The following is a 57,671-nucleotide window of genomic DNA, read 5'->3' as shown; positions in this document are numbered from 1 at the left end:
TATTGCACCCACCGGCGCACAAGTAGTGGAGCTGGGGCCTGTCAATGCCACCATTCATAAGATTGACGAAAACACACATATCGAAGAATTAGAGCAGCTATCGTCGATCTACGAAAAGATTTTACAAAAACTGCTTACTTGATTGATCTAAACAACTCCGCCACTTTTTTTTCTGAAACTGGCTCGCGTGTTTTCATGGGTTGCGCAAACAGGGCAATGCGCCACTCCTCCAGCAACCAGCGCAACTCGCGCTGTGCATCCGTCCACTCTGCAAGCGTTTTTTTCTGCTGCCATTCACACACAGGCTGCCAATATTTCTGCAACTGCGCGACTGCTTGTTGATCGCGCGGCACGCCGCCACGCAATCGCTCCAAACGCTTCTGTAAAGCCTCCACATAACGACCATACTGTAAAACCTGCTCTGCTGGCGCTTCTTGCAAAAAATGCGGGTGCCACAGCGCAGCTAACTGCGAGCGCATATCCTGCACGGTGATTTTGGCCTCCGGTGCTTTTAGTGCATCCAATTGCTGCTGAATAAGCTGTGTTGCTATTACCGCTTTGGCAATTACTGCATCCATTTTTTGTGCAAACGCCACCAATTCTGCTTTCTGCGCAGCCAATCGATTTTCAAAGTTCGCCTGCGTGCGCGGCAAATCACTATGCGCAAAAAATACCGCCGCAATGCAGCAGTCAATCAAATCTTGCATCACATTGCCAGACACACCCACTGCCGTTAATGCCAAGCGCACGCGGTTGTCGCGCAAACACTCTTTCTGCAAATACTTCACTTGCTGCGGCAATGCAAAACCAGCCAGCCGCACCAAACCGCGACGGTGTTCACGCTCGGCCCACTCTGGTGTGTCATACAAAGTGATGGACACACTGTCGCCATCATCCTGCAAAGCAGGGTACGCCATCACCTGTATTGCACCGCGTTGTTGCGGCAACACCGCAGGTAGTTCAGGAAATGTCCAACTGCGCAGCCCGCGCTGTAAAAAGTTTGCACTGCCCGCTTGCTGCACGATGGCTTGCACAATCTCGCGCGCTTGCTCCGAAAACTGCGCTTGCAGCATGGCTAAATTTCTACCCTGCGCCAACACAGCATTGCCTTCGCCCAACACTTGCACATTCATACGATAAAACGGCTCCAAAGCCATTTCATCCAACTCTGTTTCGCCTACTTTCAAAGAATAAAAACGCAGCAATAATTTTGCCAATGCCTGCGCCAAGGTTTCATCCGGCGCTGGCGCTGTTTGCGACAACAAAGCCACTAAACGCTCTGCAGTGCTAGGCAATGGAACTAAAGTTTTGCGCAACATTTTTGGCAAGGCGCGCAACAAGGCCTGCACTTTATCCGCCAACAATCCTGGCACCAGCCAAGTTAAACGCGCGACCGGCATTTGGTTCAACAGCGCCAAAGGCACTTGCAGGGATACGCCATCCTGCTCATGTCCAGGATCAAAACTGTAAACCAACTTCAAAGCATTGCCATTGCAGTCAAGATGATCTGGAAACTGCTGCACGGTTTCCTCGCCAACGTCTTTCAGCAAGATATCCGCTTCGGTCAGCAGCAATAACGCCGTATTTTTCTGGCTTTCTGTTTTATACCAATCATCCAGTTGTCGCGTGGTAACAATATCCGCCGGAATCTTGGCGGCATAAAAGGCAAACAAGGCATTGTCATCCACCAATAAATCGCGGCGGCGAATTTTTGCCTCCATCTCTTCCACATTGGCAATCAAGTGCTGATTTTTTTCGATAAAACGATGACGACCGCGATAATGCCCTGCCACCAGTGCTTCACGAATCAGCAACTCACGCGCCGCGGCGACATCAATATCACCAAAAAACACCTTTTGTTTTTCTACCAACACCAAACCGTACAGGCTGCTGCGCTGGTGAATCATCGGCATACCGCGCTGCACATCCCAAAATGGTTCAAAATAATCGCGTTGAATTAAATGTCGCGCCGCTGGCACCACCCACTGCGGCTCTATCATGGCCACGCAATGCGCAAACAACTGCGAGGTTTCCATTAAATTGGCTGCCAGCAACCAGCGCGGTGTTTTCTTCGCTTGCGCGGAGCCGGGAAAAATCCGCAGCTTGCGTTGGCGACAGCCGAGGTATTCTTTTTCTTCTTGCCGCTGCGCGATATTGGACAACAAACCCACCAACAAGGCCTGATGCAAACTGGCGTACAAAGCTGGCTTTAGTGTTGTTGTGTTTTCTGTATCACTATTGATTTTCCAACCCAACTGCTGGCAAGCAATGTGTAATTGATGATGGATATCGCGCCATTCGCGCATACGCTGCCACGACAAAAATTCACTTCACAAAATTTTCGCAGCGCATTTTTCGTGAGCGCCTGCCTCTGCACTTCAAAAGCATTCCATAAATTGAGAAAACTGACGAAGTCCGAGCGCTCATCCGCCCACTGTTTATGCTTTTCATCCGACTGCTGTTTTTTCTCTGCCGGACGCTCGCGCGGATCCTGCACACTCAGGGCGCTGACAATGACCAAAGCCTCGTGCAAACAGTGTTTTTCGCGTGCCGCCAGCAAGATGGCGGCCAAACGCGGATCCACCGGTAGCGCCGCCATTTGTCGCCCGCGCGCAGTAATGCGCCGCTGCTCATCCACCGCCTGCAATTATGCCAGCAAGTTGTAGCCTTCATTGATGTGGCGCAGCTCTGGCGGCTCCAAAAACGGAAAATCCACTACCTGCCCCAAACGCAACAACAGCATTTGCAAAATTACGGATGCCAAATTAGTGCGCCGAATTTCTGGATCGGTAAATGCAGGGCGCGCTAAAAAATCCATCTCGCTGTACAAACGCACACAGATGCCGGCCTCCAAACGCCCGCAGCGTCCGGCGCGTTGATTAGCGCTGGCCTGCGCGATATTTTCTATCGGCAAACGCTGTACCCGCGTGCGATGGCTGTAACGGCTCACACGCGCTTTACCAAAATCCACCACATAGCGAATGCCGGGCACAGTGAGCGAGGTTTCTGCCACATTGGTGGAAAGCACAATGCGCCGCCCCGTGTTAGGCGCGAAGATTTTTTGCTGCTCTTTTAAAGTGAGTCGCGCATACAGCGGAACAATATCGCAGTGCAACAAATGCTTGTTGTATGTTTTTTGTTTGCGCAAATACTGTGCGGCTTCCAATATATCGCGCTCGCCGCTGAGAAACACCAACACATCGCCGCCGCGCACCGTGCGCTGTTTTTCCTGCTCGAATAAATACTCCAGCGCTTGTTCCAGCACTTCACCGGCATCTTCCGGCTTGCCCAACATTTCATCTGGCGGCAAATAGGCAATCTCAACAGGGAAAGTTCGCCCTTCTACTGTAATTGTCGGCGCGTTGTTAAAGTGCTGTGAAAAGCGCTGCACATCAATCGTCGCTGAAGTAATAATAATTTTCAGATCAGGACGCTGCGGCAGTATGCGTTTGATATAGCCCAACAAAAAATCAATGTTCAGCGAACGCTCGTGCGCCTCATCAATAATCAACACATCGTATTTTTTTAGTAGGCGATCGCGCTGAATTTCCGCCAGCAAAATACCGTCAGTCATCAATTTGATGCGCGTGTTGTCACTGCTGTCATCGTGAAAGCGCACTTGGCAGCCCACCGTCTGCCCCAGCGGTTCATTCAGCTCTTGTGCAATGCGCGTCGCCACCGTGCGCGCCGCCAAACGACGCGGCTGCGTGTGACCAATTAACCCGTTCTCACCGCGACCCATTTGTTTGTGAAACAACAATTCCAAACAAATTTTTGGCAGTTGCGTGGTTTTGCCGGAGCCAGTTTCACCGGCAACAATCACCACTTGGTGCGCAGCAATCAGCGCCGCGATTTCCTCACGACGCGCAACAACGGGAAGTTCAGGTGGGTAATTAATTACACGGGGAAGCATGGCTGGGCATTGTACCTGCCCTCTCCTGATCAAACAGCGCCGAGACTTCTGTTTATCGCGGCAAAGTGCCGCTCCTACAGATCAACGCACAACACCGTAGGAGCGCCACCTTGGCGCTATGAATGAATCATCGCGCCCCTGCGATTAAAACTCCACACCGTTCACCACGGTTACTTTGCCCGCATCTTTCAGCAGTTTGGTTTTGCCATTCACGGCGACAGGCAAATCAAAGCCAGGAATGCCGATGATGATGTCAACTTTGCCATCACCGTTGATGTCACCAGCACTTATGACTGCGCCGAAATAATCTTTCGTCACATCGCCATATTTTGTTGTTCCGATTTGGGCGTAACCATTGCCACTGAATACAACAACACTGCCCGCCATTTTGATGGGCTTTTTCGGGTTGCTGGTGGGTTTGTTGTCTTTCCAGGCGCCAGCAATCAAATCCGCTTTACCATCATTATTCACATCACCGAGCGCCACGCTGTAGCCGAGTTGCGCTTTGGCGTTCGTGCCGTATTTTTTCGGCGTGAGTTCTGTGCCGCTAATGCCGGAGAACACACTGATACTGCCAGCATCTTTGTGCGCGTTATCCAAATCATCATCCAATGGCGCACCAACAAGCACATCCTTGTAGCCATCATTATTCACATCACCTATCGCAATGGATCTACCAAACTGCGAACCTTTCGCGCCGCTTTTTGTGAAGAACGGATCTGCTGGATTTGCCAGTAAATACGCTTTAACGCTGCCACTATTTTTTAAGGCATCAACACTGTCATTCGGTGCGACGATGATGATGGCAATGCCGTCATCATTCAGTTTGCCTGTTGTGACAGAAGTGCCCGCATAAGCATTTGCTGTTGCACCATAGAACACGGTGTTAAAACGGCTGAGATTGGTGCTGGCGTACACGCTCACACTGCCCGCTTGTTTGATGCCAGATGCGCTGGCTTCCTTCGGCGTGCCCACCAGCACCTCTGCACCAGCCACGCCGTCCACATTACCTAGTGCCACCGCTGCGCCAAATTGTGATTTGGCTTGTGTGCCGTTGATAGTGGCAGGGCTGCGGCTTGTGTTATTTGCTCGCCCGTAAAGCACTGTCACCGTACCGGTGTGTGTGACTCCAGCATTGGGCGCGCCGACAACTACATCATCAAAACCGTCGTTATCGACATCGGCACCGCCAGCCACGGCAAAGCCCAGCGCATCTTTGGCAGCAGCACCTTCAACGCCCGCAAGCTCCGCGCTATCTTTACCGGAGATCACCACTGCGCGGCCTATGTCTTTTTTCGTTTTGATTTTCAGCGCCTTATCCGCAGGCAAATCATAGCCCGGCATACCGATCACATAATCGCCGTAACCATCTCCGTTGAAATCGCCGGCAAAGGCAACAGATGTACCAGCCTTGTCAGATTTTGCAGCGCCATCAATATCTTCTGGCAACGGCACAGGGTCATCGCATTTATCGCCTAATCCATCACCATCCCAATCCAATTGGCTTGTGTTTGCAATGAGTGGGCAGTTGTCGGAAACATCGGCAACAGAATCGTTGTCATCGTCTGTATCACAAACATTGCCTTGGCTGTCGCCGTCTGTATCAAGTTGATCGACATTCGCAATTAGCTAGCAGTTGTCTGAGGCGTCAACTACATTATCACCGTCGTCATCGGTATCTGCGTTGTTACCCGTGCCATCACCATCAGTGTCTACGCTTTCGTTCGCATCCAGTGGGAAGGCATCGGAGACATCGGGAATGCCATCGTTGTCATCATCAACATCACAAGCATCTCCCAATCCATCAATATCCGTGTCGAGCTGATCCGTATTGGCATCTAGGGGACAGTTATCCGTCAGATCATCAATACCATCACCATCAGAATCCAAATCTGGCAAGTACCTCGCAACTCCTAATTTATCTGTCCCTACAGTTCCAGCTAAAACCAATTTACGATCATGCTGCTGAACAACAGAAAGTGAAGAATCTGTGCCCACTGAAAGATTAGTTGTAATAATTCCCGTGCCGCCACCAATTGCAGTGTCCACAGAACCATCATCATTGAAGCGCCTAAATTGAAAATCATTTCCACACCAACCAGTTACAACCACCTTTCCATCGTTTTGCACAATAGCGTCTCTAACACTCATACAAGAAATTTTTACAGTGCCACCAGCGCCAAAACTTGTATCAATAGCACCGTCCAATGGTTTTAGGCGCATTATCGCGCCCATAGTTGGATCAGGCTCGGATGCATTTGCTACCCCCGCCACCAAGATCCCGCCGTTAGCCTGCTGAACCACCGAGAGCGCAGTATTCTGCCCCGTCACAGGATATACATTTTTTTTACCAAAGCTGGAGTCGAGAGATCCATCCGAGTTAAAACGCGCCGCCGACCAAATATTGCTCGACCCACCTGGTGAGATAGAACCTGCCACAACTAGTTTGCCGTCTGTTTGCTGTGCTACTGCAGAAAAACTTTCAGATCCGCCACCACCCATATCTGCAGTTACAACGCCATCATCATCAAAAGTAGTGTCCAACGCCCCATCTGGGTTAAACCGAGTCAACGCCGATTGATTTATAGTTTGTCCTGCGATGACAATTTTGCCATCCGACTGCAGAACACCTCCTCTGACGGTGTAGAGCGAATTCGGGAAAGTCAAATCGAGAACGCCATCGGCCGTGTAGCGCCGCAAAGGACCCCAGATACCCGCAGTAAGCAACTTGCCATCAGCCTGTTGGAGCAAAACACTGCCGCCAGATGCAGTAGCCACTCCATCACCACTGAATGTGGTATCCAATGTTCCGTCATGGTTGAATCGAGTCAACGCCGATTCAGATGAAACTACAATCTTGCCATCTAGCTGCTGAATAACTTTTACACCATAAGCGCTTGTCCCAGCTACAAGCACTTTTCCTGTACCACCAAAACCGACATCCAAATCCCCCGGCGCAGCAAGCGCGCTAGAAGAAAAAATAACCATCAAAATTGCTGCCAGCCATCTGCGCATTACATACAGTGTCTTGTCCATATTTCCCTGCTTTGCCATGCCTTCGCCCTGTTATCAAAATTGACATTCAACGGCAAAAGGTATGTGTTTTACCCCCCCATACTGTGATGCGTATCACATATTTAACTTTGAGAGATTTCAATTTTGTTCAGAAACCTACGCTGACTCTGCATTGACCACTTAACTTAGTGTAACTACAATAAGTCCATGGAAATGACTTTTGATGCTGCCAAGGATGCCAGCAACCTCGCCAAGCACGGGGTAGCATTGACTGACGCCCTAGCGTTTGAATGGGACACAGCCATTTGTATTCCCGACACTCGCCAGAACTATGGCGAGCCGAGGGTGCTGGCCATTGGTTACATCGGGCTGAGGCTGCATACGGTAGTTTTTGTAGATCGTGAGGGTGTGCGGCGCATCATTAGCTTGCGCAAAGCCAACAACAGAGAGGCGAAACGATATGCCAAAGCTTAAGCAGGGAACGGTTTTACCTACAAAAGAAGAGGATGCCCTTATCACGGCCGCCGCTATGGCGGATCCCGATGCCTTGCCTTTCTCTGATGAGGAATGGAAAGCAGCCAAACCGTTTATGCGCATGGGGCGTCCACCGGCTATCTCACCCAAGCAGGCAATTACTGTGCGCTACGATGCCGATGTAATCACCGCTTTCAAGGCCAGCGGCAAAGGCTGGCAAACCCGCATGAACGCTGCCCTGAAGGACTGGCTGAAAAATCACTCTCCGGCGTGATGGATTGTTCCATTTTCCCAAGCTAGGACGCGCCTATCCGATCATCTGATTGCCGAAATCCAAAACGGCTCGGAAAAAATTATCACCCGCAACGACAAAGGCTAAAGAAAAAACTCAACCATGCCCAAACGGGCATTTGCCAGCGCCAGACGCATTATCAATGCCCTTCGGCGGCAAGCCGGCAAAGGCATCGGCGCGGTTTTGTTCGCGGTCTGCCAAAATTAAATCCGCTGCTCTTTCTGCCACCACTACCACGGGCGCGTGGGTATTGCCGGAAATTAAATTGGGGAAAATGGACGCATCCACCACACGCAGCGCGTGCAAGCCGTGCACTTTTAGTTCGTTATCCACTACCGCCAGCGCATCATCTGCCGCACCCATTTTGCAAGTGCCAACCGGGTGATACACGCTGCCGCCTTTTTCGCGCGCGTACTGCAAAATTTGTTCATCGGTTTGCACGGCTGCGCCAGGGATAATTTCTTGCGTGGCAATTTCTGCGAACGGCGCAGCGGCATAAAACTTGCGCTGCCACTTGATGCCCTCCACCAAACGATCGCAATCGTCCTGATCGGTTAAATAGTTGTACAAAATTTTCGGCGCAGCTTTTGGATCGGTGCTGCGAATATGCACATGGCCGCGCGATTTTGGGCGCAACACACACACCGTAGAATTTACGCCAGGAATATCAGAAGGCACCATGTTGCCCGCGTCATCCATGCCGCCTGCGCCTGGCGTAAAGTGAATTTGAAAGTTAGGGCGCGCATCGCGCTCACCGCGAAAAAATGCCACGACATTGGCCGCAGGAAATGCCAACACGCCGCGCTTGGCAAAAATGTAGCGGAATAAACTCAAGATGATGCGCGGAAACTTGCCGTCTTCACTAATGGTCGGCGGATTTTTCACACCGTGCTGCACTTGCACATGGTAGTGATCTTGCAAGTTTTCACCCACGCCGCGCAGTTCGTGTTTCAATTCTATGCCCTGCGCTTGCAACACTTCTTTTTGTCCAACGCCAGACATTTCCAACAGCGCGGGTGAATTGAGCGCACCGGCTGCGAGTATCACTTCCTGCATCGCCGCCGCTTCTTGCAACTGACCGTTTTTATCCAAATAGTGCACGCCAATAGCGCGCGTTTTGTGAAACAACACTTTAGCAGCAACGGCTTGCGTGGCGATCACCAAATTTTTGCGTGCGCGCACTTCTTTACTCAAAAACGCTGCCGCCGAACTCCAGCGCTTGCCATTTTTTTGATTCAACTGAAAATAGCCCACGCCTTCTTGCGTTTCACCGTTGTAATCTTTGTTAAAAGGAATACCCAGTGTTTTCACGGCACGCAAATAATTTTCGGTTTGCGGATACTCGGTGCGACAGCCCGTAACATTCAACTCACCACCTTTGCCGTGATAGCGATTCGCTTCACCCAACTCGTAGTTTTCACCACGCCGCCAATACGGTAACAGTGTTTCGTAATCCCAACCGGCACAACCCGGCTGCTGCGCCCACTCGTCGTAATCTTCACGCTGGCCGCGCACATACACCATGCCGTTGATAGAACTGCATCCACCCAGAACGCGACCGCGCGGCGAATGCACAGGTCGATTATTGCAGCCGGGCTCTGGCTCGGAATAATAAATATTGGTGTCTTTCGGATCGTGTATCAGTTTGATAAAACCAATCGGCATGTGAATCAACGGATTGCTATCTTTGCCACCGGCTTCCAGCAATAACACGCGGATATTGCTGTTGCGTGACAAGCGATTGGCAAGCACACAACCGGCTGAACCGGCGCCGACGATGATGTAATCAAACTGGTTATCGAGCATGGCAATTCTCTGAGGTGATAACGAAGTGCTGCGATTTAACCGCAGCGCACTCAGCTCGGCAATCGTCGCTTCGCTTAGCCGTATATTTCCCAGTATCATCCTGCGCTTTAGTCGCACTACACTGGAAAGACACAGGCATCTCAGGAGCATCCATCATGGGCATAGCCAATTATTTCGATAGCGACCCCAACTTCACCGCCGTACAAGAAACGGAATTGGTGCGCTTAACCAAAGCACTGCGCCAACTCATCGATCACACCGTGAAGCTCAACGCGCCGCTGGAAACGCTTTCACAACTGGCGGATACCGCAGAATCCATGGCGGCAACTATGCAGCCCTACAGCGGCGTGCGCCCCATTGCTGCGCACAACAAACATTTTCGTCCTGACGATGTGAATTGGTCCGGCCCTTACAGTCCCGTCGCCGGCCGCTGCAATCCGCTGTCGCCCCCCATACACATGGTGCTGCGCGAAGAAAAAGCCATAGGCACCGTAACCTTTGGCGATGCCTACGAAGGCCCTCCGAATTGCGTACACGGCGGCATGGTGGCGCTGACTTGGGATCATGTCATGGCACTGGCGAATATGTTGATCAACGCACGCGGCCCCACCGCTTGGCTGCATGTCGACTACAAAAAACCCACACCGCTGTACGCGCCGCTGCGTTTTGAAGCGTGGATCGACAAAGTTGAAGGCAAGAAAATTTTTATCAAAGGCGCGTGTTACGCCAATAACGAAATCGTCACCGAAGCCAGCGGTTTGTTTATCAACACCGTGATTAAAAATATTGGCATGGAAGAAGAAATGCTGCGCCAAGATGTGCTGCGCGGCACAGGAGAAAACTCCGATGACCGACACCCGTTACATCCCTCTCGGTTCACTGCTGATTGATATCGAGTGCGAGCTGCGGCGCGGTGGTTTTTGGCAAAACGAAACACCGCCCACCAGCGCATTGGCCAGCATCGAACCGTTTGCGGTAGACACACTCGACTTCCACCAATGGCTGCAATTTATTTTTTTGCCGCGCATGCGAGAACTGATAGATGCACGCCAAGTGCTACCAGAGCAGTGCAACATCACCGCGATGGCGGAAGTGGTGTGGGCAGATGAGACACGCGCCATTACTGTAATCAATGCACTGCGCCAGTTTGATGAAACCATCAATAATTCTTCTGCAAGATAAACACTTGCCACAGGATTTTTATGTTACGCCTCACAGAAATTCGCCTGCCTTTAGATCACACACCGGAAGCACTGCGCGCCGCGATTCTTGAACGGCTGAGCATTGCAGATATAGATTTGCTGGATTTCTCGGTATTCAAACGCAGCTACGATGCACGCAGCAAACGCAACATCCAGCTTATTTACATCGTTGATGTGCAAGTCAAAAACTCTGCTGCACTGCTACAACAACACCAGAATCATCCACATATCAAAGCCACGCCCGACATGGCATATCGCCCTGTTGCGCAAGCTCCCTCTTCACTAAAACATCGCCCGGTGGTCATCGGCATGGGGCCTTGCGGCATTTTTGCGGGCTTGCTGTTGGCACAAATGGGCTTTCGCCCGATTATTCTGGAACGCGGTAAAGCCGTGCGCGAGCGCACGCAAGACACCTGGAAACTGTGGCGACAACACGAATTAAACCCTGAATCCAATGTGCAATTTGGCGAAGGCGGCGCCGGCACATTTTCTGACGGTAAACTGTACAGCCAAATAAAAGATCCGCACTTTCACGGCAGAAAAGTCTTAGAAGAATTTGTAAAAGCTGGCGCACCGGAAGAAATTTTATTCATCAACAAACCGCATATCGGCACCTTCAAATTGGTGAGCATGGTGGAAAACATGCGCGCCACCATTGCAGCACTCGGCGGTGAAATTCGCTTTGAGCAGCGCGTGACGGATATAAACATTGTTGATGGCGCTGTTTGCGGCGTGCAACTCGCCAGCGGTGAAACCATTGAAACCGATCGCGTCGTGCTCGCTATCGGCCACAGTGCGCGCGACACCTTTGAAATGCTGCATCAACGCGGCGTGCATATCGAAGCCAAACCGTTTTCCATCGGTTTTCGCATCGAGCATCCGCAATCTTTGATTGATCAATGTCGCTTTGGCGATTTTGCCAATCACCCCTTGTTAGGAGCTGCGGATTACAAACTGGTGCATCACGCTAGCAATAACCGCAGTGTTTACAGTTTTTGCATGTGCCCAGGCGGCACGGTAGTCGCCGCTGCATCTGAACCAGAGCGCGTCGTCACCAACGGCATGAGCCAGTATTCACGCAACGAACGCAACGCCAATGCGGGCATTGTGGTGGATGTCACGCCCGCTGATTTTGCGGACGCGCATCCCTTGGCGGGCATTGCTTTTCAAAGACAGTGGGAATCGCACGCTTATGAATTGGGCGGCAAAAACTATTCTGCACCTGCGCAGCGCGTGGGTGATTTTTTGGCAGGCAAAGCTTCTGTAGAGGCAGGCAGCGTTATTCCTTCGTATCGCCCTGGCGTGCAATGGACAGATTTATCCAGCGCACTGCCCGATTACGCCATCAGCGCTATTCGCGAAGCCCTGCCCGCCTTCGATAAAAACATCAAAGGCTTTGCCTTCGCCGATGCCGTGCTCACCGGCGTGGAAACGCGCACTTCCTCACCTGTGCGCATCACACGCGACCCTACAAGTTTGCAAAGCCTGAATATAAAAGGTCTATTTCCTGCGGGCGAAGGCGCGGGCTACGCGGGCGGCATACTCTCCGCCGGTGTAGACGGTATTCGCGTGGCAGAAGCTGTCGCGTTGAGCCTCATCTAAAATCTATTAATTTTGTATCTTCTAGGGGATTTCACCTAGAATCCCTCTCTTGAGAACACCCAGCCACACATCAACGACAGGAAAACTGTTTTGCAAACCGACCTCAACATCGAAAATTTTTTGACACATATTCACCAACGCGACCCTCATCAGCCAGAATTTCACCAATCAGTAGAGGAAGTGGTTCGCACGCTATGGCCTTTCCTTGAGCAAAACCCGCACTACCTCACCGCCGGTGTTTTGGAGCGCATGGTGGAGCCAGAGCGCGTCATTATGTTTCGCGTGCCCTGGGTCGATGACAAAGGCAAACTGCATGTCAATCGCGGTTATCGCGTGCAAATGAATTCAGCCATTGGTCCTTACAAAGGCGGCATTCGTTTTCATCCTTCCGTTAATTTAAGTGTGCTGAAATTTTTGGCATTCGAACAAGTGTTCAAAAACTCTCTCACCACACTGCCCATGGGCGGCGGCAAAGGCGGTGCAGATTTCGATCCCAAAGGTCGCTCTGATCAGGAAGTGATGCGTTTTTGTCAGAGCTTTATGACGGAGTTATATCGACATATTGGCTACAACCTTGATGTCCCTGCTGGCGATATCGGCGTAGGTGCACGCGAAGTTGGCTATATGTTTGGTCAATACAAACGCCTCGCCAATGAGTTTAGTTCTATTTTGACTGGCAAAGGACAAAGTTATGGTGGATCGTTGATTCGTCCCGAAGCCACCGGCTACGGCACCGTGTACTTCGCACAAGAAATGTTAAAGCGCCGCCATGAAAGTTTTCGCGGCAAGCGCGTAGCAATATCCGGCTCTGGCAATGTTGCGCAATTTGCAGCAGAAAAAGTGATGGAGTTGGAAGGTGTAGTTGTTTCACTCTCCGACTCAAGTGGAACGGTATATTTTCCCAATGGACTCACGCCAGAACAATATCAAGCGGTACATCATGTCAAAGATGTAAAACGCGGCCGTATCAGCGAAATAGCCGAACAATTTTGGCTTCCGTATTTAGAAGGTCAACGCCCTTGGAGTATTCCTTGTGATATCGCACTGCCCTGTGCAACACAAAACGAACTCAACGGTGAAGATGCGCGCATGCTGCTTAAAAACGGCTGCTTCTGCGTTGCGGAAGGCGCCAATATGCCGTCTGACTTGGATGCCGTTGAAACTTTTTTAAATGCCAAAATTCTCTATGCACCAGGCAAAGCGGCCAACGCAGGCGGCGTTGCTGTTTCTGGTTTGGAAATGTCGCAAAATGCCATGCGCTTGCATTGGACAGCCGCAGAGGTAGACGAAAAACTGCATCAAATTATGCAAAGCATTCACGCGTCCTGCGTGCGCTTTGGCGAAGAATCTGATGGAAAAATTAATTATGTAAAAGGCGCGAATATCGCTGGCTTTGTTAAAGTTGCCGACGCCATGATCGCACAGGGTGTGGTGTAACTTTTGTTACACCATCGCCTTTCTTGACTCCCTATTTTTTAATCATCGCATCCAAAATTTTATTCACTTTGTCAGTGTAGGGAGGCTTCATCCCCATCAACTGCATCATGTTGATTTTGGATTGCGTGTACACCGAACGCGCATGACTAAAAGTTTTAAAGCCCTCAATGCCGTGATAATTCCCCATACCACTGGCACCAACACCACCAAACGGCATGTCTTCACAGCTGACATGCTGGATCACATCGTTCACCGTCACACCACCTGAAATCGTGCGCGACAACACCCGCTCCTTCTCGCGCGCATCATCTGAAAAAATATACAAAGCCAAAGGGCGCGGATGTGCATTGATATAGTCAATCGCATCATCAATATGCTGATAGCTTCGCATCGGCAATAGAGGTCCAAAAATTTCTTCCTGCATGACTTTCATGGATTCTTTAGGCTCAACAATGAGTGTTGGCGGAATTTTGTGTATGCCATCTTTCTGCATGGCAAAACTTTCATTGGCAGGATTGACCACGCGCACTTCGCCTTCTTGTGCTTTGGCATCATCAATATAACTTTGCAAGCGTGCGTGATGGCGCGCATTGATGATAGATGTGTAATCTGGATTGTCACGAATAGTGGGAAACAATTCGGCAAACGCATTTTCCAACTCGGCGATCAACTCATTCATAGCCAAGTGATGCACTAAAATATAATCCGGCGAGAGGCACACCTGCCCCATGTTCAGCGCCTTGCCAATCGCAATCGCTTTGGCAGCTTTTTTCAAATCAGCATCGCGCCCAACCACTACAGGGGATTTACCGCCCAACTCCAAGGTCACTGGCACTAAATTATCTGCCGCCGCGCGCAAAATGTGTTTCCCCACACTGGTCGCACCCGTGAATAGTATGTGATCAAACGGCAGTGCCGAAAAAGCAGTACCCACATCTTGCTCACCCGTCACTGCAGTCAATTCTTCTGGATCAAAATATTTTTCAATCAATTGTTGCAACAAATCCGATGTGTGCGGCGTAAATTCTGACAATTTCAACATACAACGGTTGCCCGCTGCGAAAATAGAACCCAAGGGGCTCATTGGCACCCACACTGGAAAATTCCATGTAGCAATCGCGCCGACCACACCTTTGGGCTGATAGTGAATTGCCGCTTTCGCGCCAAGAAAATTTAACGGCGGATCCACATGGCGCTTTTCTGGCTTCATCCAACGCTTTACATTTTTTTTCGCATATTTCAGTGAATTGAGTGAACCAAAAATATCGGCCATGCGCGCTTGGTGCGACGAACGATGACCAAAATCTTCCGAAGTTGCTTCACACAAAATTTGTTGGTTATCGACTAGCAAAGCAATAACGCGATCAATTCGACTTATTCGATTTTCTAAAGACACTACGGCTTCGCGCTCAAACGCGCGGCGTTGACGGTCCAGTAAAATAGGCAGTTGCTCCAGCGGGGTATTAGCCATGGGTTTTCTCCGGTTTTTGTGTCTATTGCGTCGCATCATGCCCACAAAAAACACACACAACAATCAGTAAAAAGACTTGTCTATTGTTGCCGGTTTTTGGGGGGAGGCGTAGGCTTCAACTGCGAGATACATCAAGGAAGTGACCCGTGCCCACACCCGATGAGTCAGCCCTATGACCACTGATGCGAGCCATCCTCTAAGGATTTTGCTAGCCGAGGGCAATGCCCTCGACCGTGCGATTTTGGCGCGCGCACTGCGCGACCAGAACCACAGCACTTATGTCACAGAAGCCCCCAGCCTAGAAGCCGCGTACGCCGCGCTCAGCACCCACTGTTTTGATGTCATTCTTGTAGGGCATCAGTGGCACGACGGCGACGCGGGCCATCTGTTGCTACAAGTGCAGAGCATTCCTGAAGATAAGCCAGCAGTCATCGTGGTCGGTCACGATAATGACGACGCATTAGCCGAGCGCTACATAGACGAAGGTGCCCAAGCCTATTTGCTACATGAAGAAATTCACTCACGCACACTCTTCTGTGCCATCGCGCAGGCACGACAACACGCACATCAATTAGAAGCACTTAAACAGGAAGCGGCTTTTCTCAAAGCCCAGGCCGAACACGATGCACTCACTGGCTTATACAACCGGCGTGTGTTCGATCAAACATTGAATACCTGCTTGGCACAGGCCTGTCGTTATCGTCGCCAATTTGCCTTGCTTATGCTTGATCTCGACCAGTTCAAGCGAATCAACGACACGCTGGGGCATTGCGCCGGTGATGCCCTGCTGCAGCAAGTGGCGGGAAGACTGTGCAACCTAATTCGCGACTCCGACACCGCTTGCCGCATCGGTGGCGACGAATTCGCCATCCTACTACCTGAAATTATCAACCCGCGCCAACCTGCTGTGCTGGCGGAACGCCTGGCTGAATCGTTGCGTGAACCCGTACAAACTGGCAACGGCAATGTGCTAGTGACGGCCAGCATCGGCGTGGCCATCTACCCCGACAATGGCACCACCACAGAAACTTTGATGCATAACGCTGACCTCGCTATGTATCGCTGCAAGGGTCGCGACACCTATACCTCCTCACAATCCTGTAACGCTAGCGACCTACAAGACCAAAGCATCACCCACTGATTGCCTCGCTTTAGGCAGTCACCTATCATGACCACCCTCGCTATTTCCCCTCTTTATTACGCATTCCTGTTGGAGATTTTGCGTCCATGAGCACGCCACAACACCACCGATTAATTATTCTCGGCTCCGGCCCTGCCGGCTATACCGCAGCTATCTACGCCGCGCGCGCCAACTTGAAACCCGTGCTGATTACCGGCATGCAGCAAGGCGGCCAGCTCACCACCACTACCGAAGTGGACAACTGGCCCGGTGATGTGCACGGCTTGCAGGGCCCTGATTTAATGATACGCATGCAGCAACACGCCGAGCGTTTTGCCACGGAAATCATTTTTGATCACATCCACCAATGCAATTTGCAGCAGCGCCCTTTCACTTTGATGGGCAACAACACTTACACCTGCGACGCATTGATTATCGCCACCGGCGCATCCGCACAGTATTTAGGCCTGCCCTCTGAGCAAGCCTTCATGGGACAAGGCGTTTCCGCCTGTGCTACTTGCGACGGCTTTTTCTATCGCGATCAAAAAGTCGCCGTCATTGGTGGCGGCAATACTGCCGTAGAAGAAGCGCTGTACCTGTCGAATATCGCGAGTCATGTCACCTTGATCCACCGTCGCGATTCACTGAAAGCGGAGAAAATCCTGCAGCAGCATCTGCTCGATAAGGCCGCCAACGGCAACATCACCCTGCTGTGGAATCACACGCTGGATGAAGTATTGGGCGATAAAACCGGCGTTACCGGTGTGCGCGTAAAAAACACACAGGATGGCAGCACACAAAATCTTGATCTCAGCGGCGTGTTTATCGCCATTGGTCACAAACCCAACACCGATATTTTTGCCGGTCAATTAACTATGCACGATGGCTACATCAAGATACATGGCGGCTCGAACGGCAACGCCACACAAACCAGTATCGAAGGCGTTTTTGCCGCGGGCGATGTGGCCGATCATATTTATCGCCAAGCCATTACTTCTGCCGGCTCAGGCTGTATGGCTGCACTGGATGCCGAAAAATATCTGGATATGCAATCAAAATAATATCAGCAACAATTTGTGCTACAGCGCACCGAGATCAAAGGTCTCGCCTGCGCTGTCTATCACCAAATGCAATTGCCCATTTCGTTTTTCTTCCCGCGCCAATTCAACCAATTCATAAAAAACAGGACGGTGAATGCGCGCCTCCATGCCACCACGCACGAGAATATACGGCCTCGGCTCATTGCTAACGGGATCCACCTGCACCCGCAAAGGATGTTCAGCATCCAAACGCACAATATCATCTGTCGCTGTGCGAAATAAAAAAGCAGCGAACTGATCTGGAGCCTTCTCTTGCTGCATCTCTATGGCAAGAAACGGCACATCCTCCACCTGAATGCGCATTTTTTCCACAGGTGACACTAAAAAGTATTCATCACCTTCTTTTCTCAGTATGGATGACAACAATTTGGTGAGTGCATCGCGCTGAAAAATACGCCCTTCGTGGTACCAACGGCCATCGCGTGCAATGCGGATATCGATATCACCACAAAAACTAGGATGCCAAGATTCAACAGGCGGCAGCTTTCTTTCTTTCAATTTCCCAGCGAAAGCAAGAAAACCATTCACATCATCCATCGCCCCGCCGTCCAAATTTAAAATAGCTTTCTGTAAATATATCGAGTTGGCACAGCCCTAGAGTTCTCAAACAAAGCCGATAAAAAAGGCGAAAAAGGAAGCTGCTCTTTATTAAACAAATCTAAGCTTGCTTTGCTATCCCAGTGCTCAATCCACGCAATTTGCTCTGGAACACAACAAATCACATCGACATTAAGGCAAGCAGAAATTTTCTTAAGCTCCAGCTTCCAGTCATCTAACAATTTTTTTGCCGATTCAAAATGCACATTGGTTGGCTCCAGCCTGGCCAAAACCATAACTGGCCGGCCTTGTGCCTTATCCTGTTGACCCAAACTATCTGATTGCTTTTCCATTACTTTTCCTCATTGACATCAACATCAAAAATAAAACTGAGCAGCTTCGTGTTAGTTGAGCCACAACGCATCTTCGTTTTCCAAACATTGCTGCAAATGCACCATTCTCTGCAGGCTGGCCGTACGCACCATTGCCGAGCCATAGTACGATTTTAGGCCGAACTCACCTGCACCTGCTGCCGCTATTTTTTGACGCAGCAACGGAATATCTTCTTCCTTTAGCCTCTCTGAAGCGCAAATGGTGAACATACGCCGCTGTCTATGGCTTGCAAAACAAGTAGCGTGTTTCACACGAAAATCAAACACCACCAAATCACCAGGCTCAGTGGGAATTACCTGCGCTGGCACTTCGTGATCCTGCAAACCTAGATCATCAACCAGGCTATCCCCTTTCTTCAAAAAGGACTGAATTTTATTGGAAAATTTATCGCCAAAATGTTGGCTACCAGGCAGCACCCGAAAACACCCACTATCTGCCGCCAAAGAATCCAAATAGAAAATCATTTTTACATTACGATATTTTAACAAGGCTCCATAAGTATCAGAGTGCCAACATGTTCCACATTCAAATAAATTAGCATCGCTACCACGATAAATAAAATCTTCGCCGAGCAGTCCCTTATAAATTCCAAGAATCCGCTCATCATCCAACAGAGAACTTAAATACTCGTCTCGATCAATAAATTGCGTCAAAAACTGTCGCTTCTCATTGGCATGGGCTCGATGTTTCCAGTCAATGACATCTTCCAGCCCTTTAGAAAAAACACAATCAAAAACTTCTGATATTTTATTCGCCTCTTTAGAAAATAGACCCTTGAATACAAGATACCCAAAGGTTTCAAAAAATTTCTTTTGCTGTTCAGATAGTACAAACATAACTATTTTATCTCTCAGCAGCGATCACATTATTCTTCAAATCCATCGCAGCCAACGCATCATACAACTCGGGGTCATCTATCTTCTGCTGTTTTAACACGCCAATTCGGTTAGCAATCCGCGATTTAGGAGCCTCACCCTGCTCAACCTCAAACATTGCTTCCCGAACTACATTGATTGGATCGTAGTTACACTTCAAGCAAGCGGCATTACCCCGCCTGATACTATCCATTTTAATTTGATCCATGTCGGACACACTGTAGTCAAATACCGCCCCCAGCGGCGTCACTTTTTCGTAATCACTGCAACAAATGTAATACTGCCCACTCCAACCGACAAATGGCACAATAAACGCAAGATTGCACCATGTAGACACGCCTTTAGCAGCCATCAACGCCTCAGCTTCAGCTCGATATTTTTCACTGCGCAAAAAATAGTGCCCAGTTTCGCAGGCACCACCGCGCGTAATTTGGCGAAAGGAAAAAACACCCGTCACACCTTGTGACTCCCAATACGCACGCATAGCAGGAATTTTTTCACGATTGATGTCGTGCTCCACAATACTGATCCACACTTCACTGCGATTTGCAGGCTCCCGCTCTGCATTAAGTGTCATAAATGCTGCCACATGCTCACGCATGGTAGCGTAATCCAAGTTGTAAACTTCTTCGTAATCTTCATCGAGATCACTGATGCTGAAAGTGACGCGTGAAATACCTGCTTCCAGCAATAACGCCGATTTTTCCGGTGTTAACAGCGCCGCATTGGTCGTCATCGCAAACGGCACTTTATTTTCAGCCAAATACTGGATGCACTGATCAAAGCGAGGATGGATCAGAGATTCCCCTTGACCGGTCAACATCACGGTTAAGTTTTCTTCTTGCGCACGCGCCACGGCTTGTCGAAAAACCGCATCGCTCATAAAACCCTGCTCAGGGGTTTTATCGCGCGGGCAAAAATGACACAACGCGTTGCAGCGATTGGTCAGTTCTACATCCAGTGCTAGTCGTTTGATTTTCATTGCCAAGGTACCGAGCGGCTTTGAGTTCAGCCTAGCACAAGCTCATACCAAGGGGCGAATGCCTACCGCTGCTCGCACGCGCGCCATAAACGGCTGCGCAATCGCCCGTGCTTTTTGGGCACCCTTCTGCAACTCCGCTTCCACCTGTGCAGGATTGGCCAACAACTGCTCATAGCGTTCGCGTGCTTCGGCAATCTCTGCATCGATCAGCGCGCACAAGCGCTTTTTGGCTTCACCCCACGCAATACCCGCCTCAAATTCACGACGCATTTCTGCCGTCTGCTCTGGTGTAGCGAAGGCACGCCAAATTTGGAACACCGTGGAAGTGTCCGGATCCTTGGGTTGCCCTGGCTCCAGCAAATTGGTGATGATTTTGTTGATGTTTTTTTGCAATTGTTTTGGCGGCAAAAACAACGGGATGGTGTTGCCGTAACTCTTGCTCATCTTGCGACCATCCAGACCTTGCAGCACGGCCACATGCTCCTCTACCACAGCCTCCGGCAGTACAAACAGCTCGCCAAAGTGATGGTTGAAGCGCAGGGCAATATCGCGCGCCATTTCGACATGCTGGATTTGATCTTTACCTACCGGCACATGCGTCGCACCAAACATCAAAATATCTGCCGCCATCAACACCGGATAACTGAACAGGCCTATGGTGATGCCTTTATCAGGATCCAAATCATCCGCTTCTTCATTCGCCTGTACTGCTGCTTTGTAAGCGTGCGCGCGATTCATCAAACCTTTTGCCGTCATGCAAGACAGCAACCACGCCAACTCGGTAATTTCCGGCACATCCGATTGGCGATAAAAAACCACATTGTCGGTATTCAAACCCAAAGCCAACCATGTCGCTGCAATTTCTAAAGTGGAGCGATGCACATGTTCCGGCTCATGGCATTTAATAAAAGCGTGATAGTCTGCCAAAAAATAAAATGCACGATTGTCCACTTGTTGACTAGCGCGAATAGCGGGACGAATAGCACCGACATAATTACCCAAATGCGGTGTGCCCGTGGTCGTGATGCCTGTTAATACTGTCTTCATAAAAAAATTCTTTACCAAGAAAAAGTTTGTCCAACAATTTTTTCCGATTCCTGCCACAACTTTTCCGCCGCGGCAGGATCAACAGCCCACGCATAATAGCCGTGCTCGGCCACGCCCACAGGCACTTCTTCAGCAATAGCGCAATCTTCCAAATACAAACCGCCTTTGCCTTCCAACTCAGGAGCTGTTGCCGCCCACACAGAAGTGGCTGCACCTTGTGGAATGGTTTTTAAGGTCAACTTGCCGCGACTGGTGCCGCCGGATTCTTTTTTCTCGCCGCCCAAAGATTGGCTACTCATTAACGCGTTGATGTCATCCGCTGTTAAATGACGCCCCAAATCCGTCGGGATCACACCAGGATGTACAGCAAACACACTCACGCCTTTGGCGCCTACTCTGTTTTGCAGAGCGACAGTAAATAATGCGTTTGCTGTTTTTGATTGCCCGTAAGCACCCCACTTGTTGTACTCGCGCGTCTGCCAGTGCAAATCATCAAAATCAATCGCACAGTGTTTGTGACCGCCAGAACTCAAATTGACGATGCGTGCTTTGCCCGTCGTAAGCAACAAAGGCAACAACAAGTTAGTTAACAAAAAATGACCTATATGATTGGTACCAAATTGCGATTCACAACCTGCTGACGTGCGCGCAAACGGCACCGCCATGATGCCCGCGTTATTGATAAGCAAATCTATTTTCTGAGTCAACCGTGCAACGCGTTCAGCACAAACGCGAACACTGGAAAAATCGGTCAGCTCCAAAGGCACGGCATCGACAGTCGCTTGCGGAAAATCCGCTCGCGCAGCGGTTAACGCCGCGTCCAATTTCGCACCAGGCCGCGCCGCCATAATCACTCGCGCACCCGCACCCAAGAGTGTGCGCACCGTCTCCAAGCCCAAGCCGCTGCTCGCACCTGTCACCACGGCTGTTTTTCCGTGCAGATCTATGCCCGCAATAACATCCGTCGTTGTTTTTTCTGCGCCAGAGAGAATTGTCATGCGTACAAGCCTGCGTCATAGAAAGTGGCGAGACTGTAGAGAAGATGGCGGGCAAGAGCAATCCCTACACCTACGAGAATACAGGTTACGGCTGCGTTGTGCGCTCCAACCAGCTTTCTACAAACGACCGCTCCACCAAGCCCATCTTCATTTCACGCTGCTGTGCGCGATCATAGAAATAGGTGCGCGGCACTTCACCATACCAACGACGATCAATTTCAAAGCGCAAGCGTTCTTGCATAGCATCGGCAAACACCCACTGCTCTACTTTGTCCAAACCGTAATGCGTGAGCCGCTGCTTTATTTCTAATGATTCATCTGGCGTATCGGTCGCTACCAACACTAAATTTAACGCGGGATTTTTTTGTTTTAATGCAGCGAGCATTTTCAATTCAGTCGGGCAATACGCGCAAGTCAGCGACCAGAATAGCAATACAAAGGGCTGCCCTTTATGTTCCGCTTCAATTTGCGCCATGCTGCCCACAACAAACGGTCGCAACTCACCCGCTGCAACCGCACCACTCACCAGTAACGAAAATGCCAACACTATTGAACGCATTAGTGCGCACTCAAATCAAACACCTGCAACCCACCTGCCCCACCATTCCATACCAACAAGGGTTTCTTGGCATCGCCAACAAATTCTGGGATATCCATCTTGCCTGCAGACGCCGCTATCACACGCGGTGCAGACCAGCGTTCACCGCGCGGATCGTCAGACTGCATACTCAGCAACTGGTATTCGCTGCCATTAAATTCACGCCAAGCCAGAAATACGGTTTTTCCTGACACAAAAACAGCTGGGTAACTGGCTTGCGCGTCCACATTGCCAAACGCACGCGGAACCGTCATATGTTCATCGTCGATGCGACGATAAAACAAACCGGGATTTTGGGGATTCCCAGTAAACCACACCAAATGCAAGCTACCCTTCTCATCAGCGGCAATGTCGCCACCATGATGCGGGCAAGCACTGATTTGCCAATTGTCTTGACTGGCGCGCAATACGCTTGCATAGACATCCAAGCGAGCAAATGCAAAATCACGCACACCACCCGTAAATAGATGTCGCCAAAAAACCACCGGCACGCCATTGCTGTTTTGCGTGATGGCAACACGACAACATTCACACGAATTATCTGCTAATTTTTTATTGGCAGAAAAACTTTTTCCTGCGTCATTAGAAATAGCGTAGTAAAGCGAACTCCCTTCAAAAGACTTGCCATTTTCCTTAGCTAAGGCTTTATCTCGACTATCAATCCACACCAAAGCTATGCGCCCGTTATCACTCATGGTCATGGCAGCAAAGCTATGGCCGACTGCATCATCTTGCGCATTGAGCGTCGCGGGTACAGAAAAAGTTTTGCCGCCATCTGTGGAACGAGAAAAACGAATGTTGCCGGCAAAAGTTGTAGGCAAGGCTTGCGACCATGCCACCGCAATCACACCTTTTCTCACTGCAATCTGTGGCCGATTTTGACCTTCGGCTAAAATAGATTCCGGAGCTGCATTCACTGCAACACCTTCTGAAAAGCGTTTGCCGTTATCTTTCGAATGACTGACAACGATGCGCCCCTCGCGCATTTGCGCTAACCACAACACGTCGTTTTCATCGGCAGCCACCGACACTGCCAAGCCAACAGGTTGCGAGCGCATGTCTGCCCACATTTTTTCCATGTTGTGCGACTGATGACCGGCTGTATTTTCTGCCAACGCGCTAACAGAGAGCGCTGTAGAAATTAGCAACAGGAATCCCGCAGCGATTATTTTTTTAAACATCATCACATCCTGAAGTCGACACTTTCACTACAGATAAGTGTCGCAGAGAGAGCTCACCGATTAAGCGAAACTTCTGACGCACGCCCATAACGATCTTCAAAACGCACAATATCGTCTTCGCCGAGATAAGCGCCGGTTTGTACTTCGATCAAATCCAAAGGGATTTTCCCTGGATTTTCTAACGCGTGTACGGTACCCAGCGGAATAAAAATAGATTCATTTTCTGCCACTAATCTTTCTTCGTTACCGACAGTGACTTTCGCTGTACCGGAAACCACGATCCAATGCTCAGCGCGATGGTGGTGCATTTGCAGTGAAAGTTTCGCACCCGGCTGTACCGAAATGCGTTTCACTTGATAGCGATGGCCGTTATCGATGGAGTCATACATCCCCCACGGGCGATACACTTCGCGATGCAACTGGTGTTCACTGCGATTGAGTTCTTTGAGCTGCGCGACAATCTGTTTCACATCTTGTACGCGATCACGCGCCGCGACCAACACGGCATCCTTGGTTTGTACGACCACCGTATTTTCCAAGCCCACGGTGGCAACCAGCATGCTTTCTGCAATCACCAAGTTATTGCTACTCTCGTGTGCCAATACATCGCCTTGCAACACATTGCCATGTTCGTCTTTGTCCAGCACATCCCATAGCGAAGAAAAAGCACCGACATCGCTCCAACCGGCATCCAACGGCACAACAACTGCCGTGGCAGTTTTTTCCATCACGGCATAATCCACGGAATCTTCTGGGCAAGCACGAAACGCAGTTTCTTCCACGCGAATGAAATCCATGTCGGCACACGCACCCGCCATGGCAGCTTCACAGGCGCACAAAATATCGGGTCTGTGCTGCGCTAATTCTTGCAAATAGCGACTGGCGCGGAACAAAAACAAGCCACTGTTCCAATAGTAATCGCCCGAGACAACATATTGCTCCGCCGTGGTGCGATTGGGTTTCTCCACAAATTGCGCCACCGAGTACGCGCCTTCGCCCACCGCTTCGCCGCGACGAATGTAGCCGTAGCCAGTTTCTGGGCTGCGCGCGACGATACCGAAAGTTAGCAACGCACCCGCTTCGGCGTAAGGGATGGCATTGCGCAAACTGGCATGAAAAGCAGCCACATCGCGGATGACATGATCCGCAGCGAGCACCAGCAACAGAGGGTCTTCGCCACTGGCCAGTGCGTGCAGCGCTGCCAATGCGATGGCAGGTGCGGTGTTGCGACCAACGGGCTCCAGCAAAATATTGCGCGCCAGCAAATCCAGCTGCCGCAGCTGCTCCGCCACCAGAAATCGGTGTGCTTCATTGCAAATGACCAAGGGCGTTGCATTCCCCAACCCAGCAAGACGCTGGATGGTGGTCTGCAACATGGCGGTATCGCCTTCCAACGCCAAAAATTGTTTGGGGTGCAACTCACGCGACAGCGGCCACAGGCGGCTGCCGGAGCCACCAGCCATGATGACGGGGAGTAAGGTTGTGCTCATGATTCGTTATGCTCAAACACGACAGACAATTGCGGAATCATACAGCAAGAGATCTTGCACGCACGAGAAGCACTCTGCGTATTCCGCAAAACAAAATGGCATCAAACAGAAAGATACAAGAGAAAAAGAAAATGGCGACCTGGAAGGGACAGGCACATAGTAGATAACTGTATGATTTACTTATATTTTACAAATAAAAAATTCAAGAGTTACCCAGATTGTTACCCAGCTTTTGCACATCATCACACTCTATCAGATCAGCCTAGTAACCACAGCAAATCTCAGCTGACAGTCACCGTCTGATAAACGGGTAACTGCCAGATTAAGTCTGATCTACTACAGATATATTCAGGCGGTCAGTCTTCTAATTTAAGCTCTTGCTGCTGTATGGGTATGTATGAATCTTGTTCAAGAGACGCAGCGGCACCAACCTTTGATTCCTCTGTGACAGTTGCTTGTGAATCACCCCCTAGATCCGCCTCGGCAAGTTTTGCCTTAAGGCACTTCACCTCTTCCGATAATGCAAGGTTTTCGGATTCCAGCTCTAGCACCTTGCCCTGAAGGTTGTTCACCATCATTTTATGCAATATACGGACATCATTACCCACGTACTTACGCAGCTCTGCGTCAAGTGACTCAATTTCTAATTTGGCATTTTTGAGCTTAGTCCTCAGCTTTTCCTTCTCCTTCTGATGCTTCTCAGTCTCAACACGCTCCACTGAAAAGCCATGCCTGATTAACCCCTCAGTTACAGAGTTAAAACTCACCCCTTCAGAATCCGCCAGCTGCTTTAGCTTGCGCTTGGATTCGGAACTGATAACACGACTGGTGGTAACCAAGCCCTTCTTCTTGAGATTCGACCTGTATTTTTCTTGCGCCCAGCTTGCCTTCATGCGTATCAAGAAAAGCTCGTTGGAGTCATTTCTGATCAGCCCATTCAACGCCTCCTTGAGTCTGTCATCAACCGACATGACACCTAACGACACAATATCTTTTCGAAACTTTTCTAGGTAACGCAGCGCCCAAGCCTTTTGATGCCCATTTCCGAGTTCGATCCACTCCACCCACTGCCTACCCACGCAAACACCAATATCACAAGTAATATTTTTTAAATTTTAATATTATATTTTAAGTAAATCAACATGTGATTTATTTAGTAATATCACTGGTGATAATAGCGTTTTCACTAGTATGTATTATTATGAAAAATGGTGAACTAGGCAGCAAATCTATGGGATCAAGTAAGAACAAGATAATTTGCACCATAACATCAGAGCTTGACGGCTCATCACCTTACACAAGAGTACTACTGGCAACAGTGCTTTGGCTTATGGGTGATGATGAAACAGTCACGATTTCTCGTAAGGAGTTGCTGGCGCACACTGGCTTGAGCGGGCATCACTTGCGGGAAGGAGTTAAGCAACTCAAGGCCAAGGGGTATATCCGCACATGTCAAACCAGATCAGTAAATGACCAACACGAACTCTTGATCCGATTGATCGCCCTGCCCCGCCCCATGGAGGGCCTCCCAATCCCTGAGCACACTGTTCATATGAATCGCATATTGCATGCACTGTTCGGCGAACTCCCAAAAGGCACAGATCACCACGAGACATGCCCAGACGAAAATCTCACAGAAGAAAGACCACTGAAACAAGAGTTCGCCCAACCCGTCACAAACCGTCTTAAAGCGGAGCCATTTACGCGGTTGGTACTGGCCATACTCCTGTGCTTCGCTGACGAATCAGGCACCGTTGACTCCCTAGGCTTCGCCTCCCTATCAGCCTTGACAGGCCGGTCAGAGGATCGAATCAGACACCAACTCAAGCTGCTGAGAACCAAAGGCTACATCTCGTCATGGGTCAGCAGCCAAAGCTCTCCGCTGTTTGGACAAAAACCCAACATCTACCGCTTGGCTATCGATACATCTGTCTTTGCCCCTTTCCAGCTATATTCCGTGACCATGTCCCACAACTATATTTGGATAGATCCACCCGCCCTAGATGAGGCTCAGATGACATTCTGGATTGTCAGCTATGTACGGGATGAAACGCTCCCCCGTCGATGGACAACGAGCACTGAACGTCAATTAAAAATGAAAGACTACTACTCTCAATTCCTTGCCGAGCAAATTGATTTCAATACCATTTTGCACTTTTTCCAAGACAGCCCTGATTCAGTCACCTGCCGATACTATCAGGCCAAACTGGAACAATACGCCGCATATATTCTGAACAATCATTACAGGGTATTTGACACACCAAAACTTAAAGTCATTGAAGAGCTGGTAGATAAAATAATTGACGAAATTGTACCCAATGGCCTGCACCAGAAAATTACTGGCGAAACCAAAAAAACAACTGCCCTCAGGAGGTCAGGAAAGACAATACCAGATGATGTTATCAATTTAGCCAATCTTGTCTATGGAACCGCTTACAACATGGCAAGAGAAGCAATGGCACCCATCAAAGCTATGTCTTTTATTGAGGAACACACAAAATACATATTTTCAGTCAGTCGCATTACCAAGAAAAAGAAATGCATTGTCAAGGCAATGAAAAGCACCCCATATAATTTTTAACATAACAGCCCTATCTCGTGAACCAATTCACGAGGTCACCACCATGCAGTTCATAGACATAAAAGAAGTCATGCAAATGACATGCGTAAAGAAAACATTTATCTACAAAAAAATGAAGGAAGGAAACTTCCCAAAGAGCATTCACCTTGGAAAAAGCACCCTATGGGTCAAAGAAGAAATCTTACAATTCATGCAAGCAAAAATGGACGAACGAAATCCACTTAAAACATCGTGACACAAACAACACACCACCTCTGCCGTTAAGAAGCAGAAGTGTCGTCATCTGTTAAATACTCCACTGGAACAGCAAAGCAGGCACGTTCGTTTAACAAACACCATGATCAATCTGCACTCTTCTCACGATAAACCTTACAAATAAGTAATTCTATTTTTCCAGAGTAGAAAAACCAAAACTAGACAGCAATTTCCATTGCTTTGTTTGGTTATTTTTCAGCATTAGGCTAATTCTCTCTCCTGTATTAATAGTATCGTAGTTATAACGACAACAATTTTATAAAAAAATAACACTGAATATATCACTACATCTCAATATCTAGATATAGTCTAAGTACACCATCAACCAATACAACAAATCTATTAGTCATGTGTTATACAGATGGATTTCAATTTCGTCATGTTTTTTATTATAGCGATTCTTCTGTTATGAACATGATCTGTTCAATTGACTAATTCGACAGGAAAATACCAGTGAATACTAATCAACATAGCAATCAATACCCACGCTTTCATCTAAACAAAAATTTACATGTCATTCACGGTGGTAATTATCAAGGTTTTAATATTATCTCCAGCAAAAGCCCCTTTATCAAAGAATGGCTAGATGCAACGCTAGATACTACCTACCTGGCTTTACAACAATATCCTCGTGTCACCATTATCCGCTTTGATTTAAGATTTCCTGATTATGTTCCCTATTTTGACGATAGCTATACCAGTTGGGCATTTCAGCGATTTATCAACTCCTTAAAGGCCAAAATAAAACACAGCCGATCCATGACACTCAAACAAACTGATCGCGTTAATGACACCGTAGTTCGTTATATTGCCTGCACTGAGTACGAAAAGGATGGCAAGCCGCATATCCATGTGGCGTTGTTTCTAAATGGTGATGCGTATCGTTATATTGGCTGGTTTGAATCTGAGAAAAATAATCTTACAAAAATGATCAGTTCTGCATGGTGTAGTGCTTTAAACCTGTTATTGGAAGAAGAAAAATGTTTGGTGTATTTTCCTTCGAATTGCGTATATCGCATTAATAGAAACCGTGAAAGCTATGCAGACGCCATTTACCGTCTGAGCTATTTGTGCAAGATAAAATCCAAGCATTTTGGTATCGGTTTACACCCTTTCAATCACAGCCATACCCAAGTCTTCGAAAACAGATAAAATCGCTCAGAGAGCCATTCAGGCGGTTTTAACGCCATCCTGAATGGTGTCTCTCTCAAAGCAACCCCATCTCAGCAAATGAAACAATGTTTTCTCCCACAACAATGTGATCGAGCACACGAACATCAATCAAAGCCTGTCAATGGCGGAGTAAAAGTGTACCGCCGGGGCGGAGCAAAAGTGTACCAGTTGGCACACGATGGTTTGATGTTGTTTTAGCGGAAGTGCGGTCTGGCGCAGCCAGACAACAAGCGTAGCGCGTTAGGGGTTTGCCGGGTTGGCGGAAGGCTTCCTCTGCCTTTTCTTGCTCTGGTTGAGCCGGTAGCTGTCGCCGTTCATGGTCAGGATGTGCACCTGATGGGTGAGCCTGTCGAGCAGTGCGCCGGTCAGCCGTTCCGGAACCCCAGCACTTCTGTCCATTCATCGAATGGCAGGTTGCTGGTCACCAGCAGGGAGCCGCGTTCATAGCGTTGGCTGAACACCTCGAACAACAACTCTGCGCCGGTTTTGGATAACGGTACAAAACCGAGCTCGTCGATGATGAGCAGGTGGTAACTGGCCAGCAGCTTTTGCGTACGCAACAAACGTTTCTCGTTGCGCGCTTCCAGTAGTTCGTTAACCAGTGATGCTGCCGTGGTAAATCCCACTGACAAGCCTTTCTGACACGCAGCCAATCCCAGGCCCAGTGCGATGTGCGTTTTCCCGGTGCCGCTGTTGCCCAGTGCAATCACATTTTCGCGCCGTGTAATATATTCACAGCGCGCCAGTTCATTGACCAACGTTTTGTTCAAAGTAGGGATCATCGTAAAATCAAAACTGTCGAGACTTTTTACTGTAGGGAACCGCGCCAGTTTTATACGGCGTTCCACCATGCGCCGCTCACGCTCTATCAACTCCAGTTCCGTCAAACGCAATAAATAGCGAGGGTGATCCACACCTTCATCGGCACACTGCTGCGCTACCTTGTCATACTCGCGCAAGAACGTGGGCAGCCGCAGCGCCTTCAGGTGATGCGCCAGTAATACCTTGGGTAATTCCTGCGCGCTGCTCATGCTGCCACCTCGGTTAACAACGCCAGATAATCGATGGCTTCCGTGGTTTTGACGTCTGCTCGCGGCAGATACGGATAGATAGCCAGATTGAGTCGTGGCGGTTTGCGTTCAATACGACACAACAAACAATGTTTGACGGCATCAAAACCGATCGCACCCAGTTGCAAGGCTTGATGAACTGCCGCTTCCACCTCATCAGCAGGAAAGGACTCCAGCAAACGCAATACCTGCACATATTCACGTTTGCCGGATTTGCCCATGCGCGCTTCCAGCAAACGCCGCAGGGTTAAAAATACCTCGGGCAATACCCAGCCTTCCAGTGGTGCGGCCTGATCCAGTGCATTGATCTTCTGCTCCAGCAGCGCCAGATAGTGCAACGGATCAAAGATAAAATCTTCTTTCGCATACGAGCGTTCATGCTGCGCAATCCGCTCGCTGCCGCAGTGAATCTCGACGCGATCGACATAGGCCTTGATCAACACTTCGCGATGGCCGTATGCCACCGGCACCGAGTAATCATTGTTGCGGTAGCGAACCAGCGAGTGAACTGACGCGTGTCGCCTGTTTGGCGCACGCATCGTAGGCTGTGGCAGGTAACGCCATAAACACGGCAAGATCACGTTGCATCCGTTCGCCAATCGTTTCTGTTTGGCCGCGCAAAGTCTCCTGCAGACGAGCGCGGCAGCAGGCCTCCAGATGCGCATTGAAGGCGTCATAACTGGCAAAGTGCGGAATCGGCACCATGAAGTTGCGCCGCGCATAACCCACCAACCCTTCCACTTTGCCCTTGTCATTGCCTTTGCCAGGACGACCAAAGCGATCGGCAAACAGATAGTGGGATTGCAGTTCGCTGAACACAGTGGAGCGAACCCGCGTGCCATTGCCGAGAATCTTCGCCACAGCAATTTTGGTGTTGTCGTACAGGATCGATTGCGGCACACCACCAAAAAGGCAAAGGCCGCATTGTGGCCATCACAGAACGCCTCGGTTGTCTCCGCCGGATAGGCTTTCACAAAACCGGCATCGCTGTGAGGCAAGTCCACGGCCAGAAAGTGTGCCTTCTGCTCGACACCGGCAATCACCACTACGGCCTCACCAAAGTCGGCCTGGGCATGGCCGCAAAGGGTGCAGCAGCGGCACAAACACCTCCTTGCTACGCAGGGTCTGCTCGCGCACATAGTCCTTGACGATGGTGTAGCAACCCGTAAACCCGTGCTCATCCCGCAGGCGCTCGAAGATGCGCTTGCTGGTGTGGTGCTGCTTGCGCGGGCGGGTTTTATCGTCGTCCAGGATCTGGTCAATCAGCCCGGTGAACCCCGCAAGCTTGGGCCGCCGCACCGGCTGAGTGCGCTGGTAGCCCGGCGGCACCGAGAAAGCCAAGGCCTTCTTGACCGTCTTGCGGTGCACGCCAAACCGCTTGGCGGCCTCCCGGATACTCAGGCCATCGACGTGGCAGGCACGTCGTAATCGTTGATACATCTCCACGCTGTACATCCTCCACCCCCTGCCATCTGCCGAGACGGCAGACTAGAGGAGGCCACTGGGGCGGTACACTTTTGCACCGCCGCGACCGAGGAATTCGGCCGCTTCAGTGGTACAGTTTCTCTCCGGCGCTTACAACCAGTTGTATCACTTCTCTTGTATAAACACTGGCGCCATCAATCGTGCCGTAAAACAACTCGTGGTATTCAATGAGTCTATGACTGGTATCCAGCAATAACACAGCAAACACTTCACGCTTCTTTCTGGCTAATTGGCAAGACAGATATTGCTTAACGGATTGTGGATTGTTGAGCTGTTCACCACTTTTAAATGATTCAGCCAATATCTCAGCGGCTTTCTCTAAAACTTGATGAGCAGTTAATGGCTCATGGGTAACATAAACTTGTTTTGATTGTTTTCTTGTCTTTCGCATAAAAACTCCTGCAACAGTGAATGCACAGGCGTGATATATGCGTGAAAAATTTTCCAATACTTGTCAGCTAAGTTTATCCGTAATTATTTACAGCAAATACAACAGTATGAGCAAAATAATACGAGGTGCACCATGACTGACAACATCATCTACGACCAACACTACCAAGGTATTCCTCTCGCCATAGAGCACGGTCCTTTTTTGGAAAATCGATTGGCAGATGCGTTAGCCACTATTGAAAACATCATGCAGAACAATCGTCGTATCACTGTCGCCTGTATGGAGCTTCGTGTACCTGAATACAATGGTTTTCCATTCAGTAGGATTGTCGACACATCGATCATCAAGTTTGTAAAAAAAATGCAGCACTACGCGCGTTGGAAACACACAGAACTACACAAAGGACAAAGGCAGAACGATCGCCCTGTTGTGGATGCCATCTGGCAAATGACCTGCTCACCCGCAGGCAAGCCTTACTACAGGGTCATGCTGCTGTTAAATCATGCCGCTTACCATGTGCAAAGTCCCGGCTATGATGCGGCCAATACCTTGCAGTACCGTGCGCGACAAGCATGGGCAAAAGTGGCGCAAATTCCACAGAATTGTTCAGGCAAATACATCCGCTTTCCACCCAACGGCATGATGACTATTGAAAATAACGCGGATGGATTGTGTCGACTGTTTGCCAGAGCAAGTGCTTTGTGTGCTGTGCCCAACGATGCCAATGGACAAGCGTTTTTATCGTTTGGGTCTACAAAGCAGGCCTTAACAGCGAAATGTCGATAACTCATCGCTTTGAATCCGGCAAGTCAAAAATATCCACCCCAAAAGATTCAACCGTCGCCATCACTGCAACAAATCTTCTAAAAACTCACTGGCCATATCACCACTCGTGACCAGCAGATGATCCCTGGCACGTGTGCAAGCCACATAGAGCAGTTGTCTCTCAGTGGCATACACTTCTTCTAAATCTGAATCATCCGTCACGGTTTCAATCCTAGCTTGTGAAGGTATCACTTCGTCATCGCATGCCATAACCACTACAGCGCGGAATTCCAGCCCTTTGGCGAGATGCATGGCGCAGACCGAAGCATAACCGTGGGTAGTTTCGACATGTTCATCTAGCACTTTGTAAGGTAAACCTGCTGCTTCCAGTGCATGTTTGGCTCGGTCGATCTCATTGCCGGAACGAACAAACACGCCCACTTCATGCGGTTGTAGTCCGTCACTCGTGAGCGATTTCAGCCAGCTGGATACCGCTTCTACTTCGGTCGCTGGGTTATCCAGTTCCATAACCTGCGGTGACGGACCATTGAATACCGACACCGTGCCCTTGCGGGATTCGACATTGCCATCGACATCCGCCACCTCTGGCCCCAATAACTTGTCTGCCTGAGCGCGAATCTGGTGGGAGGTACGGTAATTGATACTCAGGGTGCGCGAACGGCCACGAATCTCCACACCCAGTGACTTCCACGAGAATGCCTGCTGGAAAATGCGCTGGCCAAGGTCGCCGGCGAAGAACAATGCGTTCGGACGATTACCACCCAGCGCGGCTAGGAATCGCAACTGCGGCACGCTGATGTCCTGTGCTTCATCGATTACACAGAATTCAAACGCAGGATGATTATTCTCCTGCAAACGCCCAGCTAAACGAGTAAACATGGCGGCCGGGGTGATCCATTTGCCTTGCTCTAGCTGCTGAATCACCTGCTCGAAAATAGACCATAGTTGCTGACGCTGAGCTTCCGGTAATCGCGTTTTTCGCCCCAGACGCTTCACATCGCGATAAGCTTCCCAGTTGGACACCTGCCAAGCATCAACCACTTGTTCCCATTCAGTCAGTAAAAAATGCAGACCGAATTTGTGTTCACCGATCGCAGAAGAAGCTTGTGACATTAGATCCCGCAATTGGGCAGATGTGACAAGGCTGGGCTTACCAAAATAGCGCTCATACAAACGCGCACCGATATCCTCCATGGAATGCACTTCAAGCCGTTCTGCCAATCGGGGTTCATTGCTGATCAGTCGACGTAACTTGGTGCGCAAGGCATTGGCCAGGGTATCGGAAAACGTGCTCAGCAATACCCTGGCCTCAGGGTGTTTACGAGCCAGGTACACCGCGCGGTGTAACGCGACAATCGTCTTGCCCGTACCAGCGGAACCCGATACACGCGCCGGGCCATTGAAATCTTTTTCTACCAGTTGTTGCTGGGCCGGGTGCAGGAAGATAGTCCATTTGTCCCACGGATATTCGAGCGCTTGCTTGAGCGCATCCACATCCGTCATCACGCGGAAACGGCGCTGGGCATCCGGGTGGGCGAACGGATCTGTACCCGCAGGCACTGGCTGCGGCACCACTGGCGTGCCACCCGTTGCCAGTTCCAATAGTGCTTCCGCTGCTTCCGCCGGCAAGTGATCGGCCAGTTGCAGCAGGCTGTCTTCATCCGCCTGTTTTACATCAGCCAGCCACTCCGGCGGTACGCCATACGCCAGCAGTTGTTCATCCGCGATATTGGCGAACAGGAGTGATTTTGCAGGCGCAGCAACGGGCTGCTCCACATAAACAGGAATGGTGATTTCCTGCACGCGCTCGCGGATTTCAACCAACTGTGCAGCACCCGTGGTGGGGTGCGCTTCCAGTTTTCTGCGCTCTGCCCAGTCGTAGGCTTTGTCGTGGTGATCGATATAACACAGCAACAAGCTGGAATCAGTTTTGTGAACGATGATGCGGATGTCACTATTCACCCGCACCGACCAGAAATTTCGGTCCTTAGCTTTATCCAGACGATGAAAACTCAAGCCAGGATTGGCAGGGTTTACCTGCAAATCGAAGGCAGTGGTTTTAGCAGCTTTCTGCTCATCACCCGTGAGTTTGGCTAGGCTGTCTGTAAAGGTGTCTGCTATACGAAAGTTCATAAATTCAGCTCCCGAACCAAATAACCGAAAGATAAGCACGAGCTCTACTCATGGCCACATAGTGATTAACTCTTGATCCGGTAACTTTATCTGGCGAAATCAAATCAATGACAATGATTGCTTCGTTTTCCAAACCTTTAAAATTGGCAATGGTTGAAAATGAAATCTTGTCTCCGGGGAAATTCCTGAATGAATATTCATCCAAAATTTCAATATTTTTTTGTACTTATCCGGAAGACAACTGACTAACGATTGATCGAATTCAAAAGGTGACAATATAGTTAAATGGCCTGGTGACAAACCACCAATGTCGACCACCTGATCAATTTCCTTTGAGAGTATGCTTGAAGCTTCTTCGCGTGATACAGATGAGTACTCCCTCACCTTGGGGCCATGCCCTGCGCCTTTAGCCCCCATGTCTGCACCTAATGAACTTTGGACTTTATCAAGAATCATTCGAGTATTGCGGCAGTTGGTTCGCAAAGGGATATGCGATGGATTCATGGCATTCAAATATTCAAATGCATCAAGGTCAACTTCCCCAAGTAAGCCTGACTGATTATTCAAATCATGAAAGAAACACCACTGCCCATTGGCGAGGCCACCTTTGAGATATTGGTCAAGCTTGTCGACATTATCCATATCGAGAAGATCCTGCCCCTCATCTACTATGATCCCATCAAAATTCTCGAAAGCTTGCCTTCTCAAAGATACGGCCAAGCCATCCACAGTCGACACAACGAGATTAGGCATCACAAATTGGGTCTGTAAAAAACTTTTTAACCAAGGTGACTTACACACCAGAGCAACATTCATGCCCTTAGATGTCCATCGGCGCGCCAACTCTAGAGCAAGGAATGTTTTACCGGTACCGGCACCACCAGAACATATAACCCTGGGATTGGCTTCTACAACATCCACCCAACGCAACTGATCTTCAGTTAATGTTGCAATGTCTTCATGGGCGGAATCGATTTGCACGTACAAAGGAACAACTGCCTCAAAATCAGGACGCAAAATATCCTTGACTGCCTTGAGCGCCTCAGAATTTGCATGTTTGTTTTTCCCATCCTTTTCACGCCAATAACGCATCAAACCTTTGAGCCAATTATCAAAATCCTTATAGCGTCGGGAATCCGCAAATATTTGCTGATCCCATTCAGCACCCTGCTGGTGAAACTCACAGTCTGGCATCAAAACGCCATAGCCAATAGCAAACTGGGAAATGATGCTTTCCGGTAAAACGGAACGCAATTTTGTCAACAATGCGTGTAATGCTGATTGAGCCTGTTTAAATGGGCCTTCGTGGGATGTATTACTTTCGCCATAACGATTCTGATATTTCCAAAGCCCGTCTTTACAAGATACTCCCCCGCCTTTAACTTCCAATACATAAATCCCGGAAGGGCAACAAATCAGAAAATCGATTTCGCCAAACCTTTTATAAGCATGACGCGTAAGGTTCAGCGAATGATAGGTGGTAAATTCGTTCATTTTGTCGTCGGGGAATGCTGCCCGCAGTCGATCAAAAATCTTCTTCTCAGCCTGACTGTGTGTGCCGTGAGGTGTATCTGGAATCAATCGCATGGTTAATTAGATGCCTTGAAGATATCCAAAATCTTGTGATGTAGCTTTAATGGAATTATGCCATCGCTTAGATTAGCTCTGAAGGCATCAGGAACAACCTCCGTGACAACTGCCTTGATATCACCAGGGAGTGACAACTCAACGCCACCATTAACGACTGAAAGCGTGTACTCACCTTTACCTAGAGCAATACGTGTATGAATACAATTCCATTTCAATTCACGTGCCATATACAAGGCAGCTTCATTCTGCAATTTCGAAAATGAAGAAGTGTCAGAAGCGAAAAGCTCTGAAAGAGACCGAGGCCTTGCCGGGGATGGTCCAAGATCAAAATTCGTTGCTGAAATTCGGTGAGACATCACTGCCATTCTGTGACTGACAGCGTTTACTAAACCAGGAAATTCACGAAGAGCGTTGGATAAACCCAACCAGCTTTGTCTGGCAGAAAAAAGTATCGCTGCATGTACATAATCAGCCTGGGTTAACAATGGATGAGAGAATTCGAGCAGCTCATCCATTCTTTCACGAAGCGCAAACAAGGCCATGGCACGTGAAACAGGCTTTGGATGCCTTTCAAATATTTCAGAAATGGTGCTATCCGAAAACCCGGCTATTGAACGTAAATCTGAAGCCAGTTTCTTGCCATAGTCTCTGACTTTATAGTCATATGCATCTTCAGGCATTGACTGCAGGTAATCGATAGCAACATCGACAGAATTATACTGGGGGTCAGAAAAGCGGGTCTCTGCAACTTTATTCACCAATGCCCAGAACAGTTTTTGTGAAACATCTCCACTTGATTGAGCATGACCAGACTTAAACCAATCACTCATGGCAGCAATGACAGGATACTCAGATATCTCGAAGCAATCATTCTCTTGATCGAACGACAATTTTCCTGCTTCGATGAATAAATTACCCCGGTGACTCATATTGACCAGCAAACCCATGATGGCTCCCGCAGCCAAAGGAAAATCAAGAACCACTTTCAAAGAAGGTATTGATACATCATTTATAGGCCATGGCTGGTCTTTCAGTTTTGAAAATTCACTTGCGGAAACTTTTCTTACATAATGTGTTAGATCAACATTGCTGTAATCTTGCACATCCTTTTCACAATAAACCTTGTCTTCTTTTGATCTGAAGAGAATTGATTTCAAACAACTGATAGGCAGCGGCGCTGGCAGCAACAACAGCTTGCACGAACTGTCTACTCCATCCGGAAAATTGACATCCTCGATCTGACCAAAACGATTGATAATTTTGGCCTTTCCCGTGAAACATGAAAGTTCAATGGTAAAAATGCAGGGAATTAAGTGTGGCTTTTCTGCTATCGAATACTTGATGGCCTCTGACGAAACATGCTCTGGAAATAATGGTATATAGCCAGGGTATATCGATAACGTATCGTTATAATATTTTCTACCAAATCCATCAGGAGGCATGATTAGACCAGTAGCAAGCATATAAAACAGATTGGCATGGTTGGTTACCATTTGCCATGCATTGACTTTGGAAAGGGTAATCTCTTCAACGCTAGCGCTAAACAAATCAACATTCTCAGACATTATTTTCTCTCCAGAATACTTTCATCAGCAGGAAGAATACTTTCAACTGCACACGGCCTTCCTCGCTGCTTCAATAAGATCACTTTATCAATTGCACGGGCAACCATGACATAGAAAAGTCTTTTCGTGTTATCTTTAGTACGCTCATCACAAGAAAAGTGGTTTATATCAGCAACAAAAACAATATCAAACTCCAAACCCTTACAGGCTTGTGCATTAATAACCACAATACCACCCTCATCAAAACCAACTGGATTTCTATCATTTGATGAATAGGTCCTAACAATAGGTTTTTTGTTGTCTAGCTTGACATCAGATTTTAGTAATTCTTGGTAATATTGAGATCGGTCATCATCATTTGCCGTTAGAATACCAATTAACTTGGATGGGTCACGATCTGATGTTTTTAAAATATTCTCAACAAGCTTTTTAAATTCATTTTTATCATACTCATAACACAAAGGTGTTTTCACTGATTTGGAAGTGACTGGCGGCAAATCAGGGGGGGGGCTGGCCGGGTCACCTGTATAAAACTCTCTTGCCAATCTCGCGATTGGATATTTATTGCGATAGTTGTTTTTTAACTCAATCACATCAGCTGTTTCAATCGCCAACGCAGTTTCAATATCGCGTCTGCTACTATTTTTCTTATAGTTAATCTGCTGATTCTGATCAGCCATCACAAAAAAATTTACAAAACCGAAATTAACTAAAGCCTGATAGAATTCAGGCGGCATATCCTGCCCCTCATCAATTATCAATGTGGGCAAGTCTGAATCTAATGGTGAAATCAATGCCAAAATCTCTGGCCAATTGAATTCCCTCCAGTTATTAGCATCTGGGAGTAACTGTGGTACCGATTTCTTTATGTGACTTCTGAAAAATGACATAAACCAGCTCTGCCATTGTGAACTGGTAAGATTACCCCCAAACAACTGCCGGCTTGATTCATTCAGCAAATGGTTATAAACAAGAAAAACATACCTTTTATTTTCCTGAGCAAGCCTTCGCGATCTAAGAAGGGCTAATACAGACTTTCCTGTCCCTGGGCCACCTATAATCAAATGTTGCCCTTCAGTGGCGAGTGCCCTTGCCTCCTCCTGCTCTTTACTGAGGTCTTGAATTCCTGGCAACTCGAAACGACGCTTAGCCATGAATCACATTACCTTTGAAAATCCAGAAACGAAAACATCTCGTAGGATGGATCGCCTTTAATAAAGACTCTATCCAGCAAGACATTTTTAAATGAACAACTTGGCTCAGGTATCAACGAACAGGCATGACAAGCGGCACGATTTAACAGAAATGGGCCCTGACCTTCATGCTCAGCACATACCGGGTCAATGGAGCACCATTCAGCATGCTCAAATACACTGGTCATCAAACGCAAAAAACGTTGCGGATCGGCCAGCTCAGCCAACCCACCCAGTGAACCAACAACATCAGGTACAGCCACATAAATCAGTATTCCCGCCATAGGGCATTCACCACCTTGCGAAGAATAGATTCGTTCTTTCAACGACGCAGCCGGATAGCCTGCCATTGATTCCAACTGCCTGATTACCATGTGAGCCAAGGAATGCAGCAAAATAAATCGAGGGCTTATTGTCACCTCAACATCAAATTTCAGGCCTGTATTGGAAAAACGTAATGCAATTTGATCAGCCCTGGCCCTAACGACAGGGTTTGATTCCCATGCATCCATAATTTCTTCATTAAAACTCAAGAAAATACCTTCACCATAAAGCTCTAAACATGGCAACCAATCACTGCTGCCATTAATGTCAGGCGATACAATTTCCCCCCCAAGTCTTTGAAAGCCGGTCATGACCAAAATTTCTTTAAGTCGGTTTACGGACACAACCTTGTCGATCACTTCCACAATTTGTGCTGACTTAGAATTAGCGCCAAGCGTTTCTGCAAGGGTTTTCCACTCCTTGGCAAAATGACTCGTCACAAAATCTTCATCCTCTGCCATATCTGGCAATTCATCCATCAATGCCTGATATTCGCTTTCCAGCAGTAAACCAGTGGTGAATTCAGCACCATACAAAGGGTAACCCCTGTCAATGTCGCCAAGGGCATCGTCAACCTCTTTCACAGTACAGCGTAATTCCCTGGCAATTTTCTGCTTTTCAGACTTTATGCCCAGAGGAGTTTTCGCCAATGCCAGATTTTTCCGCATTTGGGAATTGGAATACAATCGATCGACCACCGAGCCTTTGCGAATACGCGATTCCGGAGGAATAACCAAAGCATTCTTATTGATCGGGGAATGTACACGAGCATCATTGATCTCGAGAATAACTGCCGGTTTGTCCGGGGTTATTGGATGGTTCTTTCATCCAGGGTTGCTGGCGTGTATCTGAGTAATTAATTGAATTCGCTCATCGAACTGTGATGAAGCCTTGCAACGCTCACAACGCAGTATTGGTTTGCGGCCATCATTCTTAACTAGTCGCAAATACGCATCTGACCAATCATGCCGACATTGCTTTTGTTCATTGGTCACTTTGTTACTATGCGTCAGGTAATGCCAAGGCACATCGGCCATATATCCATCTTCATGAATCAAAACCCATGGAACTTGCTCAAGCCTTGGGCGTTTCTGACATCTCTTTGTATCTGTTTCATGACAACGAGGAGCTTCACCCTCTGACAAATCACGCCAAGGTCTGTTGTGTAACAAACCACAGGATGGACAAATCATCCATGACGGGAAGCGCATGGCTGGTACACAACTACCTTCCACCTGGCCATTATCACGTTGCTGGGCCACAGGTGGTTTGCGCAATACCTGAGTAATGCCAAGAGACGATTTCACTTGTTCTACATAGGTTATTTCATCACCGGCCACCAAACCTGATTTATCTGTCCAATGATGTATATCTTTCACTGTCAATAAATAGTCAGGGCCACGAACAATTGCACCAACCGAGCAATGCCGTAACAAATGTGAAAGCCGAACGGGTAAATATAGGTCATCTTTCATAATGATTTCAGCAATGCCGTCTCTTCAACATTTCTCATCGATTGCAAGGTAGGCCACAAACCCCGAATAGTATCGGTATGGTTATACAGTAACCTCTCATTATTTTTTCATTATCCCGTGACTGATAATTAAGTTGTCGTCTTTGGTTCACACAAGAATCGACTTCTGATTTCCAATCCAACACCAACTTGTCAATATGGTTGATGATATCGACTTTACGATCAGGGTCAGCCTCTACACAACGACGCTTTAATTGCTGTATCACCTTCTGAATTTGCTGGTCAGCAGGGTCAAATTTTGCGGCTGAATCATTAGGTAATAAAGAATGAAAACCATGCCTAACAGCTATTACCAAAGCAGCATGCAATGCACGTAGTCTTGCCTGGTAGGTATAAGGGGTAACACTTGTCGGCTCAACAAAGCGATAAAACGACTCATGATAAGGACGGAAGTTTTCATAATGCGAAAGATTGCGTGCACTATTTCTATAGAAGTTCACACAGACTAACCCTGGCACTGTTCCTCTGCCAACCCGGCTGCTTGCCTGTATGTATTCAGCAGTGGTTAATGGCTGGCCATTAATGACCATGAGCGCCAAACGAGAAACATCCAGACCCACGGATACCATATTGGTTGCCAATACAGCATCAATGCAATCTTCATGATCGCGGTTTAACTCGAGACGCGCGAAGGTTTGAGCATTTTTTTCTGGCGTAGATATACTGGTTAACTGATCAATTTTCGGAAGAGCTCTTTGAATCTTGTTTCCATTCTCAGCAGACTCGGATTGAAAGCGTGCCAACAAATCGCGAACATCAATATTGAAAGAATTATGGCTGTTCCCCACCCCCTTGAGACTGCCGTGATACACCACCTGAGACCACCATGCTTCCAATAGTAGATCCCGATTACGCTGTCCTTCATCAAATACCGATTCTGGCGCTGCCAGTAAAGATGCTGCCAAAGGCGCCATGCAATGCTGCTTATCCAGCAAGGGCGCAAAATACCCCATATACAGCCGACCAGGGCGAACTGAGAGATCAACCGTTTTGGCAAAATAGGAATCATCACAACTTAAGCCCGGCGGCGGGAATACAGCAACTTCACTGCCATAGATTCGCCTGACCTGTTCTTCAGCCATCCGGATGGTTGCAGTTGATGCGACATATTTTGGATAGCAGCCCTTGAGTTGAAGCACCGAATCAAGAGCTGCTTCATAAATACCAGCAACTGAACCCAAGGCGCCTGCGATCAAATGTAACTCATCCTGAATAATTAATTCAGGCGGTTTATTCTTGCTGCCACCAAGAAATGCGTTGGCACGCTCTTCCCAAGCCAATCGGGCAAACTTGTCGATAGTCGCCACCAACAAAGTGGGTGGCTCTTTATACAAGGCCTCATCAACTACATTGCAGGGTATGATTCCCGAGCCTGCCTTACCAAAATCACAACTACTATTCGAGCAGCAAAACCTGAAATTATTTTCATTGGCAATGTAGTTTTCAGGGCCAGTAAACCGCTGACCACACCAAGGGCAGCTATCGAGCACCAGGCTACGTGATGCCTCAGTTTTGCCGATAGCAATTTTACTGACCTGCTCCATCGCTTTTTCAAAAGTATTAGGGCTAGTTGCTGAACCTACCCACATTCCAATGCTGATAGGTTCATTACCCAGGCTGGGCATCGATTGCCTGATTATCTCGAGAGCACAAATCAGGCGTGCAGCACGCAAGTATTGCTGTGATGTCAACAGTCGCAATGTATAACGCATCAATACAACAGTGCCACCACCCGCAGTGGTGTTTGTGAGGCGTCGATAAACAATCAAAAATGCGATTAATCCCAGATAGGCTTCAGTTTTGCCTCCCCCTGTTGGGAACCATATAAGGTCAACCGTATCGCGAAAATCACTTTCCTCATTAATCGCTGATTCCAAGACCGTTAATACAAACGCCAGCTGGAATGGGCGCCAGGCATAACTTTCTATAGCACGATGTGATTTCTTTATCGAATCGACCTGGCGCATTTGATCTAACATCGCCTGGTTTGCCTTGGAAAAGGCCAAGAACGCTGTAGCATTATTACGCAACAAACTGATGCCAGTTCGAATCCGTTGCAATGCCTGCTCCATTCTTTTGGTGATTCGCTTGGCTGCCTTGCCCTCCAGCCCAGATAGATGATTCCCAGACTCAATCTGGCCAGCCACCCAATCGGCATATTCACTGACGAAGTTCTCCAGGCCTTTCAAAACCTCATCTTTTGCTTGCGTGCAATTAGCCAGATAGGCAATCTGAAGAATCTTGTTATCTTTACCTGCCACATCGGCTGTCACCTGTGGCACTTCAACTGTAGGCATGAAATCAGTATAAATTTCGTTTACCTTGCCATTTTTCTCGCGCCAATCAGCAGCAGCCCCATGGCCAATGGCATAAATCCTGCGGTGCTTATACTGAAGTTCAAGCTCTTGTTCTTCATCATTGAGTAAACTGTACTCAACACGAGGATAATCACCTACCTCACCCTGATCGATAAAACAGTGCAACGACACTTCAAACAAAGTCCGGTTCGAGCGCTCCACCCATTCCTCGTTTGTCGACCATGTTTGCTTGTTAAACAATGAAACGGTGATGATCGATCCATCAGCATAGGGCCGCCACTGAACATCCAGGCCTGCCAGATATTCACCGTTATGGTCGAGTAGCACATCAACTCGCTTGGCAGTAGTGAACGTGACTGCCTGCTCATCCCCCCCTAACGATATTCGTTGGAACTCATAACCGACATATCGACCCTTTTCATCCCTATCGCCAGCCCTGCCGTAACGAACTGCAGAACATCTGACATGAAACTCGAGCGAAGCACCCTTGGCAAAAAATGAAAACCCCACTGCTGAGGGAGCTACATAACGTCTTGGCTTTGAGGCTGGCTCAGCTTCAGTCTTATTCGAAACTTCTTCACTAGATTGCTGAGATTCATCGTCATCTTCAGCAAGTGATGCAGGGTCAATACCTTCCTGATCATTAATGACAGGGTACAACTGCGCACAAGGGTATCTCTCAAGTGGCTGTATACCATGCAATATGCCACTTTCATTGGCAGGGCCAATCATCTGCCGGCGCAACCAATCAACCAGACGCTGCCTTTCCAAACGGTAATCCATTAAATGCTACCTCCCAAATGGCGAATGCACTTGGTTAAATCTTGTTTACTGGCTTTCTGTAGCATGACTAACGTATCGTGATTAATTGTCTTTAAGTTGAATCGACTGGATAACTCTTGTTGTATCCGAAATAACAAATGTGCTGTACATTCAGCATCAGCCATAGCCCGGTGAAAACTGCCTTGCTTTGGCAACCTTAGTGTTTGAACCAACGTTTCAAGTTTGTGATTGGGTGCAGATTGGAAAATACGGCGGGATAACAATAACGAACATGCAAAAGGTATTGATTGACTATACCCGACCCTGCGAAGCTCAGCCTGCCAAAACTTTTGATCAAATGACGCGTTATGCGCCAACAAGGGCGTATCACCCACAAACCTTGCAGCCTCTTTCATCACATCAGCAACGGGAGGTGCATTTCTGACCATAGCATCAGAAATCCCAGTTATTTGTTGAATAAAGAATGGTATTGGAATACATGGGTTCATCAAATTCTGTTAACGATCAACGATTCTATTACCCTCAACCAAGACAATAGCAATTTCGGTAGGCCTTGCGCCAGTGAGCAGGTGAAAGTCCTGTGGTTTCGAAATCGATTACTGCCATTCGTGCCATTCGTTACACCCTAAACACCTTCATCACTTCGTCGCCCAAATGGTTAATCACCTTCACAGCAATCCTTCCATTCTTGGGCTTTTCAAAGGGCCTTGAGGTATCGCTGTTCAGGGTTTCCCAGGCTTCCTGGTTAATCTCGGCTTTGAGGGTGGTCTTGAGAGCCTTGTACGGGTCATTAGCACCGAGGAAGTAGGCATGGCGGACGAAGAAGCTTTCTTCGTTGTAGTCGGTGTCGATGAACCAGCAGGCGATGCCGTCGGCGCCATCGCTGCGGACTTCGCCGGTGGAGGGGTCGAACACGTCGACGCCTTTCACTTTCAGCTGCACCTGGCCATCGGCTGCGCCGATGATGTCGATATCCGGTTCGCCGAAGATAACGAACAGGTTACCTTTGCCGGTGTTCTTGAGGTCGTCGGCCATGTGCAGGTCGGCGTTCATGCGTGCCTTGAGCACGGGGATGCGGCCGAGTTTGTCGAACTCGGTGGTGTGGGCTTCAAAGTTGAAGGCGCAGGCGATCAGCACATCGAAATCGGCATCACCGGCTTCGCGGGCAGCAGTGACGAGATCCACACGCGATACGGTGCCGAACTCAGGGCCGATGAAGATGGCGGCGCGTTTCTCAACCTCGCCTTCCATATAGCGGCCTTCGCCACACACCAGCTCGCCCGGCCACGGGGTGATACTGCTGAAGCTGATCTTGTCTTCTTTGTGCGCCTGCTGGACGCCGGCAGTCTTGAGGTTTTCGAGGATCATGCCTGCAAAATCCTGCTCGCCGGCATAACCGCCTTTCTTCTCTTGCACGCCATCGACGAGATCGTCGTTTTCATCCACGGCCAGTACGCGGTGGGGTGACAGGCTTTCTACGGTGAAGGGGCCAGCCACGCGCACTTTCTTTTTATCTTCGTAGGGTTTGTCGTACAGGTATTCAAAATCGGCCTTGGCGGCGATGGAGGCATCAATTTCTTTCTGGCGTGCGATGCGGCTCTGCCACCAGTCGGCATGCAGTTTTTTGGTGGCATCCGCCCATTTGGCATCAGCCTCGCGGGGGATTTCCCATTCCTGCCATTCTTTACCCGCTGCCTTGTTCAGTTGCTCGCGCAGCGGCTCAAGTTTCTCTTGGAACTTGTACCATATGACATCAATTTCAGAATTTTTCGCGATGGAGCCTAAAGTTATGTGCGGTATTCTTTCATAAACGAAACCGTGACGAATGTTCCCATTTATTGGCTTCGATGAAGTTACTGAACGGGTTATTTCAGCTTCTTTCTGCTGACCTTCCTTGGAGTCTGCCAACAAGTAATACGGGTAACGAGCACCCATAATGCGAGCTCCTCGCAAGAGCTAACGATACACGAGATGTGTCAATGGTAATCCAGCGACGCCCCCATTGTTCTGCAACAAATGCTGTTGTACCGGAACCACAGGTGGGATCAAGAACAAGATCACCTGGGTCCGTTGCCATCAACATACATCTTTGCACAACAATAGTACTCGTTTGAACAACATAAGTACGCTGGACAGCAAATGTGCTTTCCATTGTATCCGTCCACATGTTTGTAAATGGAGTGTGACGGCTTTCGTCAAGGTATTTTTTGAAAGTTAATGTATTTCCAGCTAAATAAAGTCTTCCCGATATTGCTATCCGAGGCATACTTTCCAAAGAAACTTTCCAATGATTCCCTTTTTTAGGCGTATAGGATCTTCCCTTAAAACTGAATTCTTGTAAGTTCTTTGCATCACCAGCAGAAAGCATCGGTGCAGTTTGAAATCTTCTTCCATCAGGAAAACTAACAACGTCATCCATTTCCTTTGCCGTTAGACGACGGCATTCTCCATTTGAAAGTTCAATATTACCGAAGCCTGAGTCAACTGCTTCAGAAGAACGCTCTGTCAATAATCTACGAAACTTGGTTTTATTAGAGTCTTTGCCATACCACAAAACCGTATCAGCTATTCCCGATATATAGTTACCCGACATTGACCCCGTTTTTTTAAAATAAAATGCAGTTATAAAGTTTGTTTCGCCAAAAACTTCATCCATCACGGCTCTAACACGATGCACATTCTCATCACCAATCTGAACATAGATCGAGCCAGAATCCGTCAACAAATCCCTCGCAACCGTCAAACGATCACGCAAATACGTGAGATAAGAGTGAATTCCATCTCGCCAAGTATCGCGAAATGCCTTCACCTGTTCCGGCTCTCGGGTAATATGATCGGCATTGCCATCCTTCACATCCCGACTGGTGGTTGACCACTGAAAATTGGAATTGAATTTAATGCCATACGGCGGATCAAAATAAATACACTGCACCTTGCCGCGCAAGCCTTCCCGTTCCGCCAGCGATGCCATTACCTGCAAACTATCACCCAAAATCATCCGGTTAGACCAATGCGAATCATGCTGGTAAAACTCGGTCTTGGCATTCTCATCTGGCAGGCCATTAAAATCGGCAAACATATCATCCATGCTACCTGATTGCTGTTGCACACCCGCTTCTGTACGGCGCAACAAATCATCAATTAATACTTTGGGATGTACTTTATCTTGAATGTAAAGAGGTGGCGCATTTACCACCAGATCAGACCAATCCTGCTCATCTTTACCACGCCACACTAACTGTGGATCAAGATCGGTATTTCTTGGGTATTTTACCTGCACAGGTTTCTGGTCGTTCTTTTGCACTAACGATTGATATTCTGCAGTCGGAATATTTTTGCGAGTTGCATCATCATGCTTGATAGTTTCAACCGCGATTTTTGATGGTGGTTTTTTGGGGGATTTGGCCATTTCAATGTCCTTGTTCCGGCGCACCGGATACTGCTTCAATCATCTTGTTAAATTCAGCCTCAACCTTCTCGGCAAAATCCACCTGCATTTCAAATACATCAGTGAATTCGGCAAACGCCCAGCGGCCATAGGTTTTCAAATTATTCACACCGGGAATCCAGTAAACCTCCATGGTGTTTTTCTTTTCCTTGGCATCTTCCCGCCGATAGCCCTTGATCTCGACCACCAGATTGAGCAGGTCATCCGGCCCGTGGCCGTCATCGATCTGCACAATGAAATCCGGCCGGTATTTGCGGGTTTCAGAGGCGTAACGGTATGGCACTTCCAGCCCTAGGCTGTGATTCTTCACGTAGGCTTTCACCTTGGGGTGCGCCTCGGCCACACGGCAGAACTCGCCTTCCCAGTCACTGTCCAGCACTACCCAATTGATGTGGCACTTGTCAGCTTGCGTCTGCCAGCGACTGGTCTTGGATGTAGTGAAATTCACATGCCGCGTGGTGCCCGTGGGGTTGTAAGGTTCCAGCATGGCCTTGATCGGGCGGCTGCCCATCTCGGCACGGGTAATGGCGGCGGTAATACGCTCGCAGGCCATATCGGCCAGGCTCTGGTACATGAGCTGGGCTGGGTAGGTGCTGCCCTTGCAGACCAGACAGGTATCCAGCCATTGCTTGGTGATACGCTTTAACTGGCCAAACAGGTGCAGCTTGGGTGCCTCACCTGGATCACGCCACTTGGTGTAAAGCAAACGCTGGGTTAGGTGAAACAGCAGCGTGGACGGGCGCATATCGTTGGTATGCACCAGGTTGAGATCCACTGCCTCACCGATGATGCCTTCATTACGGGTTATGGAGGGGCCGACCAGATCCGGTGTCAGTTCCATAATGGAATCCTGGTTGAACTCTGCCGTGAGGCGTTCTTCCGGTAGTTCTACACGATAACCCGCGACACGAGGGAAGCGAATTTCCAGCGCGTCCCGCTCCGGTCGTACAGCTTTCACCTGCACCGTTTCACGGGGCGGCTGGGGCTTGGAGATCACCGGCTTGGCGGTGAAATCAAATGGAATACCGAGCACATCGGCGTATTCCACATTGAACAGGCCTTCGTCATTCAGGTCGTAAGATTGCCTACGCAAGGCACGGCCAATCACCTGTTCGCACAGCAGTTGTGTGCCAAATGCACGCACACCTAATACATGCGTGACGGTGTTGGTATCCCAACCTTCCGTCAGCATCGAGACAGACACCACACAGCGAATGGATTCACCGAGTCGCCCTTGCTTGCCAACGGTGTTCATGACTTCGCGTAACAATTCCTGATCGGTGATATTCGTAGCGGCATGAATATCGCCAGTGCGTTCACGAATCTCATCACGGAAGCGTTCGATTTCATCAGACGCCATGTGGCGGAAGTTGTCATCCAGCGCATCACCGGATTCCAGTTGTTCGCTGTCGATCAGCAATGTTCTGGGGCGCGAAATTGGGTTGCCGTGTTCATCGAAATTGCGGAACAGAGCCAATCGGCCGTTCATCAATTCGCTGGAGCCATCATCATTCTGGCGATGGAAACCGGAGATATAGTCATACACCAGTTTGGATGTGGCTGTGTTATTACAAACCACAATAAAACACGGAGGAACGGCAACACCAGCTTTTTGCCAGAGTTCAAAAGTTTTTTCGTAATGGCCGTAGAGTGCTTCCAGCGCTGTTTGTAATTCGACTGGAATGCTTAGCGGATCCAGATCACCACCGGCCTTGCGGTTTTTCTTCGGCATTTTTTTGCCGATATGTTCCCACAAATTGCGAAACATCGGCATTTCGCCGCCGGGAATGTTGTCCGCTACCGGCACACGAGGAAGCTTGACGATACCGCACTCGATGGCATCCATCAGCGAGAAATCGCTCATCGTCCACGGAAATAAAGTGCCTTCCGCATAACCGGAACCACTGAGAAAAAATGGCGTGGCGGACAGGTCAATGACCTTGGCGACACCCAGTTTTCTTTTCACCATTTCTAAACCGGAAATCCACAAGCGCGCTGCAGCATTGTTTTCTTCTGCTTCCTTTTTCTCGTCACCCTTCAAATCGTCGGCTTCACCCGGCTTTTCGCGATAGCAGTGGTGCGCTTCATCGTTGATGACCAGAATATTTTTCATCCCCATCAGTTCCGGCATCACACGCTGGATCATCTGGCCTTCGGTTTCCAGCGTTTCAATATCTTCGCCAGTGCGGCCCTTCAACAGTGCGCGGCCACCTTTGGAAATCTCGATGCGCTCACGCAGTTTGAAGGCGTGGTAATTGGTGATGACAATCTTGGCGCGCTCCAGATCCGGCAGCATGTCGGCGGGCACAATTTCGCGGCTCTGGTAATAGCTGTCTGGATCGTTGGGCTGCAGCACGCGCAGACGATCCTTGATGGTTAAACCGGGTGCAACAATCAGGAAACCACGGGTAAACAGCTTGCTGTTGGGCTGGCGCACGGCATTGATGGTTTGCCAGGCAATCAACATCGCCATGACCGTGGTCTTACCGGCGCCTGTGGCCAGTTTCAGGGCTAAACGCAACAGTTCCGGGTTGGCATCGTTGTTGGCACTCTCCAGATAATCCAGAAAGTACCTGCCAGTCTTGCCCATTTTGGGCGCGACTTCAGTCAGCCAGATGGCGGTTTCGGCAGCCTCCACCTGGCAGAAGAACGGCCTCACCCCCTGAAACGGGTAGTCACGCCAGTGCTGCAACAGGCGAGCGGTTTCCGGCGTCACGTGCCAGTCATTAGGGTTTTTCAGTTTTCGCCAGGTATCGACATTTTTGCGAAGTTCGTTGATGACAGAGATCGGGTCATACTTCTGCCCACCGGCAGATAGCCCCATCGTTTCGTCAAACAGGTCTTCTGACTTGCCCCCTTTCTGCTTTTTAGGCTTGGGGATTGGCGTGACGAATTCCGCCCGGCGTCTGGCATCCATGATTTTCTGGGTCGGCTGGCCATGATCCAGCTCCCAATGCCGTGCCGGATATTCGTAGGGTGAATTGAGGATGGGGCGTTCAAAAAACAGGTTGCTGTCCTGACTCATCACTAAGTATCTCGTCTCTCCTCGCCAGCCCTAGCGTTTAGGTAGTCCATATCCATAATCAGGCTATTGTGCCAGAGGGCAAGCATCGTAGCGAAGCCCTATTTGGTCATGTAATTCAATGGATTATGACAAGTCCAAAGCTCACTAGGTGCGCCAGGCAGACAGAAAAGAACTCGGTTGGGACACCCATATGGAGCACGGGCGAGGAAACCTTGCAATCCCCAACCCAGATTGATACTGTAAATACATACAGCATCACTAGACTATCCCATGCTCCAGCCCGCCCTATTCCCTGCTCCCAAATGCTTCACCCCACTCTATGCCGATCCGGTACAGGCTGGCTTTCCTTCGCCAGCTCAGGGCTACGAGCAGCAAGCCATCGACCTGAACGAACTGATGGTCAGTAACCCGCCGGCGACTTTCTTCGTGCGAGCCAAGGGGGATTCCATGGTGGATGCCGGTATTCGCGAAGGTGATTTGCTGGTGGTGGATTTCTCACGCCAGCCTAAGCACGGGGATATCGTCATCGCTCGGCTAGATGACGGCTTTACTGTGAAGCGGCTCTATCAGCGCCGCCAAGCAGTTCGCCTCTGCGCCGAGAACAAGGCCGCACAGTACCCGCCTATCGAGCCGCAGGAAGGTCAGACGCTGGAAGTGTTGGGTGTAGTGCGTTTTGCCGTACACAGCTTTTGATGCGTTATGAATACGCCCGTCTTTGCTCTCGTGGATGGCAATTCGTTTTACGCCAGCTGCGAAAAGGTTTTTCGACCTGATTTGCGTGACAAGCCCGTGGTTGTACTCTCGAACAATGACGGCTGTGTAGTAGCGCGTTCTGCCGAAGCCAAGGCGCTCGGCATTCCAATGGGTGCGCCGCTGTTTCAAATCCGTAAGGAAATCCACAAACACGGCATTGCAGTGTTCAGCTCTAACTATGAACTCTATGCCGATATGTCGGCACGCATGATGGCAACCATTGCCACATTGGTGCCACGCATTGAGGTGTACAGCATTGATGAATGTTTTGCTGATTTGAGCGGTTTACCCAACCGCACTGCACTGGGCCATGAAATTCGCAACCGAATCTTTCAATGGATTCGCATTCCCACGTGCGTTGGCATTGGCTCAAGCAAAGTGTTAGCAAAACTCGCCAACCATGTCGCGAAAAAAAATAAAGATTGGAATGGCGTATGCAACTTTGCAGATTTGTCATCGACCCAGTTGGACGCCATTCTAGAGTCTGTAACAGTGCGTGATATTTGGGGCATAGGCAGCAAATTGTCGGTGCAATTGCACAGCATGGGTATCACCACCGCGCGCCAATTGCGCGATGCAAATCAAAGCATAATCCGCCAACGCTTTGGTGTTGTTGTTGAACGCATTGGCCGTGAATTGGCTGGCTACAGTTGTCTAGACATTACGGAAGTCAACGAACCCAATCAACAAATCATTCGCTCGCGCTCTTTTGGTCAACTGATAACGGAAAAACATGCTTTACAAGCGGCTATCTCTACACATATCAGTAGCGCCGCTGAAGCACTACGCGAACAAAACACGCGCGCGGCCATACTCACCGTTTTTATTCACACCAATCGTTTTCGCGAACAAGACGCGCAATATGTCGGCAGCAAAACCGTTTCACTGCCCTCACCCACTTCAGACACGCTGGTTCTAAACAATCTCGCTATGCACTTACTTGATCAAACTTACAAGTCTGGTTATTTGTACAAGAAAGCTGGCGTTATGTTGTCGGGGATTGAATCAGTTAAACATCAACAAGCCGATTTATTTGCACGACAAAGCAGTCCAGCAAGAGAACAACTCATGGCAGCGATGGACAACCTAAACGAAAAATATGGCAGAGGCACCGTACAGGTAGCCTCCGCCATACAAAATGAAGATTGGAGGATGTGTCGGGAGAGATTGTCGCCTGCTTACACTACTCAGCCGGGTGCTTGGATCGTAAAGTAGAGAGGTATTAATAGCTCTAATCATTTTTACAAAAAAACACTCACTCCTTTCGGAGCAAGCGTTTAATTTTTGCTGTCTTACGCAACACCATCCACTAGAACCGCATCCCTATTTTGATTCGCTATTCGATCATCCAGCTTTTCCTTCAAACTCGGCCTTCCCTTGGCCGAGGTGATTGGAGCAGTATCCACTGCCTGCTCTGAATGGTTGTCTGTTTCTGGATAAAACTCTTCCAGAATTTCTGGCACTTCTTCTTCGTTGGTTTCAAACGCAGCATTTTGAAAACCGAAGCGCGCTGCTTGATCGAGCTCTTGTTGATCAAACCCTACGGCTTGGCGTTGTGCGTGCGTTTCTCGCGCTTGGGCAATCGCTGTTTCCAATGTCATGCCATCGCGCACCGTGATGTCTGCATAGAAAATAGCAGCGCGATAACTTTGCGTGGTGCTTTTGCCGCGCAGTTTTAATGCCAACGGCATGCACGCGAGTAATCCACCGGAGACCGCATGAAAATAACGCAAGCGTGCCGCCAATGTGCGTATGCTGTTAAAACCCGTGGTGCGAAAAATGAACGAACCCAGTTCATCTTCATCACCAATTCGCACATTCAAGCGTCCGTAAGGTTTGCAACCAGCTTTTGCCAATTCACAACTTTCCGGCGATGGACACGGCAAAGTTTGCATAGCGCCGTTACACACGCGTTTGCATTGCTCACCGTTGCCCACGCACAGCGGTCTACCGTTTTGACGATCAAACAAACTGTATTCCGCGCGTAAATTGAGATCAGGATCATCGAACAATAATCTAATGGGAATACTGCGCAATTTTCCGTTATCGGTTTCTTTGCGCAGCGCTTCATCGAGCGGATGCACAATCCAGCCATCTTTGTTTTGCACTTGTGTGGTGATGGTGAATTGATCATCTTTTTCTGGCAGGCGTTTGCCGTTCTTTTCAACAACGCGCCCGATGGAAATACGCCCCAACAAGGGCGGGGTAATAGCGAGACCTTTAATCATGGGATTGCTCCTTGGTTGGATGGACATAAAAAAGCCCCTGTCAGCGAACTGACAGAGGCTAGAGATGTATTCAAGGTGATGATATATAGCTAAAAATAAATAGAATCGAAAAAACTAATTATTCATGCAGGCAAACACTGAAAATGAAAGCTGACGATTATTGTTGACACATAGCATCATGCAGGATAAAAACACTTTAGTATCAGGCAGATAGTTGAGCCCGCCAGTTTTTTATATACCGCGGTAGAATGCTATTCGTAAAATATGACGAATAATCAATGTTGTGACTTCTTAAGGAAAAATAATGTCTGTCGAAGTAATCAAAGAAAAAATTTTTCAGTTTTTATCTTCAGATCAACCGGAAATTATGGCGATCAAGGGAGAATGGGGCGTAGGAAAGACTTTTAGTTGGAATAAATTCCTTGAAGAAGCCAGTGCTGAGAACAGATTGATCCTAGAACGCTACTCTTACGTTTCTCTTTTTGGCATTAACTCACTGGCTGACTTTAAATATACAATTTTTGAAAATGTAATCAAGAAGGAGATTATCGGTACAGAGGCAAGTCTCGAAACCTTTAAAAGCAATACGGCAAGCCTAATAGAATCATTCGGAAGACAATCTTTTAACTTCTTTAAAGGCATGCCAATAATTAAGTCATTTAACCCAACCATAGAGGCTATTTCTTTCTTATCCTTGAATAAAACGCTTATATGCATTGATGATTTGGAAAGAAAGGGAAAAGGTCTTGAGATAAAAGATATTTTGGGGTTGGTCTCGCTGTTAAAGGAACAAAAGAAGTGCAAAGTAGTATTGCTTCTTAACGATGGCGAGGAAGGCTTAGGTGACTATGAAAAGTATCGTGAAAAAGTTATCGACACTGAGCTTGCGTTTGCACCATCCCCGAAAGAGTGTGCGGAAATTGCTTATTCTGAGAAAACGCCAAATTATTTAAGGCTTAGGCAGCTAACTACAAGTCTCGGAATTCGAAATATCCGTATTCTTAAAAAGATTGAGAGATTGGCAACTCTAGCTCTCCCGCTGACTGAAGAGTTTGAGCCAGAAATATCAGATCAAATCCTACACTCTATTGTTTTATTTACTTGTAGCTACTTCTGTTCAAAATCCAACGACGAAATACCACCTATAGAATTTATAACTAGCAAAGGCTATGCATTGCTGGGTATAGGGGGTGAAAAAGTCAGCGAGCAGCAGGAGAAGTGGCAAACCACCTTGCAATCTTACAATTATCAGCTTACTGATGATTTGGATTTAATATTGGCAGAAGCTGTTAAAACTGGTTACTTCGTCGAAGAAAATTTCAAAGAAAAGGCATCTACAAAGAACCAGCAAATAATAGCTTCAAAGTCCGAGGATTCTTTCTCGAGTGCATGGCGACTCTATCATGACACATTCCATGATAATGGCGACGAGGTTATAAACGGGCTTTATGAAAGTTTCAAGAAAAACTGTCAATACATAACACCTGCGAACTTAAATGGCACTGTTTCATTATTTAGAGAGTTGGGCGAGATGGATAAAGCATCAGAAATTATCGGAATATATATAGAGAAAAGAAAACAAGATACAGAACTCTTTAATATGGAAGAGATCAACTTTTTTGGCGATATTAGAGATCAGGAGGTAATAGATAGATTTAACGAGACATACAGCCAGTCTGTTGCTACTGAAACGGCGAAACAGGTTTTAGAACGAATAGCAGGTAAAAATGGATGGAATCAAAGCGACGAAGTAGTGCTGGCAAATACATCAGCCGATGAGTATTACAAGCTATTTAAAACCGAAACAGGCCGCCACCTCTCATCCTTTGTTACAACATGCTTGAAATTTGGTCAGTTTGGAAATGCTAGTGATCAACAAAAGGAAATCGCCAATAGGGCTACGGAAGCATTACGAAGACTTGCTGCGGATAGCAAAATTAACAAAATGCGAGTTAAAAAGTTCGGTGTAAACATTGAAAATGCATAACAAAGCGCCAAATTTCGCTTACTGGACAGCTTCAGTCTACGCATGCTTCGCTTGTTATGCGCCACCTTTCGCCGCCCTTAGCTAAACGTTAGCCGAGAGGAGAAGTTAATGCCAATTTTAAAATCAGGAAGAGCGGTATCTATATTTGCAAAAAACTTCATTGACAAAGTTATCTTTGATGAAAATGGTGAGCTTGAGGAAATTACATTTGGTTATCGACCAAATGTAAGCACAACAGATGATCTTCTTTCTATATTGCCAATCTGCTACTACGATACTGAAAATGGAAAACCAAAATTTGAAACACAATATGATTCAGGCTACAAATTCAATGATGTTGTATCAGGGAAAGCTGGCTGGACGGAAAGTGAAATAGAAGAGTTTACAAGTTGGTCTGCCTCAAATAGTGAATTACATAAATGGCTAGCTGAGAATCTTGCGGCAATAAAACAGCAGGAAAGAGAAGATCGTGAGAGTGAAGAATAATTCACCTAACAAAGCGCTCAAGCACGCCCATTTCACTTGTTGGGCGCGGTTAACGCCGCGCCGTTTAGCTTTGCGTTAGCTTTCAGACGCGGGATCCATCTCACCGAGGTCGACCAAGATACCATGCTGAATTTTGATGATTTGCATATTGGCAGTTCCATCGATCTACCTGAGGTTGCGACTCATATATCGGATGGATCCACTAGATTTGTTGTGAAAGGCATCTTCGCTGGTGGCATGGGAATATGCATTCATCTTTCCCATGTAGAAACAAAAAAAGAGTTTGCACTCAAAGGCGTGCGACCAGAGTATGTTGGCGAGAAGGCGACAATAGACAGATTTCTCGATGAGTTAGCCGTTTGGATTGCCGCATCACCTTGCGATCTTATCGCTGAGGCCGTAGCTGTAGTTCGAATCAATGAGCTTCCATGCGTCTTAGCAAAATGGATGTCGAACGGTGATTTATCTGGCTGGCTTCCACGATTGACAAAGACCAAAAAAATAGAAACATTGTTGCGAGTCGTTCGCGGCCTCTCTTGGGCAAAAAGACACTTAGGAGTTATTCACCGCGACCTGAAACCATCGAACATTTTGCTCGATGAAAAGGGTTTGGCGTATGTTGCGGACTGGGGACTAGCTCGCCCGATTGGGCAAGCATTACAGAGTGTTGGTAATGCAATAGCCAATACAATTGACCGCCCAGATCGCACGCAGCAAGGAAGTTTTCTTGGCACCGTAACGTATGCAGCGCCTGAGCAAATCGCCGGATCAGCCACGATTGACCATCGTGCAGATATTTATGCCCTTGGTTGCATGATGTTTGAATTCGAAACTGGGTCACCGCCATTTCTTGGCACAACCGTGGTTGATATCGCCAAACAACATCTACGAGACAAACCCAAAAAGCTGGGAGGATTGTTTAACTCAACTCCGCTAGGGTTAGGGCGTATTATTGCTCGTTGCTTGGAAAAAGATCCAAAGGACAGATATCAGAGTTACGAGCAGCTTGAGCTTGATTTGCTACCGATAG

Annotated in this window: 40 protein-coding genes and 9 pseudogenes (2 of these 49 running past the window's edge); 18 read left to right on the top strand and 31 right to left on the bottom strand. The window is 48.4% G+C overall.

All coding sequences use genetic code 11. The features are described from left to right. On the top strand, positions 1-142 hold the 3' portion of the coding sequence (gene dapE / locus IPK30_09660; GenBank protein ID MBK8103518.1) for a succinyl-diaminopimelate desuccinylase. The gene continues 986 nt to the left of window position 1, outside the view; 142 of the gene's 1,128 nt are visible here — the last part of the coding sequence; its start codon lies off the left edge, out of view; it ends in the stop codon at positions 140-142. On the opposite strand, the pseudogene hrpA reads toward dapE, so the two are convergent. From hrpA to IPK30_09640, 4 genes and pseudogenes are all read right to left on the bottom strand, one after another. Beyond that, a pseudogene (gene hrpA, locus IPK30_09655) lies at positions 135-3,913 on the bottom strand (ATP-dependent RNA helicase HrpA). The gene dapE and the pseudogene hrpA sit on opposite strands and share 8 nt — an antisense overlap. A gap of 144 nt (positions 3,914-4,057) precedes the next feature. Then, entirely contained in the window at positions 4,058-5,413 is a 1,356-nt protein-coding gene (locus tag IPK30_09650; protein MBK8103517.1) for an FG-GAP repeat protein, read from the bottom strand. Next, a pseudogene (locus tag IPK30_09645) lies at positions 5,414-5,539 on the bottom strand (thrombospondin type 3 repeat-containing protein). It lies immediately after the preceding gene. Positions 5,540-5,542: 3 nt separating this feature from the next. Continuing rightward, positions 5,543-6,949: a thrombospondin type 3 repeat-containing protein gene (locus IPK30_09640; GenBank protein ID MBK8103516.1), complete on the bottom strand. Its 1,407-nt coding sequence runs from the start codon at positions 6,947-6,949 to the stop codon at positions 5,543-5,545. A 186-nt stretch (positions 6,950-7,135) separates the two neighbouring features. Between IPK30_09640 and IPK30_09635 the strand changes: the two genes are divergently transcribed. Further along, entirely contained in the window at positions 7,136-7,402 is a 267-nt protein-coding gene (locus tag IPK30_09635) for a BrnT family toxin (protein MBK8103515.1), read from the top strand. Beyond that, positions 7,389-7,676: a BrnA antitoxin family protein gene (locus IPK30_09630; GenBank protein ID MBK8103514.1), complete on the top strand. Its 288-nt coding sequence runs from the start codon at positions 7,389-7,391 to the stop codon at positions 7,674-7,676. Before IPK30_09635 ends, IPK30_09630 begins: the two co-directional genes overlap by 14 nt. A gap of 114 nt (positions 7,677-7,790) precedes the next feature. On the opposite strand, the gene IPK30_09625 is transcribed toward IPK30_09630, so the two are convergent. Continuing rightward, a complete protein-coding gene (locus tag IPK30_09625) occupies positions 7,791-9,500 on the bottom strand; it encodes a GMC family oxidoreductase N-terminal domain-containing protein (protein MBK8103513.1) in 1,710 nt (569 codons plus the stop codon). Positions 9,501-9,655: 155 nt separating this feature from the next. Here IPK30_09625 and IPK30_09620 point away from each other — a divergent pair, with 155 nt between their 5' ends. The 4 genes from IPK30_09620 to gdhA all read left to right on the top strand — a co-directional run bounded on the left by IPK30_09620 (position 9,656) and on the right by gdhA (position 13,741). Beyond that, positions 9,656-10,390, top strand: a complete 735-nt coding sequence (locus tag IPK30_09620) for a PaaI family thioesterase (protein MBK8103512.1) — start codon at positions 9,656-9,658, stop codon at positions 10,388-10,390. Further along, positions 10,347-10,682 (top strand): YqcC family protein, encoded by a 336-nt coding sequence (locus IPK30_09615; GenBank protein ID MBK8103511.1) that lies wholly within the window; start codon positions 10,347-10,349, stop codon positions 10,680-10,682. The genes IPK30_09620 and IPK30_09615 overlap by 44 nt, the downstream gene beginning before the upstream one ends. 20 nt (positions 10,683-10,702) lie before the next feature. After that, a complete protein-coding gene (locus IPK30_09610; protein MBK8103510.1) occupies positions 10,703-12,304 on the top strand; it encodes an NAD(P)/FAD-dependent oxidoreductase in 1,602 nt (533 codons plus the stop codon). A gap of 69 nt (positions 12,305-12,373) precedes the next feature. After that, a complete protein-coding gene (gene gdhA / locus IPK30_09605; GenBank protein MBK8103509.1) occupies positions 12,374-13,741 on the top strand; it encodes an NADP-specific glutamate dehydrogenase in 1,368 nt (455 codons plus the stop codon). Between the two features lie 31 nt (positions 13,742-13,772). Here the strand turns inward: gdhA and IPK30_09600 are convergent, their stop codons facing one another. Continuing rightward, on the bottom strand, positions 13,773-15,212 hold the full coding sequence (locus IPK30_09600; GenBank protein MBK8103508.1) for a coniferyl aldehyde dehydrogenase: 1,440 nt from the start codon (positions 15,210-15,212) through the stop codon (positions 13,773-13,775). A 172-nt stretch (positions 15,213-15,384) separates the two neighbouring features. On the opposite strand from IPK30_09600, the gene IPK30_09595 reads away from it, so the two are divergent. Together IPK30_09595 and trxB are read left to right on the top strand one after the other, a co-directional pair. Beyond that, a complete protein-coding gene (locus IPK30_09595) occupies positions 15,385-16,353 on the top strand; it encodes a diguanylate cyclase response regulator (GenBank protein ID MBK8103507.1) in 969 nt (322 codons plus the stop codon). A gap of 86 nt (positions 16,354-16,439) precedes the next feature. Next, entirely contained in the window at positions 16,440-17,393 is a 954-nt protein-coding gene (gene trxB, locus IPK30_09590; protein ID MBK8103506.1) for a thioredoxin-disulfide reductase, read from the top strand. A gap of 18 nt (positions 17,394-17,411) precedes the next feature. On the opposite strand, the gene IPK30_09585 is transcribed toward trxB, so the two are convergent. The 10 genes from IPK30_09585 to IPK30_09540 all read right to left on the bottom strand — a co-directional run bounded on the left by IPK30_09585 (position 17,412) and on the right by IPK30_09540 (position 26,612). After that, a complete protein-coding gene (locus tag IPK30_09585) occupies positions 17,412-17,969 on the bottom strand; it encodes a DUF1285 domain-containing protein (GenBank protein ID MBK8103505.1) in 558 nt (185 codons plus the stop codon). 17 nt (positions 17,970-17,986) lie between these two features. Continuing rightward, entirely contained in the window at positions 17,987-18,322 is a 336-nt protein-coding gene (locus IPK30_09580; protein MBK8103504.1) for a hypothetical protein, read from the bottom strand. A 51-nt stretch (positions 18,323-18,373) separates the two neighbouring features. Next, on the bottom strand, positions 18,374-19,198 hold the full coding sequence (locus IPK30_09575) for a phytanoyl-CoA dioxygenase family protein (protein MBK8103503.1): 825 nt from the start codon (positions 19,196-19,198) through the stop codon (positions 18,374-18,376). A gap of 7 nt (positions 19,199-19,205) precedes the next feature. Then, positions 19,206-20,219, bottom strand: coding sequence for a radical SAM protein (locus IPK30_09570; protein MBK8103502.1), 1,014 nt, complete (start codon positions 20,217-20,219; stop codon positions 19,206-19,208). A gap of 42 nt (positions 20,220-20,261) precedes the next feature. Beyond that, complete coding sequence (locus IPK30_09565) at positions 20,262-21,266, bottom strand: tryptophan--tRNA ligase (protein ID MBK8103501.1); 1,005 nt, start codon at positions 21,264-21,266, stop codon at positions 20,262-20,264. An 11-nt stretch (positions 21,267-21,277) separates the two neighbouring features. Beyond that, positions 21,278-22,264, bottom strand: a complete 987-nt coding sequence (locus tag IPK30_09560) for an SDR family NAD(P)-dependent oxidoreductase (GenBank protein MBK8103500.1) — start codon at positions 22,262-22,264, stop codon at positions 21,278-21,280. A gap of 85 nt (positions 22,265-22,349) precedes the next feature. Next, entirely contained in the window at positions 22,350-22,823 is a 474-nt protein-coding gene (locus tag IPK30_09555) for a TlpA family protein disulfide reductase (GenBank protein ID MBK8103499.1), read from the bottom strand. Next, positions 22,823-24,046 carry an exo-alpha-sialidase gene (locus IPK30_09550; protein ID MBK8103498.1) on the bottom strand — a complete coding sequence of 408 codons (1,224 nt, stop codon included), beginning with the start codon at positions 24,044-24,046 and terminating at the stop codon, positions 22,823-22,825. The genes IPK30_09555 and IPK30_09550 overlap by 1 nt, the downstream gene beginning before the upstream one ends. Before the next feature lie 50 nt (positions 24,047-24,096). Continuing rightward, entirely contained in the window at positions 24,097-25,533 is a 1,437-nt protein-coding gene (locus tag IPK30_09545; GenBank protein ID MBK8103497.1) for a mannose-1-phosphate guanylyltransferase/mannose-6-phosphate isomerase, read from the bottom strand. Positions 25,534-25,889: 356 nt separating this feature from the next. After that, the gene (locus IPK30_09540; protein MBK8103496.1) at positions 25,890-26,612 is read right to left on the bottom strand and encodes a hypothetical protein; all 723 of its coding nucleotides are present in this window, start codon (positions 26,610-26,612) and stop codon (positions 25,890-25,892) included. A gap of 122 nt (positions 26,613-26,734) precedes the next feature. Here IPK30_09540 and IPK30_09535 point away from each other — a divergent pair, with 122 nt between their 5' ends. The 3 genes from IPK30_09535 to IPK30_09525 all read left to right on the top strand — a co-directional run bounded on the left by IPK30_09535 (position 26,735) and on the right by IPK30_09525 (position 29,521). Next, the gene (locus IPK30_09535; GenBank protein MBK8103495.1) at positions 26,735-28,114 is read left to right on the top strand and encodes a hypothetical protein; all 1,380 of its coding nucleotides are present in this window, start codon (positions 26,735-26,737) and stop codon (positions 28,112-28,114) included. Between the two features lie 43 nt (positions 28,115-28,157). Further along, on the top strand, positions 28,158-28,349 hold the full coding sequence (locus IPK30_09530; GenBank protein ID MBK8103494.1) for an AlpA family phage regulatory protein: 192 nt from the start codon (positions 28,158-28,160) through the stop codon (positions 28,347-28,349). Between the two features lie 473 nt (positions 28,350-28,822). Further along, complete coding sequence (locus tag IPK30_09525) at positions 28,823-29,521, top strand: inovirus Gp2 family protein (GenBank protein ID MBK8103493.1); 699 nt, start codon at positions 28,823-28,825, stop codon at positions 29,519-29,521. A gap of 55 nt (positions 29,522-29,576) precedes the next feature. Here the strand turns inward: IPK30_09525 and IPK30_09520 are convergent. The 4 genes and pseudogenes from IPK30_09520 to IPK30_09505 form a co-directional block, all read right to left on the bottom strand. Further along, positions 29,577-29,657, bottom strand: a pseudogene (locus tag IPK30_09520) (hypothetical protein). 125 nt (positions 29,658-29,782) lie between these two features. After that, positions 29,783-30,573: pseudogene (locus IPK30_09515) on the bottom strand (ATP-binding protein). Next, a pseudogene (locus IPK30_09510) lies at positions 30,570-32,067 on the bottom strand (IS21 family transposase). Before IPK30_09510 ends, IPK30_09515 begins: the two co-directional pseudogenes overlap by 4 nt. 94 nt (positions 32,068-32,161) lie before the next feature. Continuing rightward, positions 32,162-32,488 (bottom strand): hypothetical protein, encoded by a 327-nt coding sequence (locus IPK30_09505; GenBank protein MBK8103492.1) that lies wholly within the window; start codon positions 32,486-32,488, stop codon positions 32,162-32,164. 132 nt (positions 32,489-32,620) lie between these two features. Here IPK30_09505 and IPK30_09500 point away from each other — a divergent pair, with 132 nt between their 5' ends. Beyond that, positions 32,621-33,274: an inovirus-type Gp2 protein gene (locus IPK30_09500; protein ID MBK8103491.1), complete on the top strand. Its 654-nt coding sequence runs from the start codon at positions 32,621-32,623 to the stop codon at positions 33,272-33,274. A 60-nt stretch (positions 33,275-33,334) separates the two neighbouring features. On the opposite strand, the gene IPK30_09495 is transcribed toward IPK30_09500, so the two are convergent. The 10 genes and pseudogenes from IPK30_09495 to IPK30_09450 all read right to left on the bottom strand — a co-directional run bounded on the left by IPK30_09495 (position 33,335) and on the right by IPK30_09450 (position 51,187). After that, the gene (locus tag IPK30_09495) at positions 33,335-35,407 is read right to left on the bottom strand and encodes a UvrD-helicase domain-containing protein (protein MBK8103490.1); all 2,073 of its coding nucleotides are present in this window, start codon (positions 35,405-35,407) and stop codon (positions 33,335-33,337) included. A gap of 4 nt (positions 35,408-35,411) precedes the next feature. Next, positions 35,412-36,994: pseudogene (locus tag IPK30_09490) on the bottom strand (NERD domain-containing protein). A 2-nt stretch (positions 36,995-36,996) separates the two neighbouring features. After that, complete coding sequence (locus IPK30_09485; protein MBK8103489.1) at positions 36,997-38,562, bottom strand: hypothetical protein; 1,566 nt, start codon at positions 38,560-38,562, stop codon at positions 36,997-36,999. Next, entirely contained in the window at positions 38,562-39,716 is a 1,155-nt protein-coding gene (locus IPK30_09480) for an ATP-binding domain-containing protein (protein MBK8103488.1), read from the bottom strand. Before IPK30_09480 ends, IPK30_09485 begins: the two co-directional genes overlap by 1 nt. A gap of 8 nt (positions 39,717-39,724) precedes the next feature. Then, a complete protein-coding gene (locus IPK30_09475; GenBank protein ID MBK8103487.1) occupies positions 39,725-40,777 on the bottom strand; it encodes a DUF1998 domain-containing protein in 1,053 nt (350 codons plus the stop codon). 126 nt (positions 40,778-40,903) lie between these two features. Continuing rightward, complete coding sequence (locus IPK30_09470; protein ID MBK8103486.1) at positions 40,904-41,554, bottom strand: hypothetical protein; 651 nt, start codon at positions 41,552-41,554, stop codon at positions 40,904-40,906. Next, positions 41,551-44,714, bottom strand: a pseudogene (locus tag IPK30_09465) (helicase). Before IPK30_09465 ends, IPK30_09470 begins: the two are co-directional and overlap by 4 nt. Then, positions 44,714-45,329, bottom strand: a pseudogene (locus IPK30_09460) (3'-5' exonuclease). The pseudogenes IPK30_09465 and IPK30_09460 overlap by 1 nt, the downstream one beginning before the upstream one ends. A 3-nt stretch (positions 45,330-45,332) precedes the next feature. Further along, positions 45,333-48,123: pseudogene (locus IPK30_09455) on the bottom strand (site-specific DNA-methyltransferase). 1 nt (position 48,124) lies between these two features. Then, on the bottom strand, positions 48,125-51,187 hold the full coding sequence (locus IPK30_09450) for a DEAD/DEAH box helicase family protein (protein MBK8103485.1): 3,063 nt from the start codon (positions 51,185-51,187) through the stop codon (positions 48,125-48,127). Between the two features lie 270 nt (positions 51,188-51,457). Here IPK30_09450 and umuD point away from each other — a divergent pair, with 270 nt between their 5' ends. Together umuD and IPK30_09440 are read left to right on the top strand one after the other, a co-directional pair. Next, positions 51,458-51,880: a translesion error-prone DNA polymerase V autoproteolytic subunit gene (gene umuD / locus IPK30_09445; GenBank protein ID MBK8103484.1), complete on the top strand. Its 423-nt coding sequence runs from the start codon at positions 51,458-51,460 to the stop codon at positions 51,878-51,880. Between the two features lie 6 nt (positions 51,881-51,886). Next, the gene (locus IPK30_09440; protein ID MBK8103483.1) at positions 51,887-53,155 is read left to right on the top strand and encodes a Y-family DNA polymerase; all 1,269 of its coding nucleotides are present in this window, start codon (positions 51,887-51,889) and stop codon (positions 53,153-53,155) included. A gap of 77 nt (positions 53,156-53,232) precedes the next feature. On the opposite strand, the gene IPK30_09435 is transcribed toward IPK30_09440, so the two are convergent. Next, complete coding sequence (locus tag IPK30_09435) at positions 53,233-54,168, bottom strand: hydrolase or metal-binding protein (protein ID MBK8103482.1); 936 nt, start codon at positions 54,166-54,168, stop codon at positions 53,233-53,235. A 304-nt stretch (positions 54,169-54,472) separates the two neighbouring features. On the opposite strand from IPK30_09435, the gene IPK30_09430 reads away from it, so the two are divergent. The 3 genes from IPK30_09430 to IPK30_09420 all read left to right on the top strand — a co-directional run. Beyond that, positions 54,473-56,155, top strand: coding sequence for a hypothetical protein (locus IPK30_09430; GenBank protein ID MBK8103481.1), 1,683 nt, complete (start codon positions 54,473-54,475; stop codon positions 56,153-56,155). A 108-nt stretch (positions 56,156-56,263) separates the two neighbouring features. Next, complete coding sequence (locus IPK30_09425; GenBank protein ID MBK8103480.1) at positions 56,264-56,641, top strand: hypothetical protein; 378 nt, start codon at positions 56,264-56,266, stop codon at positions 56,639-56,641. A 123-nt stretch (positions 56,642-56,764) separates the two neighbouring features. Then, positions 56,765-57,671, top strand: partial view of a protein kinase gene (locus tag IPK30_09420; protein MBK8103479.1) — the 5' end (the start) only. It continues 1,442 nt past the right edge of the window; the window shows 907 of its 2,349 coding nt (coding positions 1-907); its start codon is at positions 56,765-56,767; its stop codon lies off the right edge, out of view.

This window comes from Cellvibrionales bacterium, from assembly GCA_016713115.1.
GTDB lineage: Bacteria > Pseudomonadota > Gammaproteobacteria > Pseudomonadales > UBA7239 > UBA7239.
The sequence above is the reverse complement of the archived record's forward strand: the minus strand, read 5'-3'. Positions and strand labels throughout refer to the sequence as shown.

Bases quoted from the DNA above. Each gene is read 5' to 3' on its own strand.
- IPK30_09640 (MBK8103516.1), bottom strand. From the start codon at position 6,949: ATGGACAAGACACTGTATGTAATGCGCAGATGGCTGGCAGCAATTTTG.
- IPK30_09635 (MBK8103515.1), top strand. From the start codon at position 7,136: ATGGAAATGACTTTTGATGCTGCCAAGGATGCCAGCAACCTCGCCAAG.
- IPK30_09630 (MBK8103514.1), top strand. From the start codon at position 7,389: ATGCCAAAGCTTAAGCAGGGAACGGTTTTACCTACAAAAGAAGAGGAT.
- IPK30_09625 (MBK8103513.1), bottom strand. From the start codon at position 9,500: ATGCTCGATAACCAGTTTGATTACATCATCGTCGGCGCCGGTTCAGCC.
- IPK30_09620 (MBK8103512.1), top strand. From the start codon at position 9,656: ATGGGCATAGCCAATTATTTCGATAGCGACCCCAACTTCACCGCCGTA.
- IPK30_09615 (MBK8103511.1), top strand. From the start codon at position 10,347: ATGACCGACACCCGTTACATCCCTCTCGGTTCACTGCTGATTGATATC.
- IPK30_09610 (MBK8103510.1), top strand. From the start codon at position 10,703: ATGTTACGCCTCACAGAAATTCGCCTGCCTTTAGATCACACACCGGAA.
- IPK30_09600 (MBK8103508.1), bottom strand. From the start codon at position 15,212: ATGGCTAATACCCCGCTGGAGCAACTGCCTATTTTACTGGACCGTCAA.
- IPK30_09595 (MBK8103507.1), top strand. From the start codon at position 15,385: ATGACCACTGATGCGAGCCATCCTCTAAGGATTTTGCTAGCCGAGGGC.
- trxB (MBK8103506.1), top strand. From the start codon at position 16,440: ATGAGCACGCCACAACACCACCGATTAATTATTCTCGGCTCCGGCCCT.
- IPK30_09585 (MBK8103505.1), bottom strand. From the start codon at position 17,969: ATGGATGATGTGAATGGTTTTCTTGCTTTCGCTGGGAAATTGAAAGAA.
- IPK30_09580 (MBK8103504.1), bottom strand. From the start codon at position 18,322: ATGGAAAAGCAATCAGATAGTTTGGGTCAACAGGATAAGGCACAAGGC.
- IPK30_09575 (MBK8103503.1), bottom strand. From the start codon at position 19,198: ATGTTTGTACTATCTGAACAGCAAAAGAAATTTTTTGAAACCTTTGGG.
- IPK30_09570 (MBK8103502.1), bottom strand. From the start codon at position 20,219: ATGAAAATCAAACGACTAGCACTGGATGTAGAACTGACCAATCGCTGC.
- IPK30_09565 (MBK8103501.1), bottom strand. From the start codon at position 21,266: ATGAAGACAGTATTAACAGGCATCACGACCACGGGCACACCGCATTTG.
- IPK30_09560 (MBK8103500.1), bottom strand. From the start codon at position 22,264: ATGACAATTCTCTCTGGCGCAGAAAAAACAACGACGGATGTTATTGCG.
- IPK30_09555 (MBK8103499.1), bottom strand. From the start codon at position 22,823: ATGCGTTCAATAGTGTTGGCATTTTCGTTACTGGTGAGTGGTGCGGTT.
- IPK30_09550 (MBK8103498.1), bottom strand. From the start codon at position 24,046: ATGATGTTTAAAAAAATAATCGCTGCGGGATTCCTGTTGCTAATTTCT.
- IPK30_09545 (MBK8103497.1), bottom strand. From the start codon at position 25,533: ATGAGCACAACCTTACTCCCCGTCATCATGGCTGGTGGCTCCGGCAGC.
- IPK30_09535 (MBK8103495.1), top strand. From the start codon at position 26,735: ATGAAAAATGGTGAACTAGGCAGCAAATCTATGGGATCAAGTAAGAAC.
- IPK30_09530 (MBK8103494.1), top strand. From the start codon at position 28,158: ATGCAGTTCATAGACATAAAAGAAGTCATGCAAATGACATGCGTAAAG.
- IPK30_09505 (MBK8103492.1), bottom strand. From the start codon at position 32,488: ATGCGAAAGACAAGAAAACAATCAAAACAAGTTTATGTTACCCATGAG.
- IPK30_09500 (MBK8103491.1), top strand. From the start codon at position 32,621: ATGACTGACAACATCATCTACGACCAACACTACCAAGGTATTCCTCTC.
- IPK30_09495 (MBK8103490.1), bottom strand. From the start codon at position 35,407: ATGAACTTTCGTATAGCAGACACCTTTACAGACAGCCTAGCCAAACTC.
- IPK30_09485 (MBK8103489.1), bottom strand. From the start codon at position 38,562: ATGTCTGAGAATGTTGATTTGTTTAGCGCTAGCGTTGAAGAGATTACC.
- IPK30_09480 (MBK8103488.1), bottom strand. From the start codon at position 39,716: ATGGCTAAGCGTCGTTTCGAGTTGCCAGGAATTCAAGACCTCAGTAAA.
- IPK30_09470 (MBK8103486.1), bottom strand. From the start codon at position 41,554: ATGAAAGATGACCTATATTTACCCGTTCGGCTTTCACATTTGTTACGG.
- IPK30_09450 (MBK8103485.1), bottom strand. From the start codon at position 51,187: ATGAGTCAGGACAGCAACCTGTTTTTTGAACGCCCCATCCTCAATTCA.
- umuD (MBK8103484.1), top strand. From the start codon at position 51,458: ATGCTCCAGCCCGCCCTATTCCCTGCTCCCAAATGCTTCACCCCACTC.
- IPK30_09440 (MBK8103483.1), top strand. From the start codon at position 51,887: ATGAATACGCCCGTCTTTGCTCTCGTGGATGGCAATTCGTTTTACGCC.
- IPK30_09435 (MBK8103482.1), bottom strand. From the start codon at position 54,168: ATGATTAAAGGTCTCGCTATTACCCCGCCCTTGTTGGGGCGTATTTCC.
- IPK30_09430 (MBK8103481.1), top strand. From the start codon at position 54,473: ATGTCTGTCGAAGTAATCAAAGAAAAAATTTTTCAGTTTTTATCTTCA.
- IPK30_09425 (MBK8103480.1), top strand. From the start codon at position 56,264: ATGCCAATTTTAAAATCAGGAAGAGCGGTATCTATATTTGCAAAAAAC.